At 64.2% G+C, this 57,347-nt stretch carries 48 protein-coding genes and 1 other RNA gene; 32 read left to right on the top strand and 17 right to left on the bottom strand.

Features of this window, described 5'->3' with window-relative positions:
• Positions 1-166 precede the first annotated feature (166 nt).
• The 3 genes from ssrS to ABB27_RS12415 all read right to left on the bottom strand — a co-directional run bounded on the left by ssrS (position 167) and on the right by ABB27_RS12415 (position 953).
• A non-coding RNA gene (ssrS, locus tag ABB27_RS19385) (6S RNA) lies at positions 167-351 on the bottom strand.
• Positions 352-435: 84 nt separating this feature from the next.
• On the bottom strand, positions 436-735 hold the full coding sequence (locus ABB27_RS12420; protein WP_057629075.1) for a cell division protein ZapA: 300 nt from the start codon (positions 733-735) through the stop codon (positions 436-438).
• Complete coding sequence (locus ABB27_RS12415; RefSeq protein ID WP_057629073.1) at positions 732-953, bottom strand: TIGR02449 family protein; 222 nt, start codon at positions 951-953, stop codon at positions 732-734. Before ABB27_RS12415 ends, ABB27_RS12420 begins: the two co-directional genes overlap by 4 nt.
• 124 nt (positions 954-1,077) lie before the next feature.
• Here ABB27_RS12415 and ABB27_RS12410 point away from each other — a divergent pair, with 124 nt between their 5' ends.
• Together ABB27_RS12410 and pepP are read left to right on the top strand one after the other, a co-directional pair.
• Positions 1,078-1,623, top strand: a complete 546-nt coding sequence (locus ABB27_RS12410; RefSeq protein WP_057629072.1) for a YecA/YgfB family protein — start codon at positions 1,078-1,080, stop codon at positions 1,621-1,623.
• Between the two features lie 8 nt (positions 1,624-1,631).
• The gene (pepP, locus tag ABB27_RS12405) at positions 1,632-2,957 is read left to right on the top strand and encodes a Xaa-Pro aminopeptidase (protein WP_057629122.1); all 1,326 of its coding nucleotides are present in this window, start codon (positions 1,632-1,634) and stop codon (positions 2,955-2,957) included.
• A gap of 1,057 nt (positions 2,958-4,014) precedes the next feature.
• On the opposite strand, the gene pepQ is transcribed toward pepP, so the two are convergent.
• The 8 genes from pepQ to rph all read right to left on the bottom strand — a co-directional run bounded on the left by pepQ (position 4,015) and on the right by rph (position 11,853).
• The gene (gene pepQ, locus ABB27_RS12400; protein WP_057629070.1) at positions 4,015-5,343 is read right to left on the bottom strand and encodes a Xaa-Pro dipeptidase; all 1,329 of its coding nucleotides are present in this window, start codon (positions 5,341-5,343) and stop codon (positions 4,015-4,017) included.
• An 83-nt stretch (positions 5,344-5,426) separates the two neighbouring features.
• Positions 5,427-5,774: a PilZ domain-containing protein gene (locus ABB27_RS12395; protein WP_057629068.1), complete on the bottom strand. Its 348-nt coding sequence runs from the start codon at positions 5,772-5,774 to the stop codon at positions 5,427-5,429.
• A complete protein-coding gene (locus tag ABB27_RS12390) occupies positions 5,771-8,293 on the bottom strand; it encodes a DUF1631 domain-containing protein (RefSeq protein WP_083491290.1) in 2,523 nt (840 codons plus the stop codon). Before ABB27_RS12390 ends, ABB27_RS12395 begins: the two co-directional genes overlap by 4 nt.
• 70 nt (positions 8,294-8,363) lie before the next feature.
• Positions 8,364-9,590, bottom strand: coding sequence for a radical SAM family heme chaperone HemW (gene hemW / locus ABB27_RS12385; RefSeq protein WP_057629066.1), 1,227 nt, complete (start codon positions 9,588-9,590; stop codon positions 8,364-8,366).
• A 35-nt stretch (positions 9,591-9,625) separates the two neighbouring features.
• Positions 9,626-10,126: a hypothetical protein gene (locus ABB27_RS12380; RefSeq protein ID WP_152984558.1), complete on the bottom strand. Its 501-nt coding sequence runs from the start codon at positions 10,124-10,126 to the stop codon at positions 9,626-9,628.
• A 16-nt stretch (positions 10,127-10,142) separates the two neighbouring features.
• On the bottom strand, positions 10,143-10,742 hold the full coding sequence (rdgB, locus tag ABB27_RS12375) for an RdgB/HAM1 family non-canonical purine NTP pyrophosphatase (RefSeq protein ID WP_057629063.1): 600 nt from the start codon (positions 10,740-10,742) through the stop codon (positions 10,143-10,145).
• Positions 10,739-11,128 (bottom strand): VOC family protein, encoded by a 390-nt coding sequence (locus tag ABB27_RS12370; RefSeq protein WP_057629061.1) that lies wholly within the window; start codon positions 11,126-11,128, stop codon positions 10,739-10,741. The genes rdgB and ABB27_RS12370 overlap by 4 nt, the downstream gene beginning before the upstream one ends.
• A complete protein-coding gene (rph, locus tag ABB27_RS12365; protein WP_057629060.1) occupies positions 11,125-11,853 on the bottom strand; it encodes a ribonuclease PH in 729 nt (242 codons plus the stop codon). Before rph ends, ABB27_RS12370 begins: the two co-directional genes overlap by 4 nt.
• 109 nt (positions 11,854-11,962) lie before the next feature.
• On the opposite strand from rph, the gene ABB27_RS12360 reads away from it, so the two are divergent.
• The 6 genes from ABB27_RS12360 to ABB27_RS12335 all read left to right on the top strand — a co-directional run bounded on the left by ABB27_RS12360 (position 11,963) and on the right by ABB27_RS12335 (position 18,800).
• Complete coding sequence (locus tag ABB27_RS12360; RefSeq protein WP_057629058.1) at positions 11,963-12,823, top strand: YicC/YloC family endoribonuclease; 861 nt, start codon at positions 11,963-11,965, stop codon at positions 12,821-12,823.
• A 219-nt stretch (positions 12,824-13,042) separates the two neighbouring features.
• Positions 13,043-13,675, top strand: coding sequence for a guanylate kinase (gene gmk / locus ABB27_RS12355; protein ID WP_057629056.1), 633 nt, complete (start codon positions 13,043-13,045; stop codon positions 13,673-13,675).
• Positions 13,676-13,787: 112 nt separating this feature from the next.
• A complete protein-coding gene (gene rpoZ, locus ABB27_RS12350; protein WP_057629054.1) occupies positions 13,788-14,087 on the top strand; it encodes a DNA-directed RNA polymerase subunit omega in 300 nt (99 codons plus the stop codon).
• A 106-nt stretch (positions 14,088-14,193) separates the two neighbouring features.
• Positions 14,194-16,353 carry a RelA/SpoT family protein gene (locus ABB27_RS12345; protein WP_057629053.1) on the top strand — a complete coding sequence of 720 codons (2,160 nt, stop codon included), beginning with the start codon at positions 14,194-14,196 and terminating at the stop codon, positions 16,351-16,353.
• A 733-nt stretch (positions 16,354-17,086) separates the two neighbouring features.
• The gene (locus ABB27_RS12340) at positions 17,087-17,728 is read left to right on the top strand and encodes an FABP family protein (protein ID WP_057629051.1); all 642 of its coding nucleotides are present in this window, start codon (positions 17,087-17,089) and stop codon (positions 17,726-17,728) included.
• A gap of 688 nt (positions 17,729-18,416) precedes the next feature.
• Positions 18,417-18,800: a RidA family protein gene (locus tag ABB27_RS12335; RefSeq protein WP_057629049.1), complete on the top strand. Its 384-nt coding sequence runs from the start codon at positions 18,417-18,419 to the stop codon at positions 18,798-18,800.
• A 57-nt stretch (positions 18,801-18,857) separates the two neighbouring features.
• Here the strand turns inward: ABB27_RS12335 and ABB27_RS12330 are convergent, their stop codons facing one another.
• Positions 18,858-19,895: an AraC family transcriptional regulator gene (locus ABB27_RS12330; RefSeq protein ID WP_057629047.1), complete on the bottom strand. Its 1,038-nt coding sequence runs from the start codon at positions 19,893-19,895 to the stop codon at positions 18,858-18,860.
• Between the two features lie 120 nt (positions 19,896-20,015).
• Here ABB27_RS12330 and ABB27_RS12325 point away from each other — a divergent pair, with 120 nt between their 5' ends.
• The 7 genes from ABB27_RS12325 (at position 20,016) to ABB27_RS12295 (ending at position 30,149) form a co-directional block, all read left to right on the top strand.
• Positions 20,016-21,245 (top strand): parallel beta-helix domain-containing protein, encoded by a 1,230-nt coding sequence (locus ABB27_RS12325; protein ID WP_057629045.1) that lies wholly within the window; start codon positions 20,016-20,018, stop codon positions 21,243-21,245.
• A gap of 9 nt (positions 21,246-21,254) precedes the next feature.
• Positions 21,255-22,442 (top strand): SO2930 family diheme c-type cytochrome, encoded by a 1,188-nt coding sequence (locus ABB27_RS12320; RefSeq protein WP_057629043.1) that lies wholly within the window; start codon positions 21,255-21,257, stop codon positions 22,440-22,442.
• Between the two features lie 79 nt (positions 22,443-22,521).
• Positions 22,522-24,927, top strand: coding sequence for a TonB-dependent receptor (locus tag ABB27_RS12315; protein WP_057629041.1), 2,406 nt, complete (start codon positions 22,522-22,524; stop codon positions 24,925-24,927).
• Positions 24,928-25,122: 195 nt separating this feature from the next.
• Entirely contained in the window at positions 25,123-27,252 is a 2,130-nt protein-coding gene (recG, locus tag ABB27_RS12310) for an ATP-dependent DNA helicase RecG (protein WP_057629040.1), read from the top strand.
• A 65-nt stretch (positions 27,253-27,317) separates the two neighbouring features.
• The gene (locus ABB27_RS12305; RefSeq protein WP_057629118.1) at positions 27,318-28,253 is read left to right on the top strand and encodes a nucleoside hydrolase; all 936 of its coding nucleotides are present in this window, start codon (positions 27,318-27,320) and stop codon (positions 28,251-28,253) included.
• Positions 28,254-28,352: 99 nt separating this feature from the next.
• Positions 28,353-28,595, top strand: a complete 243-nt coding sequence (locus tag ABB27_RS12300) for a type B 50S ribosomal protein L31 (protein WP_057629116.1) — start codon at positions 28,353-28,355, stop codon at positions 28,593-28,595.
• A 279-nt stretch (positions 28,596-28,874) separates the two neighbouring features.
• Positions 28,875-30,149 (top strand): citrate synthase, encoded by a 1,275-nt coding sequence (locus ABB27_RS12295; RefSeq protein WP_057629038.1) that lies wholly within the window; start codon positions 28,875-28,877, stop codon positions 30,147-30,149.
• A 322-nt stretch (positions 30,150-30,471) separates the two neighbouring features.
• On the opposite strand, the gene ABB27_RS12290 is transcribed toward ABB27_RS12295, so the two are convergent.
• Both ABB27_RS12290 and ABB27_RS12285 read right to left on the bottom strand, forming a co-directional pair.
• On the bottom strand, positions 30,472-31,098 hold the full coding sequence (locus ABB27_RS12290) for a hypothetical protein (protein ID WP_057629036.1): 627 nt from the start codon (positions 31,096-31,098) through the stop codon (positions 30,472-30,474).
• A gap of 90 nt (positions 31,099-31,188) precedes the next feature.
• On the bottom strand, positions 31,189-33,627 hold the full coding sequence (locus ABB27_RS12285) for a penicillin-binding protein 1A (protein ID WP_057629034.1): 2,439 nt from the start codon (positions 33,625-33,627) through the stop codon (positions 31,189-31,191).
• Positions 33,628-33,841: 214 nt separating this feature from the next.
• Between ABB27_RS12285 and ABB27_RS12280 the strand changes: the two genes are divergently transcribed.
• The 13 genes from ABB27_RS12280 (at position 33,842) to tkt (ending at position 49,414) form a co-directional block, all read left to right on the top strand.
• Positions 33,842-34,900, top strand: coding sequence for a pilus assembly protein PilM (locus ABB27_RS12280; RefSeq protein WP_057629032.1), 1,059 nt, complete (start codon positions 33,842-33,844; stop codon positions 34,898-34,900).
• The gene (locus tag ABB27_RS12275; RefSeq protein ID WP_057629031.1) at positions 34,900-35,673 is read left to right on the top strand and encodes a PilN domain-containing protein; all 774 of its coding nucleotides are present in this window, start codon (positions 34,900-34,902) and stop codon (positions 35,671-35,673) included. Before ABB27_RS12280 ends, ABB27_RS12275 begins: the two co-directional genes overlap by 1 nt.
• Entirely contained in the window at positions 35,670-36,335 is a 666-nt protein-coding gene (locus ABB27_RS12270) for a type IV pilus inner membrane component PilO (RefSeq protein ID WP_057629029.1), read from the top strand. Before ABB27_RS12275 ends, ABB27_RS12270 begins: the two co-directional genes overlap by 4 nt.
• 32 nt (positions 36,336-36,367) lie before the next feature.
• Positions 36,368-36,868 (top strand): pilus assembly protein PilP, encoded by a 501-nt coding sequence (locus ABB27_RS12265; protein ID WP_244479227.1) that lies wholly within the window; start codon positions 36,368-36,370, stop codon positions 36,866-36,868.
• Between the two features lie 19 nt (positions 36,869-36,887).
• Positions 36,888-38,768 (top strand): type IV pilus secretin PilQ, encoded by a 1,881-nt coding sequence (locus tag ABB27_RS12260; protein WP_057629024.1) that lies wholly within the window; start codon positions 36,888-36,890, stop codon positions 38,766-38,768.
• Positions 38,769-38,870: 102 nt separating this feature from the next.
• Entirely contained in the window at positions 38,871-39,890 is a 1,020-nt protein-coding gene (locus tag ABB27_RS12255) for an AAA family ATPase (RefSeq protein WP_057629021.1), read from the top strand.
• Between the two features lie 67 nt (positions 39,891-39,957).
• Entirely contained in the window at positions 39,958-40,881 is a 924-nt protein-coding gene (locus ABB27_RS12250; RefSeq protein WP_057629020.1) for a DUF58 domain-containing protein, read from the top strand.
• A complete protein-coding gene (locus ABB27_RS12245) occupies positions 40,881-41,333 on the top strand; it encodes a DUF4381 domain-containing protein (protein WP_057629017.1) in 453 nt (150 codons plus the stop codon). Before ABB27_RS12250 ends, ABB27_RS12245 begins: the two co-directional genes overlap by 1 nt.
• Positions 41,333-42,331, top strand: a complete 999-nt coding sequence (locus ABB27_RS12240; protein WP_057629016.1) for a vWA domain-containing protein — start codon at positions 41,333-41,335, stop codon at positions 42,329-42,331. The genes ABB27_RS12245 and ABB27_RS12240 overlap by 1 nt, the downstream gene beginning before the upstream one ends.
• Positions 42,328-44,154: a vWA domain-containing protein gene (locus tag ABB27_RS12235; protein WP_057629014.1), complete on the top strand. Its 1,827-nt coding sequence runs from the start codon at positions 42,328-42,330 to the stop codon at positions 44,152-44,154. Before ABB27_RS12240 ends, ABB27_RS12235 begins: the two co-directional genes overlap by 4 nt.
• Complete coding sequence (locus tag ABB27_RS12230; protein ID WP_057629012.1) at positions 44,151-45,827, top strand: BatD family protein; 1,677 nt, start codon at positions 44,151-44,153, stop codon at positions 45,825-45,827. The genes ABB27_RS12235 and ABB27_RS12230 overlap by 4 nt, the downstream gene beginning before the upstream one ends.
• A 57-nt stretch (positions 45,828-45,884) precedes the next feature.
• Positions 45,885-47,192 (top strand): dicarboxylate/amino acid:cation symporter, encoded by a 1,308-nt coding sequence (locus ABB27_RS12225; RefSeq protein WP_057629011.1) that lies wholly within the window; start codon positions 45,885-45,887, stop codon positions 47,190-47,192.
• 215 nt (positions 47,193-47,407) lie between these two features.
• Entirely contained in the window at positions 47,408-49,414 is a 2,007-nt protein-coding gene (gene tkt / locus ABB27_RS12220) for a transketolase (RefSeq protein ID WP_057629009.1), read from the top strand.
• Between the two features lie 350 nt (positions 49,415-49,764).
• Here the strand turns inward: tkt and ABB27_RS12215 are convergent, their stop codons facing one another.
• Positions 49,765-51,723, bottom strand: coding sequence for an acetyl-CoA hydrolase/transferase C-terminal domain-containing protein (locus ABB27_RS12215; protein WP_057629114.1), 1,959 nt, complete (start codon positions 51,721-51,723; stop codon positions 49,765-49,767).
• Between the two features lie 118 nt (positions 51,724-51,841).
• Between ABB27_RS12215 and ABB27_RS12210 the strand changes: the two genes are divergently transcribed.
• Genes ABB27_RS12210 through ABB27_RS12200 form a run of 3 tightly spaced genes read left to right on the top strand, consistent with a single transcriptional unit; the run spans position 51,842 to position 54,399 of the window.
• Positions 51,842-52,216: a BlaI/MecI/CopY family transcriptional regulator gene (locus tag ABB27_RS12210; protein WP_057629007.1), complete on the top strand. Its 375-nt coding sequence runs from the start codon at positions 51,842-51,844 to the stop codon at positions 52,214-52,216.
• Positions 52,203-53,825, top strand: a complete 1,623-nt coding sequence (locus tag ABB27_RS12205) for a TonB family protein (protein ID WP_057629005.1) — start codon at positions 52,203-52,205, stop codon at positions 53,823-53,825. Before ABB27_RS12210 ends, ABB27_RS12205 begins: the two co-directional genes overlap by 14 nt.
• A 1-nt stretch (position 53,826) precedes the next feature.
• Positions 53,827-54,399 (top strand): hypothetical protein, encoded by a 573-nt coding sequence (locus ABB27_RS12200; RefSeq protein ID WP_057629003.1) that lies wholly within the window; start codon positions 53,827-53,829, stop codon positions 54,397-54,399.
• 35 nt (positions 54,400-54,434) lie between these two features.
• Here the strand turns inward: ABB27_RS12200 and ABB27_RS12195 are convergent, their stop codons facing one another.
• Together ABB27_RS12195 and ABB27_RS12190 are read right to left on the bottom strand one after the other, a co-directional pair.
• The gene (locus ABB27_RS12195; protein ID WP_057629001.1) at positions 54,435-55,259 is read right to left on the bottom strand and encodes a S1/P1 nuclease; all 825 of its coding nucleotides are present in this window, start codon (positions 55,257-55,259) and stop codon (positions 54,435-54,437) included.
• 129 nt (positions 55,260-55,388) lie between these two features.
• A complete protein-coding gene (locus ABB27_RS12190) occupies positions 55,389-56,036 on the bottom strand; it encodes an OmpW/AlkL family protein (RefSeq protein ID WP_057628999.1) in 648 nt (215 codons plus the stop codon).
• A 210-nt stretch (positions 56,037-56,246) separates the two neighbouring features.
• On the opposite strand from ABB27_RS12190, the gene gap reads away from it, so the two are divergent.
• Positions 56,247-57,248, top strand: a complete 1,002-nt coding sequence (gene gap, locus ABB27_RS12185; RefSeq protein ID WP_057629111.1) for a type I glyceraldehyde-3-phosphate dehydrogenase — start codon at positions 56,247-56,249, stop codon at positions 57,246-57,248.
• Positions 57,249-57,347 lie beyond the last annotated feature (99 nt).

Below are 57,347 nucleotides of genomic sequence, written 5' to 3'. Positions count from 1 at the left end.
TCTCCCATCGGGAGAGGGGTTGGGGAGAGGGTAAGTGCGAAGCACTGGCGTAGCCAAGCTTCATGACGGTTTGCCCCTTACCCTCATCCGCCCTTCGGGCACCTTCTCCCGGAGGGAGAAGGATAAAAAAAAGAACGGCGCCCGTTGGGCGCCGTTCTGGAATATTGCATTCTCCGCGGTGACGATGCGTGCGAAACGACCTTGAACCCGGGGTTCAAGTGGGAACGCTGGGGGGCCATCGGGCTTCCCGCTACAAGGCGGACTTGCACACCCGGCTCCGTCGCGCCCCCGTGGTCGTAATTAAGGGACAAGGCGAATGTTTGCACACGCCGTCGTTCACAGCAGAGAACGCGTCGCCAGTATAGCGAGGTTGCGCGGCTGCGTGCAGTGTTTTTCCCCAATTACGGATTCATCTGCCTGAGCTGCTCAGCTGGATCAACGCGCGTTGTCGATGGCCAGGTCCAGCCGCCGGTTCAGCTCGTTCATGGCGGTTTGGAAGCGTTGTTGCTGCGCCAATTGCTCATCGCGCAGCTGCTGCAGCTCGTGCGCCAGATTGAGCGCGGCCAGCACCGCGATGCGGTCCACTGCCGCCATCCGGTTGCTGCCGCGGATTTCGCGCATCTTGCCGTCGAGCACACGGGCGGCGGCGGTGAGGCTTTCGCGCTCGGCCGGCTCCACGCCAACGGTGTACTCGCGGTCCAGGATATGGACGCTGACCGGTTCGGTTTGGCTCATGTGTGCTGCTCCAGCGACTTGAGGCGGGTGATCATGGCTTCAACCCGGGAGCGGGCCTGTTCGTTTTTGGTCAGCAGCTGCGAGCGCTCGCTGATCAGCTGTTCCTGCTGTTGGCGCAGGCTGCGGTTTTCATCGCTCAGCCGCTGGTTGCGCTCGAGCAGCAGCTCGAGGCGGGAGACAAGGGCCTGTAGTTGGCCAGCGGGGTCGAAGGAGTCCATGGGCGGCACGATAGGCATGGCGATGAGGGCCGGTCAAGAAGGAGTTTGCGATGCGGTTGATACACTGTACGGCCGCCGTCATATCAGTGTGACGGTGATCCTCTCCGCTTTACAGACCAGTGACATGACCGATCTTCCTGCCGTCAACGACATCCTCCAGGCCAGCCAGTCGCTGGGCCTGGGTGCTTCCCCTGCCGAACTCCACGGCGGACTGTGCGGCTGGTTGGCCGCCGGTGGTGCCGATGTGCCCGCGTGGCCGGCCAAGGTATTGGCCGATGACGGCCTGCCAAGCCCCGAGCCGGGCTCTGCGCTGGACCTGCTGCGGCAGGCCACGGTTGCCCAGCTGGAAGACCGTGACTTCGCCTTCGAGCTGGTGTTGGTGGACGCTGCCGAGCCGCTGCAGGCGCGTACCGATGCGCTGTTCGAGTGGTGCCGGGCCTTCCTCGGTGGTTTCGGCCTGGCCTCGGGCAAGCGGCCGGCGCTGAGCGAGGAGGGCGAAGAGGCGCTGCAGGACCTGGCCCGTCTGGCGCAGGCATCCAGCGATGAGTTCGACAGCGCCGATGAAGACGAGGACGCCCTGTCGGAAATCGAGGAGTTCGTGCGGGTTGCGGCGCTGCTGTTGCACGGCGACTGCGTGATGGGCTCGCGCCATCGGCAAAGCCTGAACTGAGGTTGGCGATGAAGCGTCTGTCCGGGATCACCCCTGCCGAGTACGCCCGCCGCCGCCGCCAGTTGATGGAGGCGGCCGGCGATGACGCCATCCTGGTACTGCCTGCCGCACCCGAGCGGGTGCGCAGCAACGACACGTTCTACCCATACCGGCAGGATTCGGACTTCTGGTACCTGAGCGGTTTCCAGGAACCGGAGGCGGTGCTGGTGCTGATCCCGGGGCGCAAGCACGGCGAGGTCATCCTGTTTTGCCGTGAACGCGACCCCGACCGCGAAGCCTGGGATGGTCCGCGCGAAGGTCAGGATGGTGCGGTGTCGCGCTATGGCATGGACGATGCGTATCCGATCGATGATCTGGATGAAATCCTGCCAGGGCTGCTGGAAGGGCGGTCGCGGGTGTACTACCACTTCGGCCGCGATGCAGACTTTGACCTGAAGCTGATTGGCTGGGTGAACCGGGTACGTTCGCAGGTGCGCGACGGTGCGCAGCCGCCACACGAATTCCTTGAGCTGGGACATCTGCTGCATGAGCAGCGGCTGTACAAGAGTGCCGACGAGATCGCGCTGATGCAGGTGGCGGCCGATATCAGCGTGCGCGCGCACCGCGCGGCGATGCGTGCGGCGCGGCCGGGTATCCACGAGTATGAGTTGCAGGCCGCGCTGGAGTGCGAGTTCCGCGCGGCGGATGGTTGGCCTGCGTACAACAGCATTGTTGGCGCTGGCGCCAATGCCTGCGTGCTGCATTACCGCGACAACAACCATGGCAGCGCCGATGGTGATCTGGTGTTGATTGATGCCGGCGCTGAATATCGCGGCTATGCCAGTGACATCACCCGAACCTTCCCGGTCAATGGCCGCTTCAGTCCGGAGCAGCGCGCGTTGCATGATCTTGTGCTGGCGGCGCAGGCGGCCGCGCTGGAGCAGGCGCAGCCGGGCATTGCCTATGAAGAGGGGCATCTGGCGGCGGTCGAGGTCTTGACCGAGGGTCTGTTGCGACTCGGGCTGCTGCAGGGGGATTTGGAAGAGAACATCGTCGAGGGCCATTACCAGCGTTTCTACCGGCACAAGACCGGGCATTGGCTGGGCCTGGACGTGCACGATGTTGGTGATTACCGGGTGGCCGGTGAGTCGCGCCTGCTCGAGCCGGGGATGGTATTCACGATCGAGCCGGGGCTGTACATCTCGCCGGATGATCGGGATGTGGAGGCGCGTTGGCGCGGTATTGGTATCCGCATCGAGGACGATGTGTTGATCACCGAGGATGGTCACCGGGTGTTGACCGCTGCGTTGGAGCGCAATGCCGACGAGATTGAGGCATTCATGGCCAAGCGCTGAGGCGCGAGGTTTTGGTGTTAGTGCGCGCACTAGCCGTTGCTGTTGCTGTTGCTGTTGCTCTTGCTCGTGCACTTGCCCTCCCTTACGCAAAGCGTAGGGGAGGGTATGGGAGGGGTGCTTCGCTTTGGCTCCGGCAGTTGCAGTTGCATTCGCCTTTGCAGTTGCTCCAACGCTTTTGATCCACCGGGTCCCCTTCCGCAGCGACGCAGCCGACGGATAAGACCCCGAATGGGGCGACGTGCAGGACGCACGTCGTTTTTCGACGATACAGGGATGTATCGTCGAAAAATCCCGGCGGCGGAGTGGACCCGCGTCGCGAAGCGGCGTGGGCGCGGAGGCAGGGTGTGCTTTCTTTGGGCCACGTTTCTTTGCACAAGCAAAGAAAGGTGCGCTCGCGCCCCAAAGGGGGGCGAAAGCTCTTGCCTTGGCCTTGGCTTCAGCTTTCGCTCCGACTTGCAGCAAACAGCAAAAGCCAGAGCAAAAGCTTTCACCCCCCTTCGGGGAGCGAGTTACTTTTCTTTGCTTGTGCAAAGAAAAGATAACCAAAAGAAAGCACACCCTGCCTACGCGCCTTCCGCGCTGCGCTCTCCAGGTCCACTCCGCTGGCAGGATTTTTCGACGATACATCCCTGTATCGTCGAAAAACGACGTGCGTCCTGCACGTCGCCCCGTGCGGGGTCTTGTCTGCCAGCTCCGTCGCTGCGGAAGGGGACCCGGTAGATCAAAAGCGGTGGAGCAACTGCAACGGCAACTGCCGAAGCCAAAGCAAAGCACCCCTCCTATACCCTCCCCTACGCTTTGCGTAAGGGAGGGCAAGTGCAACCGCAACCGCAACTGCGTTGCTTGCTGGGCCGAATATCGGTCGGCGGAAGTGAAGGGCTGGCGTCATCCCGTAGCCCGGGTAAGCGTCAGCGCACCCGGGAAGCTCTGGACATCAAACGGGGCAGGGGGCGCAGCGCAGCCCAATGCCGTCCGGCTTTCACCGGACCACAATCAGATACATCCGATGTGCGTGCCAACAGCCCGGGCGACAGCTAACTGCCGCCCAGGCAAGCGATCATGCCTGTGCGGCAAATTCCGGGCGGGTCAGGTTGTCTGCGTCGCCGTCGGTGCACAGCACTTCGTCTTCGATGCGTACGCCGCCATACGGACGGAAGAAGTCCACCCGGTCCCAGTTCACACTGGCGGCGTTGCCGGCCTTCTTTACCTCGTCCAGCAGCATGTCGATGAAGTACAGGCCCGGCTCAATGGTGACCACCATGCCCGGTTCCAATACGCGGGTCATGCGCAGATACGGATGACCGGCGGGGCGCTCGATGCGGCCGCCGTCTTCGCCAGCGGCAAAGCCAGCCACATCGTGCACCTGTGCGCCGATCAGATGACCGATGCCGTGCGGGAAGAATGCAGCGCTCACACCCGTAGCCAACGCCGCCTCCGGGGAGACATTGATCACTCCGAAGTCCTTGAGGATGGTCATCAGCGACAGGTGGGCATCCACATGCAGCTGCTTGTAGTCAAAGCCTGCACGTACCGCTGCACACATCTTCAGCTGGGCCGCATCCACCGCATCGATGAAGGACTGGAATTCGTCATGGCCGGTTGCCGCATAGGTGCGGGTGATGTCACTGGCATAGCCGTAGGCCGAGGCGCCGGCATCGATCAGGAAGCTGCGTAGCGGCTGCGGCGCCTGCTTGCCGAGGTCGGTGTAGTGCAGCACCGCGGCATGCTCGTTCAAGCCGATGATGTTGCCGTAGGGCAGCTCGTTGGCGTCCTGGCCTACGGCGCTGCAATAGGCCATGTGGATCTCGAACTCGCTGGCGCCGGCGCGGAACGCGGCTGCGGCGGCGCGGTGGCCGCGGACGGCCAACACCTGCGCCTGCCGCATCAGGGCGATCTCGTACGCGGTCTTGTAGCCGCGATGCCATTCCAGATAGTTGATCACCGCCGGTGGATTATTGGGGGCGAAGCCGCCCAGCGCACTCTGCGCTTCACCGAGGATGGCGCAGCGGCTCGGGTCGGCCGGCAGCAGCGCCAGCGCTTCTTCCGGCTTGCGGATGATGTGGATGTTGAAGTGCTCCACCCACCAGCCGCTCGGCGCGTCCGGTACCACGTGCCAATAGTCGAAGGGCTGGTAGAACACCAGGGTCGGGCGGCTGCCCGGGGTGTGGATCAGCCAGCTATAGGGCAGCTTGGTCAGCGGCAGCCAGGTCTTGAACTGCGGGTTGACCGCGTAGGGGTAATCGCGGTCGTCGAATACCTGGTAGTGCTGGGTGCCGCTGGGAACCACCAGGTGATCGAAACCACCGCGCGCCAGTGCCGCGTCGGCACGGCGGATCATTTCGCCAAGGTGTTGGGCGTACAGGCTGGCTGGATCGTATTGGTTCATCGCGGTGGCTCGCTGGGGCATGCGGAGTTGCAGGCCCCAATTTTGCCGCAATCGGCTCACCGCTGCTGTGCCGTTTTCGGCACTCAGGCCGGGGGAAGACGGTCCTCGATCCAGCGCTGCAGCTGCGCCTGCTGGCCCTTGTCCAGGGTCAGGAAACGGAACCCGGCCCATGACTGGTCGGGTGCGTGGGTCGGCTCGAACCACAGCAGGTGCGCGCCGACGTCGATCTGCAGCTGCCCGCCACGGCCATCGGCAATGGGGAACTGCAGCTGGTACAGGGCGTCGTCCTGCAATGCCACGGAGGCGATCAGCAACATGCCGGTTTCGGATATGTTGCCGAGCCGGCCGATCTGGGCGCCGGTCATCTGGTCGCGTACCGGCACCAGTTCGGGCACCTGCAGGCGCGGTGCGCGGCGGGTATTGGTGATCATGCCGACTCTCCGGCGTTGGTGGACTGGCCGGCAATCGAGCGCAGTGCGCGCACGGTGGCCTGCCAGGCGCGGTCAATCAGGCGACCCTTGTCTTCGGTGACGATGCGCAACTGGCCTTTGGCCATCAGCCGCGCCATCGCGTCCAGTGAATTTTCCGACACCTTCTGGCCACGCTGATTGACGAACAAGGCGTTGCCGGTGATCAGGCTGTACCAGGACAGACGCTGGCGGCGGTTGTCGCCCTGCTGGTTGACGGTGAATTCGAACCAGGTGCCGAACGGCAGCGTGCGCAGTTGGCGGTAATGCGCCTCCTCCTGCTCAGTGCGGGCGGGCTCGACTTTCTTGCGGCGCTCTTCTTCTTCCGGCTCGCCGGACTCGCCCAGGCGCGCGCGCATCTTGAGTTTGGCGGCCAGCTCGGTGCGTGAGGTGATGTCGTCCTCGCCGCCTGGCGTGGACAGCCGGCGTGAGATGGCGGCCGCTTCATCCTGGTGGTAACCCACCTGCAGCAGCGATTGTTCGATTTCCTCGCCGAAACTGGTATCGGCCGCGCCGCCGGGCGCCAGGCCGGTGATCTCGCCGATACGGCGGGTGGCCTGCTCACGCTGCTGCCATTCCTCCGACTCTGCCCCCTGGCGCAGCAGGGTGAGTGTCAGCACGTCGGCCCAGGCCTTGCGCAGCAGGGTCTGCACGAACTTCGGCGGCTCGCTGCTCTGGCACAGCGCGTCGATGGTGTTATTTGCCAGCTGCTTGGCGGCCTCCAGGCGTTCCTTGCCGCGCGCGGCATCGACCTGGCGGCGCTCGGCCATCTCCGCGCGACGGGCTGCCGAGCGCAGGTGGCCCTGGATGATGTCGTTTGCTTCGACGAAGACGGTCTCGTCGCCCTGGTAATCGGTGACGACCTTGTTGACCGCGTCCTTGAGCTTGAGCAGCAGGACCGGATCGCTGTCGTCATCGCTGAGCCAGACAGCACCGGATTCGGCCACCGCATTGAGCAGTTCGCGGGCCGGGTGCTGGTCGCGCAGGAAGAACTCCTGGTCGCTGATGGCGGCACGCGCCAAGGGCACCTGCAGGCGCCGCAGCAGGTCGGCAGCCGGGCCTTCGCTGCGGACTTCCCGGTGCAGCTCGGAATAGAGCATGCCGAGCAGGTCCATGGTGTCGCCGTCCTGCACCGACAGCGTCGCGGCTGGGCCGTGTTCGGCCTTGACCTGGGCGATCAGTGCATTGCGGATGTCCGCCATGCTGTGACGGCTGCCGGAGGATGATGCGGCGGTCTGCAGCTTGCCCAGCACGTCCATCGCGGTCTGGGTGGAGACCGGTTGGGCAGGGCTGCCTGCAGGCTGGGTGGCCAGCGGCGCGGCAGCTGTGCTGACTTGCTGGGCCTGGGCCTGTGCCGCCTGCAGGGCGGTGAAGTCGGGCATGCCGGCCATGCCTGCGTTCGCGCCAGCGGCACGGCCTGCTGGCATGGCACCGCTACCTGCCGGCGCAGGACTACCAGAACCAGCAGAACCAGCAGAACCGCCAGCGCTGCCGGGGCTCATCGCAAGTGCGTGGCGGGCGGCATCCAGCAGGCTGTGCAGGCTTTCCATCGGCGCCATGGCGGCTGCCGCGTCCGGCGCATGCGTCGGCGCAGCGGTGGCATGGGACGGTACAGCCGCTGCGCTGGCTTGCAGCTCATTGGAAATACTGGCCCACGATGCCGCCGGTGCCTGGCCTTGCCAGCTGGTCAGCGGGGCATTGCCCGCCGCGCGCGGCGCGGCATTGCCGGCATCGGCTTGCCCGCTGACAGCGCCGCTGCCACGCGGCGCCGAGGGGCGGGCGAGGTGTGGGCGATACACCAGCCCAGGCAGCACGCCTTCGCGCTCCAGCAGGATGTTGAGCCGGTCCACCAGTTCGCTATGGCGCGGCATCACCATGCGGTCGAACACCTGGTACAGCACCAGCTGGGTATCGAGGTTGAGCTGCATCTGTTCGCCACACTCGCGCAATGCGCGGCACAGGGCGTACGGGCCGACCGGCAGCCGCTCGGGATCAAACGCCGGCTGTGCGGCCAGTACCGCAAAGCGCTGGCCCAACAGCAGCAGCGGGCTGGTTGCACGGAAGGCCTCGCGTCGGGCCATTTCGTGCAGCACGATGTCGCGGTCGATGTCGGTGTCTTCAACCAGCGTCATCGCCTTGAACGCGGCGGCGTGGGCTTCCGGGCTGGCTTTGGGCGGGTCCTTGAAGGCCGCCACTTGTGCGGCCAGCGCGTCCAGGAAGAAGTCCGGCAGCTGCTCGGTGTGTTCACGCAGGACCCGCAGCTGGGCGTAGATGTCGGACTGGATCTGGCTGTTGTGGGCCATTTCCGCCTGTTTGAACAGGGCGCGCTCCAGGTCGATGGCAGTCAGCTGCAGCGGCGTGCGCAGGACTTCATCCGTGGCCAGGAAGGAAATCTCCAACAAGTGACGTACGCGGGCAGGTGCCTGCGTGGCGGCGATCCGTGCCATGGCCTGGCTGGACGAGCGTGGTGCGGTGCCTGACATCCTGTTTTCCTTCCCCCTGAATGGGAGGTTTCTATCATTTATGTGATGTAAGTGTCACTTTCTGCACGTTTCAGCCCAGAAACAGCTCCACTACATCGTTGGTGAAGCGGCGGCCAAGCTCGGTGGGGATCCATTGTTCGCCGCTGTTGGTGATCCAGCCACGTTCCACCGCCACTGTCAGGGAGGGTAGAAGCACGCTTCGTGCCAAACCGGTACGCGCTTCAAAGTCGCGCAGGTTGAAACCCTCGTGCAGGCGCAGCAGGTTGAGCATGTACTCGAACGGCAGCCGCTCGGCGCCGATCACCTCATCGCCGCCGATGCTGGCCAGGCTGCCGGCGGTATCCATGAAGATCTGCGGATGCTTGTGCTTCCAGCGGCGCAGCACGTGCTGCTCGGCGCCGGAGCTGATCTTGCCATGTGCGCCGGCGCCAATGCCCAGATAGTCACCGAAGCGCCAGTAGTTGAGGTTGTGCTGGCATTGCCAGCCATCACGGGCGTAGGCGCTGACTTCGTACTGGCCATAGCCGCGCTCGGCGAGCAGGGCCTGGCAGTGTTCCTGGATGTCCCAGGCACTGTCTTCGTCGGGAATGCCCTGCGGCGGCCGGGCGAAGAACACCGTGTTCGGCTCCAGCGTCAGCTGGTAGTGCGAGATATGCGTGGGGTCCAGCGCGAAGGCGCGCTCAAGGTCGTATTCGGCCTGGGCCAGCGTCTGCTGTGGCAGCGCGTACATCAGGTCGATGTTGAAGTTGTTGTAGCCGGCGTCCTGCGCCAGCTTGACCGCGCGTTCGGCCTCGTTGCTGTCGTGGATGCGGCCCAGCCGCTGCAGCGCTTCATCGTTGAAGGTCTGGATGCCGAAGCTGATGCGGTTGACCCCGGCCGCGCGGTAGCGGTCGAAGCGGCCGTGCTCGGCGGTGCCGGGGTTGGTCTCAAGCGTCACTTCCAGGTTCGGCGCGAAACGCAGCCGCGCACTGGCCTGCTGCAGGAAGCGGTCGATCGCCTCCGGCGGGAACAGGCTGGGCGTACCGCCGCCGAAGAACACGCTGCTGACCACCCGGCCCCAGACCAGCGGCAGGTCCTGGTCCAGGTCGCGGATCAGCGCGTCGATATAGGCATCGAACGGCAACTCACCCTTGCCCGCATGCGAGTTGAAATCGCAGTACGGACATTTGCGCACGCACCACGGCAGGTGCACGTACAACGCCAGCGGCGGCGGCACCAGCACGCCGGCGGCGTGGCTGTGATCGACCGAGCAGGATTCGCCGGGAAGGTGGTTGCAGTGGTCGTGGGAGTGCGGCATGGAAGGCGAGTACGTAAGAGTGAAGGGTGTGGGCGCTATTGCGCGGCCAGTAAGCTTGGATCGACCAGCGAGCGCGGTTGTGCACGTAGCACGGTTGCGGCGATATCACGGAACATCGGCGAAGGGCCTTGATAGCTGCCCATTTCGTTGTCCATGAGGCGATGACTTGCCGGTCGGCTGCCGTTGCGCATGTGAAGGTAGAGGCCGGAGACCATGCCTTTGCTCTTGTCTGCGAAGTTGTCGTAGCGAACTTCGAGTACGTCGAACAGTGGGACTTGGCGCCAGCGGTGCGCGGTGGAGATGTTGTGGTAGCGAAGATGTCCTGCTTTTTCATCCACTACAACGCGCTGCCACATGATGGGGGCTGCGATCAATTCGACCGCGAACACACCGCCCAGCGTCCATAACGGAAGTGCAAGCCAGGAATACTTGCCGTCATAGGCCAGCAGGCCGCCGACTATGGCGCCGGTGATGCCACCGAGGATGGCGACTACCAGCACAAGCCCCATCCGGGTCCGATAGCGGCGTGGCGTCATTCCCTGATCTCCGTGGTCAATCGAAACTAAGTTGCGACATGCGCTGCAACAACAGTTGCAGGGCCTTGGCGCGATGGCTGCGGCCGTTCTTCTGCGCCGGCTCCATCTGCGCGGCGGTCAGGCCGAGTTCTTCATCCAGGAACACCGGGTTGTAGCCGAAGCCATTGCTGCCACGCAGTTCATCGATGATGCGGCCTTCCCAGCTGCCTTCGCAGATCAGCGGTTGCGGATCGTTGGGGTGGCGCAGCAGCACGATCACCGCATAGAAGCGGGCAGTGCGGCGCTCGGCGGGCACATCGCGCAGCGCTGCCAGCAGCTTGGCGTTGTTGGCGGCATCGTCGGTGGGGCTGCCGGCATAGCGCGCGCTGTACAGGCCGGGTGCGCCGTCGAGAGCGTCGACGATCAGGCCGGAATCATCGGCCAGCGCGGGCAGGCCGGTCACTTCGCAGGCGTGGCGCGCCTTGATCAGCGCGTTCTCGACGAAGGTCAGGCCGGTTTCGGGCACGTCGTCCACGCCCAGCTCGCGCTGCGGCACGATCTGCAGCGGCAGCCCGGCCAGCATGGCCTGCAGTTCCTTCAATTTGCCGGCGTTGCCGCTGGCCAGTACCAGTTTCATTGCTTGGGCTCCAACAAGTCCCAGGTGTTGCCATACAGATCGCGGAACACCGCGACGGTTGCATAGGGCTCTTCGCGCGGGGTTTCGAGGAATTCCACGCCACATGCGCTCATCGCGGCATGGTCGCGCCAGAAATCATCGGTGTGCAGGAAAAAGCCAACGCGGCCGCCGGTCTGGTTGCCGATGCGGCTGCGTTGTTCTTCATTGCTGGCCCGCGCCAACAGCAGCGCGGCAGCGCTGCCATCGGTAGGGCCGACCACCACCCAGCGCTTGCGGCCTTGGTCCAGGTCTTCCAGCAGCTGGAAGCCCAGCTTGCCGGTGTACCAGGCAATCGCCTCGTCGTAGTCGGCGACTACCACGGTGACCAGGGCAAGGCGCCGGTTCATGCCTGCGCCAGTGCCGCCTGCTGCGCGTCGAACAGCTCGCGGATGCCCTTTTCGGCCAGCACCAGCAGCGCATCCAGTTCGTCGCGACGGAAGGCGTGGCCTTCAGCCGTGCCCTGCAGCTCGATGAAGCCGCCGCCATCATTCATGACGACATTCATGTCGGTATCGCAGTCACTGTCCTCAGCGTAATCCAGGTCCAGCACCGGCTGGCCCTTGTAGACGCCGACCGAAACGGCAGCGACCGCGCCGAACAGCGGGTTGCGCTTGATATCGCCGCGCTTCATCAGCAGGTTGACCGCGTCGACCAGGGCGACATAGGCGCCGGTGATGGCGGCGGTGCGGGTGCCGCCATCGGCCTGCAGCACGTCGCAGTCCAGGGTGATGGTGCGTTCGCCCAGCGCATTGCGATCGATGCAGGCGCGCAGGGTACGGCCGATCAGGCGCTGGATTTCCAGCGTGCGGCCACCCTGCTTGCCGCGCGCGGCTTCGCGGTCGGAGCGGGTGTGGGTGGAGCGCGGCAGCATGCCGTATTCGGCGGTCACCCAGCCTTCGCCCTTGCCGCGCAGGAAGCCCGGCACGCGGTTTTCGACGCTGGCGGTGCACAGCACGCGGGTGCCACCGAAGCTCACCAGCACCGAACCTTCGGCGTGACGGGTGAAGGAACGCTCGATGGTGACAGTGCGCAACTGGTCGGCCGGGCGGCCGCTGGGACGGGAAAAGGTCATGGGGGATCCGTTAGTACGAGATGATCAGGTGGGCGTCTGGGCGGTTGATGCACCAGCGTCCAGAGGCGGCTAGGTTACCATTCGCCCTTTGAAACGCATCGGAAAACACATGATTCGGAGCATGACCTCCTATGCCGGCGGCGAACGCATCACCCCGTGGGGCACGCTGGGTTGCGAACTGCGCTCGGTGAACCACCGGTTCCTTGAAGTGGGCGTGCGCCTGCCCGAGGACCTGCGTGCGCTGGAACCGCAGCTGCGTGAGCGCATTGCCGCCCGGGTCAGCCGCGGCAAGCTGGATCTGGTGATGCGCCTGCGCGCGCCCGAAGCTGCCACCTCGCTGGCGGTCAACGAGGTGCTGGTCGAGCAGCTGGCTGAATTGGCACAGCGTCTGCACGGGCGCTTCCCGGCGCTGCAGGTGGGTTTCACCGATCTGCTGCAATACCCGGGTGTGCTGCGCGCCGAGGCTGCCGACAGCACCGCCCTGCATGCCGAAGCCCTGGCCCTGCTGGAGGAAACCGTGGCCAGCTTCGTGCAGGCGCGTGAGCGTGAAGGCGACAACCTGGCCACCGCCATCAGCGAGCGCGTTGATTCGGTCGAGCGCATCGCCGCTGAAGTGCGGGAACTGATCCCGGCCATCCGTGAAGGGCAGCGGGTCAAGCTGGCCGCACGCCTGGCCGACCTGCCGCACCCGGTTGACCCGGGCCGCGCCGAGCAGGAGCTGGTGATGTGGCTGCAGAAGCTCGACGTGGATGAGGAGCTGGACCGCCTGGACAGCCACATCGCCGAGATCCGCCGCGTATTGCGCCAGCGCGAGCCGGTCGGTCGCCGGCTGGATTTCCTGCTGCAGGAATTCAACCGCGAGGCCAATACCCTGGGCTCCAAGTCGGTGGACGCGCGCACCTCCAATGCCGCCGTCGAGCTGAAGGTGCTGATCGACCAGATCCGCGAGCAGGTCCAGAACATCGAGTAAAGGTAGTGCCGAGCCATGCTCGGCAAAGCCATCTCAGGATGCAATGTAGTGCCGAGCCATGCTCGGCAGAGGCTCTACCGGTAACGCCCAGTCGAGCATGGCTCGGCTCTACTGGTGGCGCCGTTCCCACAAGGTTCCTGGCGGCCATGAACCCCCGGTTCCTGCACAGACCCGCCCACGCCGGTACAATGCCGGGCCATTCCGACGTTGGCCCACCGCATGCGTGGCACCCTCTACATCGTCGCTGCCCCGTCCGGGGCCGGCAAAAGCAGCATCGTCAACGCCACCCTGGCGCGCGACCCCCACATTTCCCTGTCGATCTCCTTCACCTCGCGGGCCATGCGCCCGGGCGAGGAGAACGGCAAGCATTACCACTTCGTCCCCGCCGCCGAGTTCGAACAGATGATCGCCGCCGGCGATTTCTTCGAGCACGCGCTGGTGCATGGCGACTGGAAGGGTACGGCGCGGCAGTCGGTGGAACCGCAGCTGGCGTCCGGTAAGGACGTATTGCTGGAAATCGACTGGCAGGGTGCACGCCAGGTACGCGAGAAAGTGCCGGGTGCGGTCAGCGTGTTCATCCTGCCGCCGTCGCGGCAGGCGCTGGATGAGCGCATGCGCAAGCGTGGGCAGGACAGCGAGGCGGTGATGGCCCAGCGGCTGGCCGCCGCGCGCGAGGAAATGCTGCATTACGACGAGTTCGACTACGTCATCATCAACGAGGATTTCGACACCGCCGTCGGCGAAATGTGCTCGATCTTCGCCGCCAGCCGGCTGCGCTGCGCGCCCCAGCAGGCGCGCCATGCCGAGCTGATTGCCTCGTTGTTGGCCCCTGAAAACCGAGCAAGTGATTGATCCACAAGGGGCTGTTCAGGCGTTGACTTGATTTCAGACCCTGCCTGCCCCTACAATCCGTCCCCTTTCCCTCATTCGATCGAGCGGCCGTTGCAGGTCGCCGGGAGCCCGCATGGCCCGCATTACCGTAGAAGATTGCCTGGAAGTCGTTAACAACCGTTTTGAGCTGGTCATGATGGCGTCCAAGCGTGCCCGTCAGCTGGCCAATGGTGTCCAGGCGACGATCGACAACAGCGAGACCGAGGACAAGCCGACCGTGTTGGCGCTGCGCGAAATCGCTGCCCGTCGCATCGACAATGACCTGATCGAGGAAGTCGAGAAGTCCGAGCGTGAGCGTGCCGAACGTGAAGCACTGGAGTGGGCTGCCGCGGAAGTGGTTGCCGACGAAGACATGTCCAAGAACGACGATTGATCGCCGCTCTGGCATCGATTGATGTTGTCTGCAAACAGCCCGCCGCAAGCGGGCTGTTTGCGTTGTGGCAATTGCCGTGGAACGCCCGCTGGCATAGTCTTCTGACATGAACCCAGGCCCTTCCGCCCAGGTAGCCACGCCCGCGGGCGGGGTGATACCTGACTATGTACTGCAACTCGAACGCGCAGCCAGCTATCTCCCCGCCGAGCAGCTGCCGCTGCTGCGTCGTGCCTGGGAAGTGGGCGCTGCCGCACATGCCGGCCAGACCCGCAAATCCGGCGAGCCCTACATCACCCATCCGGTGGCGGTGGCGCGCATCCTGGCCGAACTGGGCCTGGATGTTGAAACCCTGATCGCCGCGATCCTGCACGACACCATCGAAGACACCCCGCTCACCGGCGAAGAGCTCGCCGCCGAGTTCGGCCAGGCCGTGGCCGATCTGGTCGAGGGCGTGACCAAGCTGGACAAGCTCAAGTTCCGCGACCGCCAGGAAGCCGCAGCGGAGAGCTTCCGCAAGATGCTGCTGGCGATGTCGCGCGACCTGCGCGTGATCATGATCAAGCTGGCCGACCGCCTGCACAACATGCGCACCCTTGGCGCGCAGAGTGCCGAAGCGCGGCGCCGCATCGCTACCGAAACGCTGGATATCTACGCGCCCATCGCCCAGCGCCTGGGCATGAACCTGATCAAGTCCGAGCTGCAGAACCTCGGCTTCCGCGCGCTGTACCCGTGGCGCCACGCCATCATCGAAAAACACATCCGCAGCCAGCCGGTGGTCCGCCGTGAGTCGATGGCGCAGGTGGAAGTGCAGTTGTCGCAGCGCCTGGCGCGCGAAGGGCTGGAACATCGCCTGATCAGCCGCATCAAGACGCCGTGGAGCATCTACACCAAGATGCGCGAGGAGAACAAAAGCTTCGACCAGGTGATGGATGTGTTCGGCTTCCGCCTGGTGATGCGCAGCGTGCCCAACTGTTACCACGCGCTGGGCGGCGTGCATGCCGCCTTCAAACCGCTGGACGGCCGCTTCCGCGACTTCATCGCCATTCCCAAGGCCAATGGCTACCAGTCGCTGCACACGGTGCTGTTCGGCCCCTATGGCTCGCCGATCGAAGTGCAGATCCGCACCGAGGAGATGGACCTGATCGCCGAGCGCGGCGTGGCCGCGCACTGGACCTACAAGTTCGGTGGCGACGGCCCCAACAGCGCGCAGAGCAGGGCACATGCGTGGATCGTGGAACTGATCGATTCGCAGCGCACCGCCGGTTCGTCGCTGGAGTTCCTGGACAACGTCAAGGTTGATCTGTTCCCGGACGAGGTTTACCTGTTCACGCCCAAGGGCAAGATCCTGGCGCTGCCACGCAACTCGACCGCGCTGGACTTCGCCTATGCGGTGCATACCGACGTGGGCAACCGCGCGGTGGCCTCACGCGTGGACAAGAAGCTGGTGCCGCTGCGCACACGGCTGGTCAGCGGGCAGACCGTGGAAATCATCACCGCGCGTTCGGCGTCGCCCAAACCGCAGTGGCTGGAATTCGTGGTCAGCAGCAAGGCGCGCACCGCCATCCGCCACCAGCTCAAGCAGCTCGAGCACGAGGACGCGGTGCAGCTGGGCCACAGCATGCTCGACCGCGCGCTGGAAGCGATGGACAGCTCGATTGAGCGGCTGCCGAAGGGGCGCCTGGATGCCTTCCTGGCCGAGCACCGCTACCCGCGCCTGGAGGCCTTCCTGGCCGACGTGGCGCTGGGCAACTGGATGCCGACCCAGGCCGCGCAGGCGTTGATGTCCTATGCCGAGCTGCGTGCCAGCGGCGTGACCCATCGTGCCCAGGAGAAGATCCTGATCAATGGCAGCGAGCGTGGCGTGGTCAGCTTCGCCAACTGTTGCCAGCCGATTCCGGGCGACGACATCATGGGTTACCACACCGCCGGCAAGGGCATCGTGGTGCACCGTCTGGATTGCCCGAACCTGGCCGAACTGCGCAAGACCCCGGATCGCTGGGTGCCGATTGGCTGGGATACCAGCGTGGTGGGCGATTACGACACCGCCCTGGTGGTCGAGGTGGAGAACGGCACCGGCGTATTGGCGCAGTTGGCCGCCGCCATCGCGCAGAGCCATTCCAACATCGAGCGGGTGGACTACCTGGACCGCGACTTCAACGCCGCGGTGCTGTGTTTCAACATCCAGGTACGCGACCGCAACCATCTGGCCGAAGTGATGCGCCGCCTGCGTCGCCTGCAGGTCGTGCAGGCCGTCCGCCGCCAGTAGCAGGTAGTGCCGAGCCATGCTCGGCAGAGGCTCTACCAGGGTAGCCACAGTGGTTTTTGTGGGAGCGGCGTAAGCCGCGAAGCTGGTATCGATGATTCAACAGGCATGTCCGCCAGCTGGATGTGTCATCGGCTTCGCGGCTTACGCCGCTCCCACAAACAAAAAGCGCATCGGATGTACGGGGAAAATCCCAGCTGAGCATGGCTCGGCTCTACCTGTTTCGCGCTATCCACACAGGCTGTGTTCTGCTGCCTACACAAGCTGTGGATAAGGCGCGGCAGCCCTTGCTGCATGGGCCTCTGCAAAACATGGTGATATTTTGTCCACGAGCTGTGGATGAGATGCGGTAGTGCCGAGCCATGCTCGGCAGGGGCCTTCCCGGCTACCTGTAGGAGCGGCGTAAGCCGCGAGGCCTGGGCTGCTGGAATCATGGCGCTGCCTGCAATCTGTTGGACCGTCTGCTTCGCGGCTGACGCCGCTCCCACAAATGAAAGCCGCCTTGGATGCGCCGGGAAAGCCCCAGCCGAGCATGGCTCGGCTCTACCTGTTTGGCGCTATCCACACAGGCTGTGCTCTGCTGCATACACAAGCTGTGGATAAGACGCGGCAGCCCTTGCTGCACGGGCCTCTGCAAAACATGGTGATATTTTGTCCATGTGCTGTGGACAGCCAGGGATGAGCCTGTGCCAGGTTCTGCGTACCATGGCCGGCATAACCACAAGGCTGTACCCCCATGACCGCGTTCCCCGAAGACATCTATACCGAACCCAGCGCCGATCCCGATACGTTGGCCAACCTTGGGCCGCTGGCGCCGCTGGCCGGCATCTGGATCGGTGAGTGCGGCATGGACGTCAACCCGAAAGCCGATGGCCCCGAGCGTCAGGTGTATATCGAGCGGGTCGAGCTGCAGCCGATTGATGCCCAGCCCAACGGACCGCAGTTGTTCTACGGCCTGCGTTACCACACGCGCATCGTCAAACCCGGTGAAGTGGAGACGTTTCACGATCAGGTCGGTTACTGGCTGTGGGAGCCTGCCAACGGCACGCTGATCCAGACCCTGAGCATCCCGCGCGGGCAGACCGCGATGGCGGTGGGCAAGGCGGCGGCCGATGCCAAGACCTTCCGCCTGCGTGCCGAGCGCGGTTCGACAACCAATGGCATCAGCTCCAATCCCTTCCTGGAACATGCCTTCCGCACCGAGAGCTACGAGATCCAGGTGACCATCAATGACGATGGAACCTGGTCCTATGAGCAGGAAACGGTGCTGATCATTCCCGACCGCAGCGAACCGTTCGCACATACCGACCGCAATACCCTGCGCAGGATCGGCGCGCCGACCCCGAACCCAACCGCGCAGGCAGCAGCTGTCGTGTAGTGCCGAGCCATGCTCGGCAAGGGCTTTACCGATAAATCGTAGGAACGGCGTAAGCCGCGAAACTGGCATCGCTGGAATCATGGCGCTGCCTGCAATCTGCCGGACCATCCGCTTCGCGGCTTACGCCGCTCCTACAGAATCATGTTGGGATTTCCACGAATGCCGCGGGCAAGTCTTGCTGCGCTATCCACACAGGCTGTGTCCTGCTGCATCCACAAGTTGTGGATAAGCGCGCGCAGCCCTTGCGCTGCGGGCCTCTGCAAAACATGGTGATATTTTGTCCATGAGCTGTGGATGACTCGTGTAGTGCCGAGCCATGCTCGGCAGAGGTCTTCCCGGCCATCTGTAGGAGCGGCGTCAGCCGCGAAGCTGCCATTGCTGGAATCATGGCGCTGCCTGCAATCTGTTGGAGCGTCTGCTTCGCGGCTTACGCCGCTCCTACAAACAACGACTGCATCGGATGTACGGCAAAGCCCCAGCCGAGCATGGCTCGGCTCTACCTTGCTGGGCTGTCCACACAGGCTGTGTCCTGTTGCATCCACAAGCTGTGGATAATCCTTCGCAGCCCTTGTGCAGCCTTGCTTTCAGGGTGGTGGTGAAGTTTTGACCAGTGCCCGCCCGGCGCGGTCAGGCAGGCGCCAAGGTGGCGACGTTACAATGGCCCACCTTTTCCAGACTGGAGTTGTCCATGTCCCGCCAGATCATCAACACCGCCAACGCCCCGGCCGCCATCGGCCCGTACTCGCAGGCCGTGCGTGCCGGCAACACCGTGTATTTCTCCGGCCAGATCCCGCTGGACCCGGCTACCGGTGAGATCGTCGCCGGCGACGTCACCGCACAGGCCCGCCGCGCCTTCGACAACCTCAAGGCCGTGGCCGAGGAAGCCGGTGGTTCGCTGGACAAGATGGTCCGCCTGGGCCTGTACCTGACCGACCTGGGTGAGTTCGCCAAGGTCAATGCAGTGATGCAGGAATACTTCCAGGCCCCGTTCCCGGCCCGTTCCACCATCGAAGTGTCGGGCCTGCCGAAGGGCGCCGCGTTCGAAGTCGATGCGATCATGATCATCGACTGATCCGCATATCGGATCCGCTTGTTGCTGCAGATGCCCGGGAAACCGGGCATCTGCATTTCAGGACGGTGGTAGCCGCGTGCCGCTCGGGGTTTGCCCGGTCCAGCGCTTGAAGGCGCGGCGGAACTCGCGGGCATCATTGAAGCCGAGCTGGTTGCCAACCGCTGCAACCGCAAGCTCCGGGTCCTGCAGCAGTTCCAGCGCACGTTCGGTGCGCACCCGGTCATGCACTTCGGTGAAGCTGGTCTCCTCGTCGGCCAACTGCCGGCGCAGGGTGCGCTCGCTCAGGTGCAGGGCCAGCGCGATTTCACTCATCTGCGGGTTCTCGCGCAGCCGTGGCCGCAGCTGGCGCTCGACCGCAGCCGTGGTTTCGCCGCGGCCGGCCAGGGTGGCCAGCTGCGCATGGCAGAGGGACAGGGCCTGTTGCGAGGTGACCGGGTTGTAGCTGGCAAATGGCAGCTGCATCCACCGCTGGTCCAGGACCAGTGCGTGACGTGGCTGGTTGAAGCGCAGTTCGCAGCGGAACAAGGCCTGGTAGTGATCGATGCAGCTCGGTGGCGGGTAGCCCAGCTCCAGCCGCAACGGGCTGAATTCATTGCCAGCAAGCTCGCGGCCAAGCATCACGATGCTGGAAAACATTTCCTCGCAGAGAAAGGGCAGCAGGTCATTGGCCTCGTCCGGCGCGGTGGCGACGATGGCCAGGCTGGTGCTGTTGTTGTCCTCCAGGCTCAGGCTCATCAGGGGCCCGAGGTTGCGCTGGTAATCCAGCCCGATCCGCACCGCATCGCCGAAGGTGCGCGCGGTCTTCATCGCCAGGCCGAGCAGGCCGAAGTTGCCGCCGTTCTGGTTGCCGCCCATGGCCAGCCCGACCCCGTCGATGGCAAAGGTGGGCAGGGCGCGGCGTATCACTTCGATCGCCTGCCGATAGGAAATACGGGTGCTGGGATCATTGAGCTGCGCGGCACTCAATTGCAGCCCGTTGAGCCAGTGGTCGCTGTTGACGCCGAGCTGTTCGGCCAGCAGCAACAGCCCACAGAGCATGTTGGTTGGAACGTTGGCGATGCTAAGGCGGTCGCCGCCGCCGCTCCTGCGATGCATGCAAGCCCCTCCAGCTTGTCCGCTTTGCCCCCCCAAGTATGCCGTTCTTGCCCTTCGCGTGAACACTTCCTGAAGGCCAGACTGCGCCCAACATCTGCCGGCGTATGGGAGAAAAAGATAATGCAGCGCAGCATCAGCTGGGTAATCGCCACCGGAGTGGCACTTTTGGCCGGCTGTCAGCAGCAGGCGTCCGCGCCGGCGGTGGCCGCCGCCGATGCGGCATTTGCGGCCACGCTGCAGGAGCGCCTGCTCGATGCCAAGCCTGGCGACGTGATCGAGATCCCGGCTGGCCGCCACCAGTTCGAGCGCAGCCTGAGCCTGCGTGCCGACGGGGTAACCCTGCGCGGCGCTGGCATGGACCAGACCGTGTTGAGCTTCAAGGGGCAGAAGGCCGGCGCCGAGGGGCTGCTGGTCAATGGCGACAACTTCACCATCGAGAATCTCACCATCGAGGATTCCAAGGGTGATGGGCTGAAGATCAGCGAGTCGGAAAACATCACCATCCGCGGCGTCAAGGTGCAGTGGACCGGCGGCCCCAGCACCAAGAACGGCGCCTATGGCATCTACCCGGTGCTGACCAAGAACGTGCTGATCGAGAACACCATTTCCATCGGCGCCTCCGATGCCGGCATCTACGTCGGCCAGTCCGATGGGGTGATCGTGCGCAACAGCCGCGCCGAGCAGAACGTGGCCGGCATCGAGGTCGAGAACACCCGCAACGCCGATGTCTACGACAACGTCGCCACCGGCAATACCGGCGGCATCCTGGTGTTCAACATGCCTGGCTTGTCGCAGCAGGGTGGCAACATCCGCGTGTTCAACAACAAGGTCATCGCCAACAACCACGAAAACTTCGGCGCCAAAGGCACGCCGGTGGCCAGCGTGCCGGCCGGCTCGGGCATCGTCATCAATTCCAATGATGACATCGAGGTGTTCGACAACGAGGTGCGCGACAACGCCACCACCAACATCATCGTTTCCAGCGTGTATTCCACCGGCTACAAGGACAGCAGCGCCTCGCCCAACTTCGATCCCTACCCGGAGCGCATCTACATCCATAACAACACCTTGTCCGGTGGTGGCGACTCGCCCGATGGCCTGGACCTGAAGGCGCTGAAACTGGCGATGTACGGCCTGACCGGCAACTTCCCGGACGTGTTGTGGGATGGCTATTACAACAAGGAGCGGGTGGTGGACGGGGTCAAGGTCGGCCCGCAGATCTGCCTGCGCAACGTCAGTGGTGTGATCAATGCCGATGGCCCGGGCGGTTACAAGAACCCGAGCAAGGACGCCAAGCCATTTGAATGCGATCTGCCGCGCTTGCCGGCCATCGACCTGAAGCGTGGTTGAGGCCTGGGCATGCGCAAGCTGATGGTGCGGGGGATGGTGTTGGTGGCTGCCTTGCTGGTGCTGGCCGGGTGCGGCAAGCCGGAAGGTGTGCATTTTTTCGAGCAGGGGCAGCCTGCGACGCTGGATGAGTGGCATGTGCTGCGTGTGAGCGATGGCCGCCTGTCACTCAATGACGGCGTGGTGCCGTACGACCTGAACACACCGCTGTTCAGTGATTACGCGCACAAGCTGCGCACGCTGTGGATGCCCAAGGGGCAAGCGGCGGGTTACCAGCCCGAGCATGCGTTTGATTTCCCGGTCGGCACCATCCTCAGCAAGACCTTCTATTACCCGCTGCCCGCGGCTGGCGCGGCCGACGGCAAATCGGTGGCGCGTACGCCACCAGCGCAATCGGTGCTGCAGGGCGAAACCCTGGACCTGTCCAAGGTGCGCCTGATCGAGACGCGGCTGCTGGTCCACCGCAAGGAAGGCTGGGTGGCCTTGCCCTATGTGTGGAACAAGGCGCAGACCGAGGCCCACCTGCAACGCACCGGTGCCAGTGTTGATCTGGAACTGGTGGCCGCCGATGGCGCACGCGAAGCGCTGTCCTACCAGGTGCCGGATCAGAACCAATGTGGCGGCTGCCATATCACCGACAACCGCTCGCGCAAGCTGCTGCCGATAGGCCCCAAGGCCCGTCATCTCAATCGCGATTTCGACTATGCCGGCGGCCGCGACAACCAGCTCGCGCATCTGGCAAAACTCGGCTATCTGAAAGACCTGCCAGCGCCGGACCAGCTGCCGCGCATGGCCGATGCCAGCGATCCGGCGGCGCCGCTGGAGGCACGTGCACGCGCCTATCTGGATGTGAACTGCGGGCACTGCCACAGCCGCACCGGTCCGGCCATCACCTCCGGCCTGTGGCTGGATGCGCCCACCCAGGATCACTTGCGGCTGGGCATGTGCAAGCAGCCCATTGCCGCTGGCAAGGGCACCGGCAACCGCCTGTATGACATCCAGCCCGGTGATGCCGACGCTTCGATCATCGCCTACCGCATGGACAGCGATGACCCGGCGGTGATGATGCCGGAGGTGGGGCGCGCGGTCGTGCACAAGGAGGGCGTGGTGCTGATCCGGCAATGGATCAACGCGCTGCGGACAAACTGCGATACGGCGGGCGAAGGCCAGCCGGGCAATACGGGCCCGCCGGCGGTCTGACGCCGGTATACCTCACTGCGTGGGAGAGAACGCGATGCGAGTGAAGCAACGGAATCTGGTAGTCGGTTTGCAGCGGGCCATGGCCGGGCTGATGGTATTGGGGGCAACGGCCCCGGCAATGGCCCAGTCGGCGACGGAGGATGCTGCCACCACGCTTGACCGCATCACCGTCACCGCGCAGAGCCGGCAGCAGGAAATACAGGATGTGCCGATCGCCCTGCAGGTGGTCGACCAGAACCTGCTCAATGACGTGGCGGCGGAGAACCTGGGCGATATCGACAGTCTGGTGCCCGGGCTGGTGATCAGCGCGGTGCAGCCAACCCAGCCCTCATTCAAGCTGCGCGGTGTTGAAACCGATGATTTCGGCATTGGTACCGATCCGGCGGTGGGCATCTTCGTCGATGGCGTCTACGGTGGGCGCGGTGGTGGCGTGCTGCTGCCGTTCGTCGATGTGGAGCGCATCGAAGTGCTGAAGGGCCCGCAGGGCACCTTGTTCGGCCGCAATACCGCCGCCGGCGCGATCTCGCTGATCACCCGCCGACCGCAATCCGAAACCGAAGCGCGCGCCACGGTGCGCGTGGGCAACTACGGCAAGAAGTACGCCGATGCGATGTGGAACATCCCCACCGGCGACAATTCCGCGCTGCGCTTCAATGCCTTGATCAACACCAGTGATGGCTGGTTCCAGGACGGTGCCACCGGCAAGGACCTGGGCGGCGAGAATGTCTGGGCCACGCGCGCGGCCTGGCAGACCCGCTTCGGCGACAACACCACCGCCTATGTCAGCTGGGACCACGAAAGCCTGGACCAGAACGGCCGCGTCACCACCGGCATTGTGCCGTTGCCGGCGTATCCGCAGCGGCCGCCTGTGCCGGTGGACCCGGACGACTATCTCGACCCGCGCAAGATCAAGACCTATAGCGATGCCGACAACGCCGAATGGCGCACCTTCGACGGCGTCAGCCTGATCGTCGATCACGCCTTGTCGTGGGGCAACTTCACCTCCACCAGCTCCTGGCGCCAGTACGACTCCACCAACCACACCGAGGAAGACGGTACCAACCGCTTCGACCTGTACGTGGACTCGAAGAATACCGAGAACAACGAAACCTTCTACCAGGAGTTCAAGTTCTCCGGCAGCAATGAGCGCTTCGACTGGGTGGCCGGCGTCAGCTACTTCAACGAGGACGCGCGGCAGACCAGCGAGGTCAATACCAATACCGAGGCGGTGGACAACATCATCCGCAACATGGGGGTGGCGTATCAGCTGGGCATACCCGATGGCAGCCTGTTCAACTTCACCTCGATGCTGGCGCAGATGAACGGCATTCCGATTTCGCTGGTTGGCGAAAAGTGGAACGAGCGCTTCAACAACACGCTGGACACCACGTCCTACGCCGCTTTCGGCGACGTCATCTGGAAGGCCACCGACCGCCTCAATCTGACCTTCGGCCTGCGTTACACCCGCGACGAGAAGGATTTCAGCTGGCTCAATACGCCACGCAATGCGCCGGGGCTGGAGGCCAAGCTGGGCACGCTGGAGGCGGTGGGCTTCTTCCAGGCGCTGGCGCAGATGGGTATCCCGATCACCCGCGAACTGCTGACCTTCGACATGGCCTTCATTGATCCGCCGGCCATGGCCAACAAGGGCAAGCTGGTGCGCGACAAGAAGAGCTGGAGTGACTGGAGCCCGCGTTTCGTCGTCGACTACCACCTCAATGACGACACCATGGTGTTCGGCTCGCTGGCCAAGGGCTACAAGGCTGGTGGCTTCAACGCGCTGCAGATCGGCCCTGCGTTCGAAAATGAAGACGTGTGGAATCTGGAAATCGGCCTGAAGCAGAGCTTCGAGCGCTTCTCCTATAACGTCTCCGTGTTCCATTACCAGTACGACAACCGCCAGGCGATCCGCCTGATCGACCCGGACCCCAACAATCCGGTCGATATCCCCGTCTATGTCTTCGACACCAGCGATCTGGAGGCCACGGGCGTGGACTTCGACATGCGCTGGAAGGTCACCGACGGCCTCACCCTGGATGCGGCGGCGGAATGGATAGATTCCAAGTACAAGAACTACGTGACGCCGGAAGGTGTTGACCTGGACGGGGCGCCGACCGGTGAACCGCGCTTCAGCGCATCGGCCGGCGCGGTATACCTCGCTGACCTGGGCGGCAACGGTCAGCTGCGCTTCTCGCTGCGTCACGCCTACCGTGGCGCCACCCGCTGCAACGCAGGCTCCGATCTGCAGGGGGATTGCGGCATTAGCAAGGTGCTCAACATCGGTGAATCACAGCAGCGCACCGACGTGCGGGTCGGCTGGACTTCACCGCTGAAGCATTGGAACTGGGCGGTGTACGCCAACAACGTATTCGACAAGCAGTACGTGCGCGGCCTGAACACCTATGGCCACGACCCGCTGGGCGTAGTCGGCGCAACCATCACCGACCCGCGCACTTACGGGTTGGAGATGACAGTGAAGTTCTAAAAATGTTACCTGCGCAAAGGGCTCCCCTCTCCCGCCTGCGGGAGAGGGGTTGGGGGTGAGGGCCTGCGCGCCACGTACAGCAGTCAGCACCAAGGCGCCAATCGACACAGCAAATCAGCAGTTGGGGAGTAGGAAACCCCGGCGTCCAACCACGCCGGGGTTTCTGTTTGCGGCGCATGACGGCATCCTTACGCAATGTCTGCACGCCGTGACCTCGCCACCCTCGATCTATCCACCGAACCACTGAGCCATCTGGCCGGGGTCGGGCCACGGGTGGCAGCCAAGCTGGAAACCCGTGGCCTGAGCACCTTGCAGGACCTGTGGCTGCACCTGCCGCTGCGTTACGAAGACCGCACCACGCTGCTGCCTATCCGCGCGCTGAAAGCGGGCATGGCCGCGCAGGTGGAGGGCAGGGTGGAAGCGGTGGAGCGCGGCTTCCGCTACCGGCCGGTGCTGCGGGTGGCGATCAGCGACGATTCCGGCGCGACCCTGGTACTGCGCTTCTTCCATTTCCGCGCTGCGCAGGTGGCGCAGTTCGCGGTCGGCCGGAGGCTACGCGCCTATGGCACGCCGCGTGCGGGCCAGCAGGGTCTGGAGATCGTGCATCCCAGCTACCACATGCTCGGTGATGGCGAAGATGCGCTGCTGGGCGAACTGCTGGACCCGGTGTACCCGGCGGTGGAGGGGATTGGCCCGGCGAGCCTGCGCAAGCTGATCGGGCAGGCGTTGGACCGCCTGCCCGCTGCCGCCGCGCTGGAATTGTTGCCGCCGGCCTTCCTTGCCGGCATGGGCCTGCCGTCACTGCGCGATGCCTTGCTGACCATGCACCGGCCGCCGGCCGATGCGGATATCGCTGCCTTGGGCGCGGGCACACACCCGGCGCAGCGGCGGCTGGCGATGGAGGAACTGCTGGCCCATCACCTGAGCCTGCGCCGGCAACGCATCGCGTTGCAGCAGCATCGCGCGCCTGCGCTGCGCGGCCGCGATGGACTGGTCAAGGCCTTGCGTGAGTCGCTGCCGTTCAAGCTGACCGGTGCGCAGCAGCGGGTATTCGATGAGATCCGCAAGGACCTGGCACGCGCACATCCCATGTTGCGGCTGGTTCAGGGCGACGTGGGCTCGGGCAAGACCGTGGTCGCGGCGTTGGCGGCGATGTTGGCGGTGGAGCGTGGCAAGCAGGTGGCGTTGGCGGCGCCGACCGAGCTGTTGGCCGAGCAGCATCTGAACAATCTACGCAGCTGGCTGGAGCCATTGGACGTACGCGTGGCATGGCTGGCCGGCAAGGTCACCGGCAAGGCCCGCGCCAAGGTGCTTGAAGACGTGGCCAGCGGCCATGCACAGGTAGTGGTCGGCACCCATGCACTGATGCAGGACAGCGTGGTGTTCAACGATCTGGCCCTGGCCATCGTCGATGAACAGCATCGCTTCGGCGTGCACCAACGCCTGGCATTGCGTGACAAGGGGGCAACGGCCGGGGTGGTACCTCATCAACTGGTGATGACCGCCACGCCCATCCCGCGCACCTTGGCGATGGCGTCGTATTCGGATCTGGATGTATCGGCCATCGACGAACTGCCGCCAGGACGTACGCCGGTACAGACCATCGCCATCAGCGCCGAACGACGCCCTGAACTGGTCGAGCGCATCCGCGTGGCCTGCCAGCAAGGACGGCAGGTGTATTGGGTATGCACGCTGATCGAGGAAAGTGAGGAAGATGCGGGGCCGGGCAATGCACGCATGGACGCGCAGGCCGCGCAGACCACCTTTGAAACATTGTCGGCGCAGTTGCCGGAGTTGCGCATCGGGCTGGTCCATGGGCGCATGAAGGCTGCCGAAAAGCAGGCGGCAATGCGCGCATTCAAGCAGGCCGAAACCGATCTGCTGGTCGCTACCACGGTGATTGAAGTCGGCGTCGACGTGCCCAACGCGTCGTTGATGATCATCGAGAACGCCGAGCGCCTGGGCTTGGCCCAGCTGCATCAGCTGCGCGGCCGTGTTGGTCGCGGTGCCACGGCCTCCAGCTGCGTGTTGATGTACCAGGCGCCGCTGTCGGCGATGGCGCGTGAACGCCTGGAGACCATGCGGCTCACCAACGATGGCTTCCTGATCGCGGAGAAGGACCTGGAGCTGCGCGGTCCCGGCGAACTGCTGGGCACCCGCCAGACCGGTCTGGCGGCGTTCCGGGTCGCCGATCTGGCGCGTGATGCCGGCTTGCTGCCAACTGTGCACGACTTGGCCGAACGCCTGCTCAGCGATGCGCCGGATCTTGCTGACCGGATCGTGCGTCGCTGGATTGGTGGCGCGGTGCGCTACGCATCGGCCTGATTGCATGCTTCCACTGTCATGGAGGAGGTGACAGACTCCATGACCAACCAGAAGTGAAGCAGAAGATGAGCAAGAAGATACCGTTGCTGATTGATACTGACCCGGGCGTGGATGACGCACTCGCACTGCTGATGGCCTTTGCCGATGCGCAGCACGAGGTGGTCGCGTTGACCGTGGCAGCGGGTAACGTCGGCCTGGAATACACCGTGCGCAATGCACTGAAGCTGTGCGAAGTCGCTGGTCGCGAAGACGTGCCGGTGTTCGCCGGTACCGCCGATCCGCTGGTGTACCCGGCTGAAGATGCCGCGCACGTGCATGGCCGCGACGGCTTCGGCGACGTCGACCTGCCGCTGACTGCCCGCAAGGTGGAAGCCGAGCACGCGGCATTGGCAATCCTGCGGCTTTCGCATCAATACGCAGGCGAGTTGTTGCTCGTCGCACTTGGCCCGCTGACCAATATCGCGTTGGCGCTGAAGCTCGATCCCAGCCTGCCGCAGCGCGTGAAACGCTTTGTGGTGATGGGCGGCGCGATCACAGGCCACGGCAACATCACGCCGGCTGCAGAGTTCAATATCGCCTTCGATCCGGAAGCGGCGCATATCGTGTTCAGCACCTTCCCGTTCATCGAAGTGGCGGACTGGGAAGCGACCATCGCCCACGGTTTGATGCACCGCGATGTCGAGCAGTGGTTGGCCGCCGATACCGCCAAGGCGCGCTTCTACGAACTGATTTCGCGCAAGACCCGGCTGTGGTCGGAAGACAGCCGTGGTGAGCGTTGGTACGCCGCCGATGCATTGGCGATGGCCTGGGCGCTGCAGCCGGAAGGTGGCAAGGTGGTCGAGCAGCGGCCGCTGTCGATCGAACTGACGGGTAGCCGCAGCCGTGGCGCCACCATCGTCGACTGGAACCGCCAGACCGGCGCGCCGGACAATACCGCGCTGCTGATCGGCTATGATCAGGCCCGCTTTGAAGCACAGGTGCAGCGGGCGCTGGGCCTGTAACGGCCGGCTAGACAGCCCGGTGGAAGGCTGGCTTGCCAATTGAGGCAAGCCCTGCCTATAATGGCGGTCTTGACCACCAGCCTATACGGTGTGAGCCCCATGAAGGCCGATATCCATCCCGATTACCACAACGTCGTTTTCCACGACGTGACCTCCGATTTCAAGTTCCTGACCCGTTCGACCATGTCTTCCAAGGACACGGTCAAGTGGGAAGACGGCGAAGAGTATCCGCTCGTCAAGGTTGAAATTTCCTCGGCTTCGCACCCGTTCTACACGGGCAAGCACAAGGTTATCGATACCAGCGGCCGCATCGACAAGTTCCAGAAGCGCTACGCGCGCTGATTGGACTGGTTGTTGCTGCACAGACAACGGCCGCGCCCTGCGCGGCCGTTGTTTTGTCTTGCCTGTCGTACGGCTGAACCATTGCAGAATCTGGCGGTAGTGCCGGCGTGACGCTGTGTCGCGCTGAATCCTTGCCTATAAGACTTTTGTCTTCGCAATCTGCAAATGCTGCTGTGCGATAATCGTCGGAACCGCAGTGGAAAACTGCGGAATTCCTTCACGCGCCTGCCCGCACCCCAATCGTCAGGACAGGCGCCTTCCACTTGAGGAGCGCACACTGTGTCCGATCTTGATCAGGTCACGCTCAACGCCGGCGAAAAGTCGGTCGTTCTGCCTGTCGTCAAACCCGTCCTGGGCAATAACTGTGTCGATATCTCGAAGCTGACCAAGGAAACCGGTCTCTTCACCTACGACTCTGGCTACACCGCTACCGCCAGCTGCAAGTCGGCCATCACCTACATCGATGGTGACAAGGGCGTGCTGCTGTATCGCGGCTATCCGATCGAGCAGTTGGCTGCCAAGTCCAGCTTCGTCGAAGTGGCTTACCTGCTGATCAATGGCGATCGTCCGAGCGCCGACCAGCTGAAGGCTTTCGAAGCCGAACTGACTGCCGAAGCCGGCGTCGATGATTCGATCAATACGCTGATCGGCAGCTTTGCCAAGGACGCGCATCCGATGGCGATCCTGGCTGCCTCGATCGCGCAGCTGTCGGCCAAGTACCACGCCGCACTGGATCTGGACGACGCCGAACAGCGCCGCCAGGCTGCCGTGCGCCTGATTGCCAAGGTGCCGACCCTGTCGGCCCTGATCTACCGTCACGGTGCCGGCCTGCCGGCCAACAAGCCGGACACCTCGCTGGACTACGTCAGCCGCTTCCTGAAGCAGACCTTCGAGTCGGCCGACGGCAAGTACGATCTGAACAAGGACGTGGTCAAGGCACTGGATCTGCTGTTCATCCTGCATGCCGACCACGAGCAGAACGCCTCGACCTCGACCGTGCGTCTGGTCGGTTCCACCGGCGCCAACCCGTACGCTTCGGTTGCCGCTGGCGTGACCGCGCTGTGGGGCCCGGCACACGGCGGCGCCAATGAAGCCGTGCTGAAGATGCTGGAAGAGATCGGTTCGGCCGACAACGTCGAGTCCGCCGTGGTCAAGGCCAAGGACAAGACCTCGGGCTTCCGCCTGATGGGCTTCGGCCACCGCGTGTACAAGAACTTCGACCCGCGCGCCAAGGTGATCGGCGAGATGACCAAGCAGGTGCTCGGCCAGCTCGGCGTGCAGGATCCGCTGCTCGACGTGGCGATCAAGCTGGAACAGGCTGCGCTGCAGGACGAGTACTTCGTCGCCCGCAAGCTGTACCCGAACGTCGATTTCTACAGCGGCATCATCTACAAGGCACTGAATATCCCGACCGAGATGTTCACCGTCATGTTCGCGCTGGGCCGTACCGCGGGTTGGGTATCGCATTGGCTGGAACAGCAGGTTGATCCGGAAATGAAGATCGGCCGTCCGCGTCAGGTCTACACCGGCCACGACGTGCGCGACTACAAGTAATGGCCGTGGCGCAGTAATGCGCCGCTACCATCACCGCAAAAAGCCCCGCTTCGGCGGGGCTTTTTGTTTGTGTTTGTCTCCCACAAACGCAGATTGCTAGCTCTGTAGTGCCGAGCCATGCTCGGCAGGAGCTTTGCCGGTAAGGCCTCTGCCGAGCATGGCTCGGCACTACGCCCGCTCCCTTTGCCGTAGGCAAGGGGAGGGCTGGGGAGGGGTTGGCTTTGGGGCCTTTCGCGCGCAGTACCAGCTTCGCGGCTTGCGCCGCACCTGCATGCGTCCCGGGAAAGCCTCTGCCGACCATGGCTCGGCACTACCGGTGTGCCTATGCTTCCAGCGTCAGCAGCTGCTTGAGTTGCGCCACTGTCGCGCGCGGCAGGGGCTTGCCGTCATCCGGCGATACCGGTGGCTGCCGCAGGCCATCTTCGGGTAGCACCACCAGTTCGAAGGCGATGCCGTCGGCGGCGAATTCACAGCCCGGGTAGAGCTGCCTTGAGGAATGCCCGGCCAGGCGCAAAGACCAGGTGCGTGCTTCGGCAGGAATGCGCTGATCGTGCAGGAAGCGCTGTACCGCGTCGGGGTCATCGCAGTGCAGATGCAGGATGACCGGGCTGCCGGCGGCGGCAAGCCCACTCAATACTGCGCCTGCCAGGCGTGGCTGGAAGGCCTGCAGGAACTGCATGGCCTGCAGTGCGGATTCTCGATGCGCACGCAGCGCGCCGGGTTGGCTGGCAGAAGCAAACAGCAGCTGGTGTTCGCGCAGCGCCTGCTCGATCTCACTCAGCCGTGGCCACAGTGCTTCGCTGTTGATGCCCAGCTTGCTGGCGGCCTTGCGGCGCGCGTGTTCAAGATCATGGATGCCGCTTTCGGCGATCAGGCGAGCGGCTTCCTGCGCAATCAGCTGCCGTTCGCGGGCATTGCGTGGGAGGGAGTGCGGTGACGATGACGGCATCGGGCTCTACCTGGTGGCTGCTGGCCCGATTGTAGGCAGGTGGCGGGGCTTGCGTCCCGCCACCTGCTGGATCGATCAGAACCGGATCGATCAGAAGATGTCGAAGGCCGCGTCGTCGGTGGCGTGGTCCTGCTGGCCGAAGTCGAAGTCCTGCACGCGGTCCAGGTCCTCGGTCTTGACCCATTCGGTAGCGCCGTTGAGCGTTGCCTGGACCATGCCCGAGGGCGGATCGTTCTTGGCGATGGGGGCGTCCTTCAATGCCACGCGCATGTAGTCGATCCAGATCGGCAGTGCAGCCTTGCCGCCGTATTCGCGGTAGCCCAGCGAGCGGAAATCGTCGCGGCCAACCCATACCGTGGTTGCCAGCGGGCCACCGAAGCCGGAGAACCAGGCGTCGCGGTGGTCGTTGGTGGAGCCGGTCTTGCCACCCACGTCTTCGCGGCCCAGAACCTTGGCGGCGGTGCCGGTGCCGCGCTGGACCACGTCACGCATCATCGACACCAGCTGGTAGGCGGTGCGTTCATCGATGGCGCGCGGCGCGGTACGGGCGTTCGGGTTCACCGGCTTGGGTGCTTCGATGGTCTCAGGCTTGGCTTCGGCCGGCTTGGCGGCAACCGGTGCCGGTGCTGCCTCGGCGCCGAAATTGAAGCCGTCCACCACCTGGCTGACGGGTGCCGCACCGGCGCTCGAGGTGCCGCCGCAGCCGCGGCAGGCCATGGCCGGGTTTTCCTTGAAGATCACATTGCCGTCGCGGTCCTTGATCTCGTCGATGATCCAGGTATCCACGCGCGAACCGCCATTGGCGAACACGGCGTAGCCGCGTGCCACCGACAACGGGGTCAGCGAGGCGGTGCCCAGCGACATCGACAGGTTCGGCGGCAACTCGGCCTCCTGGAAGCCGAATTCGCTGATGTACTTGCGCGCATAGTCCACGCCCATGCTGTCGAGCAGGCGCACCGAGACCAGGTTGCGTGATTGCACCAGCGCCTCGCGCAGGCGCATCGGGCCGCGGAAGCCGCCGCCATCGTTCTGCGGCTGCCAGGTCTTGCCGCGGCGGTCACGGAACACCACCGGCGCATCCAGCACGATCGAGGCCGGGTTGAAGCCCTTGTCGAATGCGGCGGCATAGATGAAGGGCTTGAAGCTGGAGCCTGGCTGGCGCCGGGCCTGGGTGGCGCGGTTGAACTTGTTGCCAGCAAAGCTGAAGCCGCCGACCAGGGCGCGCAGTGCGCCGCTTTCAGCGTCCACCGATACCAGTGCGCTCTGGCCGCGCGGAATCTGGTCGATCAGCCATTCGCCTTCCTTGCTGCCTGCGCGCACGCGGATCATGTCGCCGCGGGTGACCAGCTTGGCCGGGCTGCGGTTGGTCCAGCGGCTTGCGGCCACCGGCAATACCAGTTCGCTGCGGTCGGCCAGTACCACGGTGATGCTGCCATCGGCATGGGTGGCCGAAACCACCGCCGGTTGCAGGCCCGACTGCGCGGGGATACCGGCGATATGCCGGGCCAGCGCGGTGTTGTCGGCGTCGGCGGAGATGTCGAAATGCTGCTCCACGCCATGCCAGCCGTGGCGGTGGTCGTAGGTGATGAGGCCGTCGCGCACCGCGGTGTTGGCGGCATCCTGCAGCTGGCCGTTGATGGTGGTGGTGACGTGGTAGCCCTTGTTGAGCACGTCGCCGCCGTACTTGGCGATCATTTCCTGGCGTACCAGTTCGGCCACATACGGCGCATAGACCTGCACCGGTGGCTCATGCGGGCTGGCATGCATGGCCACGGCCTTGGCTGCATCAGCCTCGGCCTGGGTGACGTAGCCCAGATCGGCCATGCGCTGCAGCACGTAGTTGTCACGGCGCTGGCGGGCACGCTCCGGGTTGCTCAGGGGGTTGCCGCTGGACGGGAACTTGGGGATGCCGGCCAGCGAGGCCATTTCGTCCAGGTCCAGCTCGGCCAGCTTCTTGCCGTAGTAGTACTCGGCGGCGGCGCCGATACCGTAAGCGCGGTTACCGAAAAAGCTTTTATTGAGATACAGCTCAAAGATCTCGTCTTTGCTCAACTCGCTCTCGATTTTGCGCGCAAGCAGGATTTCGGCGAACTTGCGGGTGTAGCTCACCTCGCTGCTGAGGAAGAATTGCCGCGCAACCTGCTGGGTGATGGTCGATCCGCCGGGTACGCCGTCCTTGGAGCCGGTGCGCGCGATCAGCCACACGGCGCGGGCGATACCTTTGTAATCGATGCCGTCGTGCTGGTAGAAACGGGCGTCTTCGGTGGCCAGGAAGGCTTGCTTCAGGCGCTCCGGGACGTCCTTCATCTGCACCGGGTAACGGCGGGTTTCGCCGAATACCGCCATCAATTTCCCTTCGTTATCATAGACATACATCGGCTCCTGCAATTCAACATTGCGCAGTGCCTGCACGTCCGGCAGCTTGGAAGAGACAACGTAATAGAGCGAGCCAAGGGCGATTGCGCCGACCAGCGAGAAGGCGACAAAGAGGGCCAGCAGCCAACGCAGCCAGCGACGAAAACGTGGCATCCAGAAGTCCCGATTGCGGTTTTTGTAGCCGCAGAGTATAGATTACGCAGGGGAGCGGCTGGGGCCGCGTCCTGGGGAGAGCAAATGAGATACAGCTGGGCGGCGTGATGCAGATCGCGTCTCGCATTCCGGATGGTTGCCATTTGCTGAAAAAACGTTATTAATGCGCCGGCGCAACACTTGCGTCCAAGTGCCCGTCGGCAGGGGAGAATCCGTGGGGCTTATCCCAAAGAGTCAGACGCCCATCATTGGCGTCGACATCAGTTCGACTGCGGTAAAGCTATTGCAGCTTTCCCGCAGCGGTAACCGTTTCCGCGTGGAACATTACGCCGTGGAACCTCTTCCGCCGAATGCGGTGGTTGAGAAAAACATTGTCGAAGTCGAAGCAGTCGGCGAAGCGATTCGTCGGGCTGTTGCGCGTTCAGGCAGCAAGGCCAAGGGGGCGGCCGCCGCTGTTGCTGGTTCTGCGGTGATCACCAAGGTGATTCCGATGCCAGCGGATCTGGACGAAAACGACCTGGAAGCACAGGTCGAGCTGGAGGCGGTGAACTACATCCCGTACCCCATCGACGAAGTAAACCTCGATTTCGAAGTGCTGGGTCCAGTGCCGAACAATCCAGAAATGGTGCAGGTACTGCTGGCCGCTTCGCGCTCGGAGAACGTGGAGCTGCGCCAGTCCGCGCTGGAGCTCGGTGGGCTGACCGCCAAGGTGATGGATGTGGAGGCGTTCGCGATTGAGAACGCATTTGCATTGGTTGCCAGCGAGCTGGCTGTACCCAGTGATGGCGTGGTGGCGCTGGTCGATATCGGCGCAACCATGACCACGCTCAACGTGTTGCGCGGCGGTCGCAGCCTGTACAGCCGCGAACAGGTGTTCGGCGGCAAGCAGCTCACCGACGAAGTGATGCGCCGTTACGGGCTGAGCTACGAGGAAGCAGGCCTGGCCAAGCGCCAGGGCGGCTTGCCGGAGAGCTATGAGGTTGAAGTGCTGGAGCCGTTCAAGGAGGCGACAGTGCAGCAGATCAGCCGCCTGTTGCAGTTCTTCTACGCCGGCAGCGAGTTCAACCGTGTCGATCACATCGTGCTGGCGGGCGGTTGTGCCGCCCTGGCCGGTTTGCCGACCATGGTTGAAGAACAGCTGGGTGTGGCCACATCGGTAGCCAATCCCTTGGCACAGATGACGCTGGGACCGAAGGTCCAGGCGCATGCACTGAACCAGGATGCACCGGCGCTGATGATCGCGACGGGTCTGGCCATGAGGGGGTTTGACTGATGGCACGGATAAACCTATTGCCGTGGCGCGAGGAGCGCCGCAAACAGCGTCAACGTGAGTTCTACGGGATGCTGGGCTTTGCCGCGCTCAGTGGCGTGGTGCTGTCGGGCTTGCTGTGGTTTTTCTTCAGCCAGCAGATCAGCGGGCAGAACGAGCGTAATGCCTACCTTGATGCGGAAATCGCCAAGGTCAAGGAGCAGAACAAGGAAATCGACCGCCTGGACGTGCAGAAAAAACGTCTGCTCGACCGCAAGAAGGTGATCGAGGAACTGCAGGGCAAGCGTTCGCAGATGGTGCACCTGTTCGATTCGCTGGTGCGCACCATTCCTGATGGCGTGGTGCTGACCGCGCTGCAGCAGGAGGGCGATACGCTGACTCTGGAAGGTCGCACGCAGTCCAATGCCCGTGTCAGTGCCTATATGCGCAACCTCGAGACCTCCGGTTGGATGACCAGCCCGGAACTGACCATCATCGAGGCGCGTGCACAGGAAAAGACCGGCAGCGTTGTCGATATCAAGTCCTTGCCGTATGTGTTCACCCTCAAGGTGAAGTTGCCTACGCCGGGTGAGGGTCAGTCCGAGGACGGCGAGCTGGTGGCCACCGATGCGGCTGCGCCAGCAGCGGCTGCTGCACCGGTTGCACCCGACGCGGCGGCACCTGCGGCACCAGCAAGTACGGCACCGGCCGCTCCTGTTGCCCCGGCTGCTGGGGCTGAGCAGCCCAAGAGCGAGACGGCACCGGCGGCACCGGCGCAGAAGGAGGCGCGTTCGTGAGCAAGAAATTCAACGCCAAAGATCTGGATTTCAACAATATCGGCGCCTGGCCACGCAACCCGAAGATCGTGTTCTGCGTGCTGCTGTCGTTGCTGATCATCGGTTTGTCGTACCTGCTGGTCGTCAGCGGTCAACGCGACGAGCTGGAGGCCCTGGTCAGCAAAGAGGCCAAGCTGCGCGATGAGTTCGAGAAAGAGCAGAAACGCGCTGCCAACCTCGAGCCGCTGAAGCTGCAGCTGGCACAGATGGAGCAGGTACTGCAGCAGATGCTGCGGCAGTTGCCGAGCAAGACCGAGATGCCGGACCTGATCATCGACGTTTCCCAGACAGCGCTGTCCAGCGGTTTGAACAACGAGCTGTTCAAGCCGGGCGACGAAACTCTGAAAGAGTTCTACGCCGAGAAGCCGATCGCTCTGCGTCTGGTGGGCAGCTATCACCAGTTTGGTGCCTTCGTCAGCGGCGTGGCCTCGTTGCCGCGCGTGGTTATCCTGACCATGCACGACATCAATCTCAAGCCCAAGGGCGGGCAGGGCGTGATCACTCCCGGTGGTGCGCTGGAGCTCTCCGGTACGGTCAAGACCTATCGTTATCTGGATGACACCGAGTTGGCCGATCAGGAAAAGGCGGCTGCCGCCGATGCCAAGAAAAAGGGAGGGAAGTGATCATGCGTAAAACTTCCTCCTTGGCGCTGGGCATGGTGTGCATGCTGCTGTTGGGCGGTTGCGCCCGCAGCATCACCAGCACACCGGGCGATGCGCCGAATCTTGAGAAATGGACCGCCGATGTGCGTGCTCGTCCAGCCGAACCGCTGCCGCCGCTGCCGGTGATGCAGCAGTTCGAAACGTTTGAATACTCAGCCCAGGGGCTGCGTGATCCGTTCAGCGACGCCTGGGTTTCCGATGACGGCAACAACCAGTTGCGGCCTGATCCGAACCGTCGCAAGGAACCGCTCGAAGCGTTCCCGCTGGACAGTCTGGACATGGTCGGGACGATCGGCAACGGAGCTGCTGCCGTTGCACTGGTGATGGGGCCGGACAAGGTCACTTACCGTGTACGTCCAGGGGTGTACATGGGCCAGAGCGATGGCCGTGTCACCGGCGTACGCGAAGACGGGATCGAGTTGATTGAACTAGTGCCGGACGGTGCAGGTGGCTGGCTGGAACGCCCAGCCTCGCTTGCACTGGACGATCGTTGATTGATTAGGGGATAGCACGATGACTTTTACCAAAGCCCTGAGCCTGCGTCCCATCCGGCGCCATGCACTGGTCCGCGTCTGCGCCCTGGGAGTGGCGTTGGCAGCGGTGTGCGGCTCTTCCTTCGCAGCACAGCCTGTTGCGGGTGTCGGCGGCGCGGCCGCAGCCACCCAGCAGGCAGTGAAGGCGGTTTCCGTTACCAAGATCGACTTCAAACGGGGCGACGACGGTACGGGACGGCTGATCATGCAGTTCGATGGTCAGGGTGCAAGCCCGGACCTGCGCAACCAGGGCAACAACGTCGTGATCGACGTTGGCAATGCCGTGTTGCCGGCTGAACTGCAGCGGCCGCTCAATGTGGTTGATTTCGCTACACCGGTGCAGCGTATCGACGCCAAGCCGTCGGGGCAGGGTTCGCAGCTGGTGCTCAGCACCAACGGCGCATTCGACTCGCTGGCCTACCAGACCGGCAATGAGTACGTGGTCGAGATCACCCCGCGCAAGGCCGACGTGGCTACTGGTGCGGTGACCTCCAAGACCGTTGCCCAGGCTGCGGCTACGGTTGCAGCACGTGGCTACAGTGGGCGTCCGGTGACCTTCAACTTCCAGGACGTGCCGGTGCGCACCGTGCTGCAGTTGATTGCCGAGGAGTCCAATCTCAACGTGGTCGCCTCTGACACGGTGCAGGGCAATGTGACCCTGCGTCTGGTCAATGTGCCGTGGGACCAGGCACTGGACATCGTGCTGCGTGCCAAGGGCCTGGACAAGCGTCGTGATGGTGGCGTGATCTGGATTGCGCCGCAGCCGGAGCTGGCCAAGTTCGAGCAGGACAAGGAAGATGCGCGCATCGCGATCGAGAACCGCTCGGATCTGATCACCGATTACGTGCAGATCAACTACCACAGCGCCACGACCATTTTCAAAGCGCTGACCGAAGCCAAGGGCATCGGCGGCGGTGGTGGTGAGGGTGGTGGTGGCCAGAATGAGAATGGCTTCCTGTCGCCGCGTGGTCGCCTGGTTGCCGATGAGCGCACCAATACCTTGATGATCAGTGATATCCCGAAGAAGGTCGCGCAGATGCGTGAACTGATCGCGGTGATCGATCGCCCGGTCGACCAGGTGCTGATTGAAGGCCGCATCGTGATTGCCAATGACACCTTCGCCCGCGACCTGGGTGCGAAGTTCGGTATCGGCGGCAAGCGGACCTACAACGAAGGTGACAATGAGGCGACGATAGGCAACACCACCAACGGTGTGGGCAACGCCAATCGTGGGCTCAACGTCAATCTGCCGGCGGGTAGCTTTACCACGGCCAATGGCCTGGGGCCGAGCCTTGCCTACACCTTGCTGGGTGCGAACTTCAATCTGGATCTGGAGTTGTCGGCATTGCAGGAAGAGGGGCGTGGTGAGGTCATTTCCAACCCCCGTATCGTCACCGCCAACCAGCGCGAGGGCGTGATCAAGCAGGGTAAGGAAATCGGTTACGTCACCATTACCGGCGGTGTAGGTGGGGCCGCTGCTACGCCGAACGTCCAGTTCAAGGAAGTGCTGCTGGAGCTGAAGGTCACCCCGACCATCACCCAGGACAACCGCGTCTTTCTCAATATGAATGTGAAGAAGGACGAGGTTGATGAGTATCTGCCGATTACAAATTTCGGCGTGGTGCCGGTCATCAATCGTCGTGAGATCAATACCGCAGTGCTGGTGGATGACGGTCAGACCGTAGTCATTGGTGGCGTGTACGAGTTCAGTGATCGTGAGAGCGTCAGCAAGGTGCCGTTCCTCGGCGACGTCCCGTTCCTTGGCAATCTGTTCAAGAAGCGTGGTCGCAGCAAGGACAAGGCCGAGCTGCTGGTCTTCGTGACCCCGAAGATCCTGCGCGTGGCCAAGGCCGCTCAGTAAGCACTTGTTAGCGTTAAGGAAAAGGGCCGCTAAACGCGGCCCTTTTCCGTTTGCTGGCCGGTGTTTGGAACCATTTCATCGTAGATCAGTCAAACTGCGCCTATGAACCTGCCTCCCCAACTGCCCAACCACGCTGATGCCCCGGTCCGCGACAGCGGCCTGCATCAGGAATTCACTGCATTGCGCGATGCCCTGGCCAGCGAAATCGTTGGCCAGTCGTTGCTGGTCGACCGGTTGCTGACTGCCTTGCTGGCCGATGGCCACCTGCTGGTGGAGGGCGCGCCCGGGCTGGCCAAGACCACCGCCATACGGGCGCTGGCCTCGCGGATCGATGCCAGCTTCGCGCGCATCCAGTTCACCCCGGACCTGCTGCCCGCCGACCTCACCGGTACCGATATCTGGCGCTCGCAGGAAGGTCGTTTCGAGTTCCAGGCCGGGCCCATCTTCCATCCGATCCTGCTGGCCGACGAAATCAATCGCGCCCCGGCCAAGGTGCAGTCGGCCCTGCTCGAAGCGATGGGCGAGCGGCAGGTAACGGTGGGCCGCAACACCTATCCCTTGCCGGACGTGTTCCTGGTGATGGCAACGCAGAACCCGATCGAACAGGAAGGCACCTTCCCGCTGCCCGAGGCGCAGCTGGATCGCTTCCTGATGCATGTGCGCATCGGCTACCCGGATGCCAGTGCCGAAACTGAAATTCTGCGGCTGGCGCGTGAGCGCGCCTTGCGCGCAATGCGGCCGCAGCCCTCGACGATCGAGAAGATATCGCTGCAGAAAATCGAACAGGCGCGCCGTGAAGTACTGGAACTGCATATGGCGCCGCAGCTGGAGCGCTATCTGGTTGCGCTGGTGCTGGCATCGCGTGACGCCAGCGCCTATGACGCCAAGCTCGCCAAACGCATCGCCTGGGGCGCAAGCCCGCGTGGCTCGATCGCGCTGGAACGCTGCGCGCGTGCCCGCGCCTGGTTGGCCAACCGCGACTATGTCACTCCGGACGACATCCGCGGCGTCGCCGCGGATGTACTACGCCATCGCGTGCTGCCCAGTTATGAGGCCGCGGCCGAAGGCTGGGATGGGGAGCGCCTGGTAGCAGCCCTGCTTGAATGCGTGCCCCTGCCTTGAGGCTGGGTGTGATGACGTTCGCCGCAATTGAAATGACACGTGGCTCGCGCCCGCAGGCGGGCCGGCGATGACGGCACCCGTAGCCAAGCCGGCAGCAGCTGCCGAGGATGGCATCCGCCCGCAACTGGCCGAGCTGATCGCATTGCGCGGCTCGGCCAATGGCGGAAGAAAAGCCAGGCGCGGGCATTACGCGGTAAGCGGCCGCGCGGCATCCATGCTGCGTGGTCGCGGGATGGAATACGCCGAGTCGCGCGAATACGTGGCCGGCGATGATGCGCGGCATATCGACTGGAAATTGACCGCGCGTACCGATGCCACGCATACCAAGACCTTTCAGACCGAGCGCGAACGGGTCACCTTGTTGATCGCCGATACCGCGCCGGCCCTGTACTTCGGCACACGGGTCCGCTTCAAGTCGGTGCAGGCGGCGCGTGCAGGCGCGGTGGCAGCTTGGTCGGCACTGCGTGATGGTGATCGTATCGCGGCACTGCGCGGTTCTCCGCAGCAGGCCTTGGTACCGCCAGCCGGTGGTACCCGCGGGGTATTGCGGGCCCTGGATGCGCTGGTGCGTTGGTATGGCGAACGGCCGGTCGATGACGGTGGTTTGCAACTGGCATTGGAGCAGGCTGCGCGGGTGTTGCATCCGGGCGCGCGGGCGGTGGTATTGGCCGATCCGATCAGCGCGCAGGCGGTGCCGGCCGCGACCTGGTCGGCGCTGGCAATGCACGTGGAAGTGGAGTTGGTGTTGTTGCTCGATCCGCTGGAAGTTTCGCCGCCGCACTGCGTGTTGCCACTGGCAACGCCGTCGGGTCGTGTGCAATTGGACCTGACCGCGTCCGCTGTGCGCCAGACCTGGCACGAGGCCTTGGTTGGGCCGGTGGAAGAATTGTGCCGGCAGTTGCCCGGCCGTCGTATCCGCGTCAGCACGCTGCTAAGCGATGACGCCAGTGATGCCTGGTTGGGCATGGCGCCGAACAGGAGCGTGGGCTGATGGCCGCACAATTGCCGCTGCGTGACGTGCACCTGCCGGCCGCGCCGGGGTGGTGGCCACTGGCGCCGGGCTGGTGGCTGCTGATCGGCGCCGTGCTGCTGGTAGTGCTGACCGTGCTTGTGATCTATTTTCTCCGCCGGCGCAGATTGCAGCGTTGGATGGCCTTGTTTGATCGGCAGCTGCAGGCCGCAGCACAAGGGCCGGCGCAGTTGGCGGCGGCCTCGGAGTTGCTGCGGCGCGCGGCGCGCCAGCTGGATCCGCAGGCGGTACAGCTGCAGGGCGAGGCATGGCTGCGTTTTCTCGACGGTGGCAAGCGCAAGGATTTCAGCAGTGGCGCAGGCCGGCTATTGCTGGACGGCGGTTTCCGCCCGCAGCTTGAAGGCGAGCAGGTCGAACGCGCCTGTCAGCTGGCGCGTGCCCGTTTTCTGGAATTGATGGCTGGGCGGCGCTGATGCAGGACATTCTCGCAAACGGATTGAGCCTGTTGCCGAACTTCGCCTGGCCGTGGGCGTGGCTGGCTTTGCCATTGCCGTTGTTGATGCTGTTGTGGCCATTGCGCGAAGAGAACGGCGCCGCCCTGCGCGTGCCCTATGAGCCTGCGCGCCTGCAACTGCAGGCCTCCTCGCGCACTGCGGCGGTGCTGCAGATGCTGCTGTTGTGGTTGGCATGGCTGTGCCTGTGTGCGGCGGTGGCGCGACCGCAACACCTGGGTGAACCGATCGAACCGCCACGGCAGGCGCGGCAGATGATGCTGGCGGTGGACCTGTCCGGCAGCATGAGCGAGCCGGACATGCAGCTCGGTGGCCAGGTCGTGGACCGGCTTACCGCCGCCAAGGCGGTGTTGGCGGATTTCCTCGAGCGCCGCGAAGGCGATCGTATTGGTCTGCTGGTGTTTGGCCAGCGCGCCTATGCCTTGACGCCACTCACGGCCGACCGCGCCACCGTGCGTGATCAGCTGCGCGACAGCGTGGTTGGGTTGGCTGGGCGCGAGACCGCATTGGGCGATGCGATTGCATTGTCGGTAAAGCGCCTGCGCGAGCAGCCGCAGGGCCAGCGTGTGGTGATCGTGCTCACCGACGGCGTCAATACCGCAGGTGTACTGGAGCCATTGAAGGCGGCCGAACTGGCCAAGGCCGAAGGCGTGCGGGTTTACACCATCGCCTTTGGTGGCAGCGGCGGCATGTCGCTGTTCGGCGTGCAGCTGCCCGGCGCCGATGACCAGGTTGACGAAGCCACCTTGACCAAGGTCGCCAGCGAAACCGGCGGGCGTTTTTTCCGTGCCCGCGATACCGAGGAGCTGGTCAAAATCTATGCCGAACTGGATCGGCTGGAACCCGTGAAAGATGCCGGGCCGGCGGTTCGTCCGCGGATTGAACGCTATCCCTGGCCCTTGGGGTTGGCCTTGATCCTGGGTGTGCTGGCACTGGCGTGGCGGGGGTTGCGGTCATGATCAACTGGCAGGATCTGCATTTTCTGCGGCCGGAATGGTTGTGGGCCTTGTTGCTGGTGCCGGCCGCCGTGCTTGGCGGCTGGTGGCGCCGTCATCGCAGTGCGCGATGGCACGATGCGGTGGATCCGCACCTGCTCGCGCACGTGATCAGTGATGGCCGCAAACGTGGTTGGTGGGGCAGCGTTGCCGTGGCGCTTGGTTTGACCCTGGCGGCGCTGGCGCTGGCGGGACCGAGTTGGCGGCAGCTTGAACAGCCCCTATGGGAGTCGAAGACGCCGCTGGTGATCGTGCTGGATCTGTCCAGCAGCATCCGCGCCACCGATCTGCCGCCATCGCGGCTGCTGCAGGCACGGGCCAAGCTGGCCAGCCTGCTACGGGAGCGCAAAGGCGGCGAAGTAGCGCTGGTCGCCTTCGCCTGGGAACCGTTTACCGTCGCGCCGTTGACCGACGATGCGGCCAATGTCGCCTTGTTCCTCGATGCCTTGGCACCTGAGGTTATGCCGGTCGATGGCCAGCGCCCGGACAAGGCACTGCAGTGGGCCGGTGATCTGCTGAAGCAATCTGGCGCACGCAACGGCGAGATCCTGTTGTTGACCGATCACGCCGACGCAGCGGCCCTGGCCGAGGCTGCCAGGTTGCGTGTTGCGGGCTACCGGGTGTCGGCGATTGGTCTGGGCAGCCTGCAAGGTGCGTCCTACCGCGATCCGCGCGGTGCGATCGAACAGGCCCATCTGGATGAAACCTCGCTGCGGGCGCTGGCCACGGCCGGTGGCGGTGGCTATCAGCGTATTGCCAATACGTCGGCGGACCTGAAGGCCCTGGGTGTACTCGAACCGCAGGCCGGCGCGCAGGATCGCCAGTTGCAGGCCAGCAGTGGCAAGCAATGGCAGGACGAAGGTTATTGGCTGTTGCCACCCTTGCTGTTGTTGGCACTGTTCGCATTCCGCCGGCCACGCCGGGTAGTGCCGGTGCTGGCCTTGTGCCTGTTGTTGCCGATGTGGCAACCGGCGCAGGCGGCCGAGCAGGGTGGTTGGTGGCAACGCGCCGATCAGCGCCAGCACCAGCGCCTGGGCGAAGGCGTTGACGCCTACCGGCTTGGTGATTTCGCCACCGCGCAGAAGAAGTTCGAAGGCATCGACAGCGATCAGGGCTGGTACAACCTGGGCAATGCGCTGGCTCGCCAAGGCAAGTACGACGAAGCCATCGAGGCCTACGACCGCGCCTTGAAAGCGCATCCCGGCATGCAGGATGCGCTGGCCAACCGTGCAGCGGTGGATGCCGCGCGCAAGCGCAAGTCGCAGCAGGGGCAGCAGGGGCAGCAGGGCAAACAATCCAATCCTTCCAAGCCGCAGCAGGGCAAGGATCAGCCCGGGCAGCAGGGCCAGCAGCAGAACCCTTCGCAGCAGAACCAACAGGGCCAGCAGGGCCAGCAATCCGGGCAACAGGGTCAGCCGCAGAATGGGCAAACGGGCCAGCCGTCGAACCCGGCGCAACAAGGCCAGCGGCCCGCCGAGCAGAACCCGTCGCAGGACGGCAGCCGGTCGCCGGACAAGGGCGAGCAGCCGCCGCAGAGCGAGGATGCCGGCAGGCAGCAGCAGGCCGACCAGGCCCAGCGCCAGCGCATGGCCGAGGCGATGCGCCAGCAACAGGCCGGCGAAGGTGAGCAGCAGGACGGTGCCGTGGCAGCGGCGATGACGCCGGCCCAGCGCGAACAGCAGCAGGCCGTTGAAGCCTGGATGCAGCGGGTGCCGGACGAACCCGGTGATTTGTTGAAAGCAAAGTTCCAGCTCGAGTACGAGCGACGGATGCGGGAAAAACGATGACAAAGAACCACCCATCCTTGCGCCTGCAGCGCTGGCTGCTGCTGAGCCTGCTGGCCTTCTGCGGCCTGCTGCAGGCACAGACCCGCGCCTGGCTGGATCGCGACAGCATCACCCAGGCCGAGAGCATCACCCTCACCATCGAGACCGATCAGTCCGGCGCGCCGGATTACACGCCGCTGCAGGCGGACTTCACCCTGAGTGCGCAGAGCAGCAGCCGCCAACTGCAGATGGGCGGTGGCGCCACCCGCAACAGCGCGCAGTACGCGGTGACGCTGACGCCGCGGCGCACCGGCATGCTGGATATTCCCGCCCTGCGGGTTGGCAACGCCAGCACCACGCCCTTGCTGGTGAAGGTGGAAGCGGCACCGATGGCCAGCCGCGACAGCAATGCGCTGGCCTTCATCGAAACCGAGGTCGACGACAAGCAGCCCTACGTGCAGCAGAGCGTGGGGGTGGTAGTGCGGCTGTATTTCGCCACCCAGCTGGCGTCCGGCGAACTGGTACTGGATACACCGGCGGCGGCTTCGCTGCAGCGCATTGGCGATGACCGTACCTCCGTACGCGAAGTCAACGGGCGCCGCTACAACGTGGTGGAACGGCGCTTCTTGCTGATCCCCGAACGCAGCGGGCCGCTGCAGCTGGCCGGTGCACGCTTCAGCGGTCAAGGCGCCGGTGGGTTCTTCGACGATTTCTTTGGCCGTGACAACGGCCAGCTCAGCGCCCAAGGCGCGGACCAGACCCTGCAGATACGGGCCACGCCCGTCAATGCGCCGCAACCCTGGCTGCCGCTGAAGAACCTGCAGCTGCGCTACACCGCTGCGCCCAACAGCGGACGCACTGGCGAGGCCATCGCCATCGAAGTGGAAGCCATTGCCAGCGGTGCGACCAAGGCGCAGTTCCCGGAACTGCCGGTGCCCTCGCTGGGTGACAGCGCCCAGGTATTCGCCGAACCGCCGCAATACGATGAGACCTTCGACGGCGCCAGCCCGCAGTTGAAGCTGACCCGACGCTATTCGATCGTGCCGCAGCAGACCGGCGCGCTGACCGTGCCTGGCATCCAGATGGCGTGGTGGGATGTGACGGCCGGGCAGGCGCGTACCACCGCGTTGCCTGCGCTGAATCTGCAGGTTGCCCAAGGCAGCAACAACGCCATGCTGCCACCACCATTGGCGCAGCCAGCGGCGGCCGGTTCGCCGGCACTGTCTGCGACAGCACTACCTGCTGCAGGCGACCCGGCCAACAACTGGCTGTGGCCTGCACTGGCCGCGGGTTTTGCCCTGTTGTGGCTGGCCACCCTGATCTGGGGACTGTCGCGCCGGCGCGCGACTGTCGTTGTCCAAGGCACGCGCGCCAACGTTGCCAACGCGACGGGTTCGGCCTACGGCACGGCCGATCTGCGGCGAGCGCTGGATGCCGGCAGCCTCGACGAGGTGGCGCATATTCTGGCGGCGATGGCCGGGGTGGATGGCCTGGATGCGGTGCTGGACAGGTTGGATGACCCGGCCCAGCGCGAGGCCTTGCAGCGCATGCAACGCGCACGCTGGGGCGGCGAGGGTGATGTAAGTGCCGCCCGCGCCCGTCTGCGGGAGGTGTTCAAAGCCGGTCCGCGTTGGCGGCAAACCGCAGTGGTGGAAAAACCGCTGTTGGACCCTCTTTATCCGGGACAAAGCTGAAAAGGGCGGCTGTACACCGTCTGTTAAGCTGATCCATTCTCGGAGGGAAGCCCACCTATGGCCAACGCAGCAACGACCACAGCCAAAATGCCGTTCCACTGGAAAATAGGGATCGGCTTCGGCGTCGGCCTGCTGCTGGGTCTGATCGTGCACCTTGTCAGTCCGGATGCGGCCTGGGTGCATACGGTAACCACCTATCTGACCACGCCGGTCTCCGGGCTGTTCCTGAGCCTGATCTTCATGCTCATCGTGCCGTTGATCTTCTCGGCGCTGGTGATGGGCGTGTCGGAGATGGGGGACATCCGTTCGCTTGGGCGCATCGGTTGGAAATCGCTGGCCTACACCATCGTGCTGTCCGGCGTGGCGGTATTGATCGGCCTGGTGCTGGTCAATCTGTTCCAGCCAGGGGCGGGCGTTGATCCGGCGGTGGCGGCCAAGCTGCTGGCCGAGAACGCCGAACGCAGCAAGGCAATAGTGGCCGGTGCCGGCACCGCGCCCAAGGGCCTGGATATGCTGCTGTCGATCGTGCCGGACAACGTCATCGACGCGGCTTCGGACAACGGCAAGATTCTTTCGCTGATGTTCTTCGCATTGATGCTCGGTATCGGCATGGTGCTGTCGCCGGCCGAGAAGGTGGCCACGCTGCGCAAGACGATCGAAGGTCTGTTCGAGATCTCGATGACCCTGATCAACCTGGTCATCCGCCTGGCGCCGTACGCAGTGGCCTGCTTCATGTTCAATCTGGCCGCTATCTTCGGCTTTGACCTGCTGATCAAGCTTGGCGCCTATGTGGGCGTGGTGGTGCTGGCGCTGGCCACCCATATGTTTGTCAGCTACGGCATCGCGGTGAAGCTGGCCGGGCGCTCGCCGATCCAGTTCTTCCGGCAGACCCAGGAAGCCACGGTGATGGCGTTTTCCACCGCCTCGTCCAATGCCACCTTGCCGACCGCGTTGCGGGTGGCCGACCAGATGGGTTTCCCGCACAAGGTTTCGCGCTTTGTTCTGACGGTTGGTGCCACCGCCAACCAGAACGGCACAGCCTTGTTCGAAGGTGTGACGGTGATCTTCCTGGCCCAGTTCTTCGGCGTGGACCTGAGCATCGGCCAGCAGTTCATGGTGATGGTGGTCTGCATCCTCGGCGGCATCGGTACCGCCGGTGTGCCCTCCGGCTCGCTGCCGGTGGTGGCGCTGATCTGCGCCATGGTCGGGGTCAACCCGGCCGGTATCGGACTGATCCTGGGCGTGAACCACTTCCTGGACATGTGCCGCACCGCGCTGAACGTGACCGGCGACCTGGCCCTGACCACCCTGGTGGCACGTGGCGAGAGCGATGACAGCATGGGAAGACATCACCCGCAGGGCTGAGCCTGCTTGATCCGTGCTTTTGACGGCCATCCTGAACGGGGTGGCCGTTTTTGTTTCTGGGGTTGGGGAGAGGGGGGGGCTTTCGAGCGGAGCGCCCCTCCCTCGACCGGACCCTAGGTAAACCGGCATCAGTTTTTACGGACTGATCCCGGCGGTAGCTTGTGGGACAATAGGCCGCCCGCAGTTCCGCGGGAGCCTCCTGATTCTGACGACCCATGACGCAGCCCACCCGCCGCCAGTTGGCGAACGCCATCCGTTTCCTTGCCGCTGATGCGGTCGAAGCCGCCAAGTCCGGTCATCCCGGCATGCCGATGGGCATGGCCGATATCGCCGAAGTGCTCTGGAACGACTATCTCCGTCACAACCCGAACAATCCGAAGTGGTTCAACCGCGACCGTTTCGTGCTGTCCAACGGTCACGGCTCGATGCTGCACTACGCGCTGCTGCACCTGAGCGGCTACGACCTGCCGATCGAAGAACTGAAGGCCTTCCGCCAGCTGGGCAGCAAGACCGCCGGCCATCCGGAGCGTCACGAAACCCCGGGCGTGGAGACCACCACCGGTCCGCTGGGCCAGGGCTTGGCCAATGCCGTGGGTTTCGCGTTGGCTGAGAAGCTGCTGTCGCAGCGCTACAACCGCCCGGAATTCGAAGTTGTCGATCACCGCACCTGGGTGTTCATGGGTGACGGCTGCCTGATGGAAGGCATCTCCCACGAAGCCGCCTCGCTGGCTGGCACCTGGGGCCTGAGCAAGCTGGTCTGCTTCTGGGACGACAACAACATCTCCATCGACGGTGAAGTGGAAGGCTGGTTCACCGACAACACCCCGGAACGCTTCGAGGCCTATGGATGGAACGTGGTGCGCGACGTCGACGGCCACGACCCGGCAAGCATCAAGGCCGGCATCGAGCAGGCGCTGTCGCAGTTCGACAAGCCGACCCTGATCTGCTGCAAGACCACCATTGGTTTTGGCTCGCCGAACAAGGCCGGCCAGGAATCCAGCCACGGCGCACCGCTGGGCAAGGACGAACTGGAAGCCACCCGCAAGGCGCTGAACTGGCCCTACGGCCCGTTCGAGATTCCGGAAGAAATCTACGCCGGCTGGCGCGCTGGCGGCACCGGCACCCTGCGTCAGGCCGAGTGGGAGCAGCTGTTCGACAAGTACGCAGCACAGTTCCCGGCCGACGCCGACGAACTGACCCGTCGTTCGCACGGCGAGCTGCCGGGCGATTTCATTGCCCAGGCCGACGCGTACATCGCCCAGGTGCAGGCCGAAGCGCCGAACATCGCCTCGCGCAAGGCCTCGCAGAACGCCATCCAGGCCTTCGCACCGCTGCTGCCGGAAATCATCGGTGGCTCGGCCGACCTGGCCGGTTCCAATCTGACCCTGTGGAAGGGTGCGCAGACCGTGGTCGGCGAAGACCCGCATGCCAACTACGTGCACTACGGCGTGCGTGAGTTCGGCATGAGCGCCATCGCCAATGGCCTGGCCCTGCACGGCGGCTTCCTGCCGTTCGACGCCACCTTCCTGGTGTTCAGCGACTACGCCCGCAACGCGCTGCGTATGAGCGCGCTGATCCCGGCGCACGTCATCCATGTGTTCACCCACGACTCGATCGGCCTGGGCGAAGACGGCCCGACCCACCAGCCGGTGGAGCACGTGTCCTCGCTGCGCTACATCCCCAACAACGATGTATGGCGTCCCTGCGATGCGGCCGAATCGGCGGTCAGCTGGAAGGCCGCCATCGTCCGCAAGGATGGCCCGAGCTGCCTGATCTTCAGCCGCCAGAACCTGGCCCCGCAGCCGCGTACGGCCGAGCAGGTGCAGCAGATCGAACGCGGTGGTTACGTGCTGGCTGATGCAGCCGGTACCCCGGACGTGATCCTGATCGGCACCGGTTCGGAAATTGGTCTGGCCGTGGCCGCCAAGGCCGAGCTGGACGCTGCCGGCATCAAGACTCGTGTGGTGTCGATGCCGTGCACCGACGTGTTCGATCGCCAGGACGCGGCTTACCGCGAATCCGTGCTTCCGAACGCCGTGCGCAAGCGCGTGGCCGTTGAAGCCGGCGTCACTGGTTTCTGGCGCCAATACGTGGGCCTGGACGGTGCGGTGATCGGCCTGGATACCTTTGGCGCATCGGCCCCGGCCGACAAGCTGTACAAGCACTTCGGCATCACCACCGAAGCGGTTGTGGCAGCAGCCAAGGCGCTGACCGCAAACTGATCGCCTTGCATTACAGGTGTTGAACAAAGGCCGGGGAAACCCGGCCTTTGTTTTGGTTTAGCCCCACCTGTAGTGCCGAGCCATGCTCGGCAGGGGGCTTTACCAGCGAAAGGCTACCCCCTCCTCAACCCTCCCCTTCGCTGCGCGAAAGGGAGGGAGCAGGTCTGTAGTGCCGAGCCATGCTCGGCAGAAGCCTTCCCGGTATTCCAACCATTGTAGGAGCGGCGTAAGCCGCGAAGCTGAGAGCATCTGGCTATCGATGGCCTTGCCGATTGCCAGCTTCGCGGCTTACGCCGCTCCCACAAAAAAACCGGCCTTCTCAGCGCCCGATCAGGTGCCGATGCAAACCATCAAGCTTTCGCCGTACTCCGTGCCAGACCAACCCGCAACAGCCCGGCATTGAGCCGCTCGCCAAAGCTGCGCGGGCGCTCCAGTCCCATCCGCTGCATGTACATCGCATCGTTCTCGGCAGCCGGCTGGCGCAGTGCCGTCAACACGGTGCGCAGCTTGCCCATCGGCGTGGCCGTCGCAGATTTCAGCCATCCGAGCGCCCGCAGCAGATCCTGTTCGACCGCATCAAAGTCACTGCCCAGCGGGTAGTCGGGCAAGCTGCCATCGGCGCGGAACGGCGCCAGCGTCGCGCGCAGCACTTCGGCGCGGTTCTGTTGCCAGCTTACCGGCGCGAGGAAGTCCGGTGCGAGCTTCTTCGAGGCTTTGGCCTGTTCCAGCAAAGCCGGCTGGAAGGCCGCATCGGTGATGCCGGTCATGGCGCTGACGCAGTCTTCGTCGGTCATGTTGCGCAGGTCGGCAATGCCGTATTCGTTGACGAAGATGTCGCGCAGATGGCGGGGAATGGTGGTGTGGCCATAGTTCCAGCGCACGTTGGACTGCGCCTTTCCGCCGTCTTCGCGCACCGCGCGGAACATCAGGATGCTGCGTGCATCGGGCAGGGCGTGTGCCATCGCCACGAAGTTGTACTGACCGCCGACACCAGACACCACGCGGCCGTCTTCCAGTGCATCGGAGGCGGCTGCGCCGAGCGCGCTGGCAATCATGCAGGAGTTGAAGAAACGGGCATCGCGACGTTGCAGTCGCTCCAGCGCTTCGTTGCCGCCGTACAACTGATTGATCTCGCTTATGCGGCGCATGCCGATGGCGCTGCGCTCAGCCTCGGGCAGCCTCCGCAGCCAGTCGTAGAACTCGGATGAGCCCAGATAGAACGCGCCGTGCAGGTACTCGCCTTCGCGTGCGAGGCGGCCGCGGTCGCCGTTGCTGGCGGTGCCGTCGGCCAGGCGCTGCATCAGGCCCAGGTCATCATGCACCTTGCGCCAGATCACGCCGGTCTGCACCAGCTTGCGGAAGCCTTCGTTGAGCATTTCGCTGCAGCCGTACAGGCCGATTTCAAACGGCCCAAGCCCGCCGGCTTCGCGCACCAGCGGGTGCTCGGCCAGCTGCGGATCCAGCGCATGCAGAATCTGCCGATAGCGCGCGTTGTCGGTATGTCGCAGCACCAGCGCGTGGCTGAGCGCATCGGCCAGGGTGCCAATGCCGATCTGCAGGGTGCCGCCGTCGCGCACCAAGGTGCTGGCATACAGGCCGATGGCGTAGTCGGCATCGCTGACCGGCTGACGCGGCAGGCCGAACAGCGGCGGATAGGGGCCGGGTGGGGTGATGACAAGGTCGAAGAAATCCGGATCGACGGCGGCGGTTCCACCCAGCCACGGCAGTTGCGGATCAATCTCGGCGATCAACAGCGGCTTGGGCAGGCCGCGCGCGGCGATGGCATCCAGCGTGTCCTGGGTGATGTCGTTGTTGCACGACAGCGATAGCTGCTCGCTGCCCTCGCGCCAGGCGACTTTCTGCACGATGGCATTGGGCGCGCGCTGCGCCACCGCATCGGCGGCATGCGTGTAGTTCAGGCTGGTGTAGTAGCGCTGCGCTTGGGTCGAGCGCAGCAGCGCGCCGGATTGCATGTAGAACTCTTCCACCTGTACATGCGCGGGCAGGGCGTCGCGGACGATCGCGTCCGAGTAGGCCAGGCGCGGGAAGTCCTTGCCGAAGTGGCGTTCCACGAAGGGGCGCATGAAGCGTGCTTCCAGGCCGTCACCTTTTGCTTGTGGCGGATTCAGCGACAGCGCGGTGTACAGCTGCAGCGGCCGCGCCGGGTCGTGTTCGATACGCGCGTACAGGGCATTGAGCAAACGATGTGGCTTGCCCAGTGCCAGCGGTGCGCCGATGCGCAGGGGGCCTTGGATGTTGCTCAGCAGCCAGTCCACGGCGGCATCGAGGTCGGTCACGTGATGGGGCATGGTGTCCGGTATCTGCGGGGGTGTCGGCATTACAGCATGTCGCCCCTGAATCACTTGGTGAGGGCTTGACAGGGCTTTCGTTTACTCGTGTAATCGATAAAAATTACAGGCGTAAACGATGATCCGTATCAGCGAGGCCGAGGCCGTGGTCATGGAAGTCCTTTGGGGGCAACACCCGCTGTCCGCAGAAGAGGTTATCGCGCGCCTGCCCGGCGGCAATGACTGGGCCGAAGCTACGGTCAAGACACTGCTCAACCGTCTGCTCAACAAGGCAGCGATCGGCGCCGCCAAAGATGGCCGGCGCTTCCTGTATGCGCCGCTGGTGCAGCGCGATGCCTGGTTGCTGGAAGAGAGCAGCAGCCTGATCGAGCGGCTGTTTGACGGCCGGGTTGCGCCCTTGGTCGCCCATTTCAGCCAGCACCAGCGGCTCAGCCGCGAGGACGTGGCCGAGCTGCGCAAACTGCTGGAGGGGCTCGACGATGACCAGCGCTGAGATCCTGGCACTGCTGCTCAAGACCACCTTGGCCAGCAGTGCTGCGGTTGCGCTGGCGCTGATCCTGCGCCAGCCGCTGCGGTACTGGCTTGGCGCAAGCGCTGCGTATCTGCTTTGGCTGCTGTTGCCGGTAGCGCTGCTGGCGGTGTTGCTGCCTGCACCGCAGGTCGCGGCGGTGCCGATGCGGGTCAGCGAGGTGGCCGTGCAGGTTGGGCAGGCGGTAGTTGCCGGCCCTGCGCTGATAGCGCATTGGCCGCTGTGGTTGTGCTGCGCATGGCTGAGCGGAGTGCTGCTGATGGCGTTGCGTCTGTATCGCCAGCAGCGGAATTTCCAGCGCGGGCTGGGTCGGCTCAGCCAACGCGACGATGGTCTGTGGCAGGCGCAGACGGTGGCGGGGTTGCCTGCGGCGATGGGCTTGTTGCGCCCGCGGATCGTGCTGCCGGCCGGTTTCGAAGCGCGCTACCTGCCGATCGAGCAGCAACTGGTGCTGTTGCATGAACGCGTGCATCTGCAACGTGGCGACATCGTGATCAACGCCTTGTTGGCGCTGTTGCAGTGCCTGTACTGGTTCAACCCGCTGTTGTTGTTCGCCCTGCGCTGCTGCCGCCAAGACCAGGAATTGTCCTGCGATGAACGTGTGATTGCCCGGGTCTCGGGTGCACGCCGCAGTTACGGCGAGGCCATGCTCAAAACCGGGCTGGCCGCGTCCCCGCTGCCGGTGGGGTGTCACTGGCAGAACCATCATCCATTGAAGGAGCGTATTGCCATGTTGAAGCGTCCCGTACCGGGCAGGAAGCAGTGGTGTGCCATGTTGGTGCTGTCGTTGGGTTTGTCGTCCGCTTTCGGCTATACCGCCTGGGCTGCGCAGCCGGGCAAGGCGGTGTCCATCTCCACGTCGACATCGTCTTCTTCTTCATCCACATCCACAACGACCGGCAAGGGCACGGTGTATTCAACCTTCGTGGAGGCAACACTGGATGGTAATAAGCAGCGCTTCGAGCTGCAGCAGTCGGCAGGCACACCGTTCTCTTTCAGCGCCAGCTCGGACCAGGGCGTGCAGTGGGCAGCGGAGTTCACCCTGCAGCCTGCCGCCGACGGCATGCTCACGCTCAAAGGCAGGCTGAAGGCGAATGGGGATCTGATCTCGTCGCCGATCTTGCTGATCAAGCCCGATGTGGCTGCAGGCATCGAAGTGTCCACTGCTGACGGGCGCTCGACCTGGGTGCTGGAGCTGCGCTCGGTCGCTTTAGCGGCGGGGGATCCGGCCATCGTATCGGCAGCTTCCAGCAACGCCGAGCAGGTTGCCTTACCGTATGCCGGGCGGATGCCGCCGCCCAGCTATCCGCGCGATGCGATGGATAGCCGCACCACCGGCAAGGTGGTGCTGCGTATCGCGGTGGACGCTGAAGGCCGGGCGACCGACGTGGTCGTCACCGAGGCGCATCCCAAGGGTGTGTTCGAAGCGACCTCGATTGCCGCTGCACGGCAGTGGCGCTTCGCGCCGGCGATGAAGGACGGCAAGCCGGTTGCCGGCGTCATCAAAGTACCGATCTCGTTTGATATGGACGATGAAGAAATGCATTACTCCGAAACCCAGAGCAGGGGCTGAGGTGCGCGGGAACGTCGTGGTGCTCGCCGCACTGATGCTTGCCGGCTGTGCGACGCAGCCGGCCAAAGAACAGGTGGGCAGCAGTTTCAACCTCAACCAACACCGGCAGGTGCTGACGCCCGAGTCTTCCGGTGGCGCAGGCGAGATACAGCCCTATCAGTTGGCCGCCACGGAAAGCTTCCGCATGCCGGTTGCGGTAAGGGATGCTGATCCGCTGTTGCCGTCGGAGTACGCCAAGCGTTCGTTGGCTGCCACAACGGTATGCGTGAATGTCATCCTGGATGCGCAGGGGCGTGTGGAACGTAGCACGCCACTGTTGGCGCACTCGGCCTGCGGCGCGGGAAGCGATGCGGCTAATGTGGGTCTGCTGCAAGCTGCGCTGACAGCCACCTCCGGGTGGTTGTTCGAGCCGGCTGCGGTCTGTCATTACGCTGCCGGTGTGCAGGCGCCTTCGAACGGGGATTGCACAAAGGCCGCACGCATCGAGGTGGTGCCGGTAACCCTGCCCTATGCCTTCACCTTCGAAGTGGTTGAGGGCAGGGCAGTGGTTCGCCGCGAGGATAGCTTGCACTGAGTGCACGCCTGCTCGGCAGCAGGCGTGTTGATTGCTCAGGGAGTGTCGAGCAGCTGGTTCAACAAGACCGCCAGCTGTTCACCGCCCAGGCGAAGCTGGGCCTCGGCAACCGGCTCCCAGGTCGCGGTGTAACGCTCATCGATCTTGTGACCGCTCGGGTACAGGCCTTTGCGAGTGGCGATGCGGCAGGTCTGCTCGGCCCACAATGCGGGGTCGCGCTGCAGGTCCGGTGCGCGCAGGCGGCCCGGCGACGGCAGTGCCTGCAGGCGTTGCAGGAACCGGTCGTCGTTCAACTGCAGCGTGTAGAACATGCCGCTGTCCCAGACCGAATGCAGGTTGGTGCCGCGGCCGTTGAACTGCAACTGGTAGTTGTTGCCGCCGCGGTCGTGGCCATAACCGGCATGCAGCGGCTGGTGCAGGTCACCGACCAGATGTACGACGAACTTGAGCGCCTGCAGACGTTCGGCATCGCTGAGCTGGCGGTTGGCCAGCAGCGCGCTTTGTTCCTGCAGGGCGCCGACCACGCAGTTGCCGTTGGCGCAGTGCTTGGGCGGGGAGAACGCGCAGTCGTCCTCGGCCATGTTGACGTAGTGCCAGCTGGCCGAACGCTTGCCCAGGTCGGGATCGTTGCCGCGCAGCTGGTCGGCCCAGGGCGCGATGCTGCTGAGGCTGGCGCCGGGTTCGGCAGCCAACAGGCGGTCAATTTCCGCCTTGGTGGCGGGGTGGAGATTGGGTTCGGCAATGCGCGCGACCAGCCGGTGGCCTTGTGCGCCCCATGCCAGGGCCTGGCCGGGGATCAATGCGGAAACAGCGAGGGTGATGCCGACAGCCGGCAACAGGAGACGGTGGAGCTTGTTCATGCCGCCATTCTAACGGCTGCGGTGGGGCCAGCTGCGTGCGCCAGATGGCGAAACACGCCCCCGGCGGTAGCCGGGGACGTGCTGGTTGGGGGAGGGTAGTGCCTGCTTGCCCTGCAACCGCGGCAAGGCTCAGAACTTGAAGACGTACGCCACGCCGTACACCAGCGGATCGATCTTGGCGGTGCCCAGCGAATTGCCGTTGACCTTCACCTTGGTGTCGATATCGGCCCAGCGCATGTCAACACGCAGCGCGCCCTTGTCGCTGACGGCGAAGTCCAGGCCAGCATGTGCTGCCAGGCCCCAGGAGTCTTCCAGCTTCAGCTTGGTGCCGGCCAGCGCGCCCTTGCTGTCGGTGCTGAAGAACTTGGTGTAGTTCACGCCCAGGCCGACGAACGGAGTGACCTTGCTGCTGTTGGTGAAGTGGTACTGCAGCGAGACCACCGGCGGCAGCTGCTTGGTTTCGCCGACCTTGCCGACACCGTTGATGCTGACATCGTGCTTGAACGGCAGCGCTGCCAGCACTTCGACGCCAATGTTGTCGGCGACGAAGTATTCAAAGGTGACGGTCGGCTTGACGTCGCTGTCGACCTTGGTGGACAGCTTGCCCAGGCCCAGCGCGGCACCGTTCAGATCACCGGCATCGGACTTCGGGTCAACGGCATGGACGCCGACGCCCAGGGTCCAGTCGCCCTTGGACTGGGCCATGGCGGGGGCGGTGGCAGCCAGGGCCACGGCGGCAGCCAGGCCGGAGAGCAGCAGGGCGGAGGTCTTGCGCATGTGTAATTCCATTGCTTGGTGGAGGTGGCACCAGTGTCGGGACCGGGCCGGGGGAGCGCTTTGATCCTGATCAAACACGGGTTTGTGCTCAGCTGGCGCTCAGCTGCGGCCATGCCCAGGGCGGCCACGGGGCGGGCAGCTGTCCTGTTAGAATGGCGTCCCCTTTCCACCCCCGCCGCAACGGCTTTGCGGCTGCAGGAGCTTGTGAACATGGCAATCAAGGTCGGCATCAACGGTTTCGGTCGCATCGGGCGCAATGTGTTGCGTTCGGCAGTGTTGAACTTCGGCAATGACATCGAGATCGTGGCCATCAACGATCTGCTGGAGCCGGACTATCTGGCTTACATGCTCAAGTACGACTCGGTGCACGGCCGTTTCAAGGCTGATGTGGAAGTGTCGGGCAGCGACCTGCTGGTCAACGGCAAGAAGATCCGCCTGACCCAGGAGCGCGACCCGGCCAACCTGAAGTGGGACGAAGTGGGCGTGGACGTGGTGATCGAATCCACCGGCCTGTTCCTGACCAAGGAAACCGCGCAGAAGCATCTTGATGCCGGCGCCAAGAAGGTGATCCTGTCGGCCCCGTCCAAGGACGACACGCCGATGTTCGTGTTCGGCGTGAACCACAAGACCTACGCCGGCCAGAGCATCGTCTCCAACGCCTCGTGCACCACCAACTGCCTGGCCCCGCTGGCCAAGGTCATCAACGACAAGTGGGGCATCAAACGCGGCCTGATGACCACCGTGCATGCGGCTACCGCTACCCAGAAGACCGTTGACGGCCCGTCCAACAAGGATTGGCGCGGCGGCCGCGGCATCCTGGAAAACATCATTCCGTCCTCCACCGGCGCCGCCAAGGCTGTTGGCGTGGTGATCCCGGAATTGAACAAGAAGCTGACCGGCATGAGCTTCCGCGTGCCGACCTCGGACGTGTCGGTGGTCGACCTGACCGTCGAGCTGGAAAAGGAAGCTACCTACGCTGAAATCTGCGCCGAAGTGAAGGCACAGAGCGAAGGCGCGCTGAAGGGCATCCTGGGCTACACCGAAGACAAGGTGGTGGCCACCGACTTCCGCGGCGAGACCCACACCTCCGTGTTCGACGCCGAAGCCGGCATCGCCCTGGACAGCACCTTCGTCAAGCTGGTCAGCTGGTACGACAACGAGTGGGGCTACTCCAACAAGTGCCTGGAAATGGTGCGCGTCGTCGCCGCCTGATCCACTCGGTAGGTAGCAAATAGAAAGGGCGCCTCGCGGCGCCCTTTCTGCGTTTCAACGTCCTCCCTTTCGCCGCAGGCGAAGGGGAGGGTTGGGAGG

This window comes from Stenotrophomonas terrae (assembly GCF_001431465.1).
Lineage (GTDB): Bacteria > Pseudomonadota > Gammaproteobacteria > Xanthomonadales > Xanthomonadaceae > Stenotrophomonas > Stenotrophomonas terrae.
The sequence above is the reverse complement of the archived record's forward strand: the minus strand, read 5'-3'. Positions and strand labels throughout refer to the sequence as shown.

What these genes read in the sequence shown, in the direction of transcription:
- ABB27_RS12420 (WP_057629075.1), bottom strand. Translation starts at nt 735, where the DNA reads ATGAGCCAAACCGAACCGGTCAGCGTCCATATCCTGGACCGCGAGTAC.
- ABB27_RS12415 (WP_057629073.1), bottom strand. Translation starts at nt 953, where the DNA reads ATGGACTCCTTCGACCCCGCTGGCCAACTACAGGCCCTTGTCTCCCGC.
- ABB27_RS12410 (WP_057629072.1), top strand. Translation starts at nt 1,078, where the DNA reads ATGACCGATCTTCCTGCCGTCAACGACATCCTCCAGGCCAGCCAGTCG.
- pepP (WP_057629122.1), top strand. Translation starts at nt 1,632, where the DNA reads ATGAAGCGTCTGTCCGGGATCACCCCTGCCGAGTACGCCCGCCGCCGC.
- pepQ (WP_057629070.1), bottom strand. Translation starts at nt 5,343, where the DNA reads ATGAACCAATACGATCCAGCCAGCCTGTACGCCCAACACCTTGGCGAA.
- ABB27_RS12395 (WP_057629068.1), bottom strand. Translation starts at nt 5,774, where the DNA reads ATGATCACCAATACCCGCCGCGCACCGCGCCTGCAGGTGCCCGAACTG.
- ABB27_RS12390 (WP_083491290.1), bottom strand. Translation starts at nt 8,293, where the DNA reads ATGTCAGGCACCGCACCACGCTCGTCCAGCCAGGCCATGGCACGGATC.
- hemW (WP_057629066.1), bottom strand. Translation starts at nt 9,590, where the DNA reads ATGCCGCACTCCCACGACCACTGCAACCACCTTCCCGGCGAATCCTGC.
- ABB27_RS12380 (WP_152984558.1), bottom strand. Translation starts at nt 10,126, where the DNA reads ATGACGCCACGCCGCTATCGGACCCGGATGGGGCTTGTGCTGGTAGTC.
- rdgB (WP_057629063.1), bottom strand. Translation starts at nt 10,742, where the DNA reads ATGAAACTGGTACTGGCCAGCGGCAACGCCGGCAAATTGAAGGAACTG.
- ABB27_RS12370 (WP_057629061.1), bottom strand. Translation starts at nt 11,128, where the DNA reads ATGAACCGGCGCCTTGCCCTGGTCACCGTGGTAGTCGCCGACTACGAC.
- rph (WP_057629060.1), bottom strand. Translation starts at nt 11,853, where the DNA reads ATGACCTTTTCCCGTCCCAGCGGCCGCCCGGCCGACCAGTTGCGCACT.
- ABB27_RS12360 (WP_057629058.1), top strand. Translation starts at nt 11,963, where the DNA reads ATGATTCGGAGCATGACCTCCTATGCCGGCGGCGAACGCATCACCCCG.
- gmk (WP_057629056.1), top strand. Translation starts at nt 13,043, where the DNA reads ATGCGTGGCACCCTCTACATCGTCGCTGCCCCGTCCGGGGCCGGCAAA.
- rpoZ (WP_057629054.1), top strand. Translation starts at nt 13,788, where the DNA reads ATGGCCCGCATTACCGTAGAAGATTGCCTGGAAGTCGTTAACAACCGT.
- ABB27_RS12345 (WP_057629053.1), top strand. Translation starts at nt 14,194, where the DNA reads ATGAACCCAGGCCCTTCCGCCCAGGTAGCCACGCCCGCGGGCGGGGTG.
- ABB27_RS12340 (WP_057629051.1), top strand. Translation starts at nt 17,087, where the DNA reads ATGACCGCGTTCCCCGAAGACATCTATACCGAACCCAGCGCCGATCCC.
- ABB27_RS12335 (WP_057629049.1), top strand. Translation starts at nt 18,417, where the DNA reads ATGTCCCGCCAGATCATCAACACCGCCAACGCCCCGGCCGCCATCGGC.
- ABB27_RS12330 (WP_057629047.1), bottom strand. Translation starts at nt 19,895, where the DNA reads ATGCATCGCAGGAGCGGCGGCGGCGACCGCCTTAGCATCGCCAACGTT.
- ABB27_RS12325 (WP_057629045.1), top strand. Translation starts at nt 20,016, where the DNA reads ATGCAGCGCAGCATCAGCTGGGTAATCGCCACCGGAGTGGCACTTTTG.
- ABB27_RS12320 (WP_057629043.1), top strand. Translation starts at nt 21,255, where the DNA reads ATGCGCAAGCTGATGGTGCGGGGGATGGTGTTGGTGGCTGCCTTGCTG.
- ABB27_RS12315 (WP_057629041.1), top strand. Translation starts at nt 22,522, where the DNA reads ATGGCCGGGCTGATGGTATTGGGGGCAACGGCCCCGGCAATGGCCCAG.
- recG (WP_057629040.1), top strand. Translation starts at nt 25,123, where the DNA reads ATGTCTGCACGCCGTGACCTCGCCACCCTCGATCTATCCACCGAACCA.
- ABB27_RS12305 (WP_057629118.1), top strand. Translation starts at nt 27,318, where the DNA reads ATGAGCAAGAAGATACCGTTGCTGATTGATACTGACCCGGGCGTGGAT.
- ABB27_RS12300 (WP_057629116.1), top strand. Translation starts at nt 28,353, where the DNA reads ATGAAGGCCGATATCCATCCCGATTACCACAACGTCGTTTTCCACGAC.
- ABB27_RS12290 (WP_057629036.1), bottom strand. Translation starts at nt 31,098, where the DNA reads ATGCCGTCATCGTCACCGCACTCCCTCCCACGCAATGCCCGCGAACGG.
- ABB27_RS12285 (WP_057629034.1), bottom strand. Translation starts at nt 33,627, where the DNA reads ATGCCACGTTTTCGTCGCTGGCTGCGTTGGCTGCTGGCCCTCTTTGTC.
- ABB27_RS12275 (WP_057629031.1), top strand. Translation starts at nt 34,900, where the DNA reads ATGGCACGGATAAACCTATTGCCGTGGCGCGAGGAGCGCCGCAAACAG.
- ABB27_RS12265 (WP_244479227.1), top strand. Translation starts at nt 36,368, where the DNA reads ATGGTGTGCATGCTGCTGTTGGGCGGTTGCGCCCGCAGCATCACCAGC.
- ABB27_RS12260 (WP_057629024.1), top strand. Translation starts at nt 36,888, where the DNA reads ATGACTTTTACCAAAGCCCTGAGCCTGCGTCCCATCCGGCGCCATGCA.
- ABB27_RS12255 (WP_057629021.1), top strand. Translation starts at nt 38,871, where the DNA reads ATGAACCTGCCTCCCCAACTGCCCAACCACGCTGATGCCCCGGTCCGC.
- ABB27_RS12250 (WP_057629020.1), top strand. Translation starts at nt 39,958, where the DNA reads ATGACGGCACCCGTAGCCAAGCCGGCAGCAGCTGCCGAGGATGGCATC.
- ABB27_RS12245 (WP_057629017.1), top strand. Translation starts at nt 40,881, where the DNA reads ATGGCCGCACAATTGCCGCTGCGTGACGTGCACCTGCCGGCCGCGCCG.
- ABB27_RS12240 (WP_057629016.1), top strand. Translation starts at nt 41,333, where the DNA reads ATGCAGGACATTCTCGCAAACGGATTGAGCCTGTTGCCGAACTTCGCC.
- ABB27_RS12235 (WP_057629014.1), top strand. Translation starts at nt 42,328, where the DNA reads ATGATCAACTGGCAGGATCTGCATTTTCTGCGGCCGGAATGGTTGTGG.
- ABB27_RS12230 (WP_057629012.1), top strand. Translation starts at nt 44,151, where the DNA reads ATGACAAAGAACCACCCATCCTTGCGCCTGCAGCGCTGGCTGCTGCTG.
- ABB27_RS12225 (WP_057629011.1), top strand. Translation starts at nt 45,885, where the DNA reads ATGGCCAACGCAGCAACGACCACAGCCAAAATGCCGTTCCACTGGAAA.
- tkt (WP_057629009.1), top strand. Translation starts at nt 47,408, where the DNA reads ATGACGCAGCCCACCCGCCGCCAGTTGGCGAACGCCATCCGTTTCCTT.
- ABB27_RS12215 (WP_057629114.1), bottom strand. Translation starts at nt 51,723, where the DNA reads ATGCCCCATCACGTGACCGACCTCGATGCCGCCGTGGACTGGCTGCTG.
- ABB27_RS12210 (WP_057629007.1), top strand. Translation starts at nt 51,842, where the DNA reads ATGATCCGTATCAGCGAGGCCGAGGCCGTGGTCATGGAAGTCCTTTGG.
- ABB27_RS12205 (WP_057629005.1), top strand. Translation starts at nt 52,203, where the DNA reads ATGACCAGCGCTGAGATCCTGGCACTGCTGCTCAAGACCACCTTGGCC.
- ABB27_RS12195 (WP_057629001.1), bottom strand. Translation starts at nt 55,259, where the DNA reads ATGAACAAGCTCCACCGTCTCCTGTTGCCGGCTGTCGGCATCACCCTC.
- ABB27_RS12190 (WP_057628999.1), bottom strand. Translation starts at nt 56,036, where the DNA reads ATGCGCAAGACCTCCGCCCTGCTGCTCTCCGGCCTGGCTGCCGCCGTG.
- gap (WP_057629111.1), top strand. Translation starts at nt 56,247, where the DNA reads ATGGCAATCAAGGTCGGCATCAACGGTTTCGGTCGCATCGGGCGCAAT.